The organism is Gibbsiella greigii, assembly GCF_039540155.1.
Classification (GTDB): Bacteria; Pseudomonadota; Gammaproteobacteria; order Enterobacterales; family Enterobacteriaceae; genus Gibbsiella; species Gibbsiella quercinecans.
In genome coordinates this window covers 1-57,671 of the sequence record NZ_BAABEM010000022.1, presented here as the reverse complement: position 1 = coordinate 57,671, position 57,671 = coordinate 1, and the positions used below count along the sequence as shown (strand labels likewise).

The window sequence follows — 57,671 nt, the reverse complement described above, 5'->3', positions numbered from 1 at the left end:
ACACCCGTTCGCAGTATTGCGCCACCTGTTGCAAATCGTGGCTGATGAGGATCAGCCCCATATTGCGCTGTTCCACCAGTTTCTCTATCAGTTGCAGCACCTGTTCGCGCATTTGGTGATCCAGCGCGGAAGTCGGCTCATCCGCAATCAACAACTGCGGATCGTTTATCAACGCGATCGCCAACATCACCCGCTGCCCCATACCGCCGGAAAGCTGATGGGGGTAGCGCTGGCTCAGGCCACGCGGATCCGGCAGCCCGACCGCCGCCAGCATATCCAGCACTTTTTCGCGGCGCGCGGCGCGCCCCAGCCGGCTATGTAAACGCAGCGGCTCTTCCACCTGCCAGCCAATCGGCCGCGCCGGGTTCAATGCGTATTTCGGATCCTGCAGCACCATCGCCACCTGCTGGCCGCGCAGCCGGTTCCACTGGCGCTCACCGAGCCTGATAAGATCGTTGCCGGCCAGCGCCAGCCGCTGCGCCTGCAGCGACAACGACGGCGGCAACAGCCCCATCAGCGCGCGCGCCGTCAGCGACTTGCCGGAACCGGATTCCCCCACCAGCGCCAGGCGCTCCTGGCCCATGCTGAACGAAATCCCCTTTACCAGTTCAACCGGTTGGGCGGCGCGCAGCCGCACCGAAAGGCGCTCAACGGCTAATAATGTGTTATCAGTTTCAGTTTGCATGGCGTGGATCCATTTTGTCGCGCAGGCCGTCGCCCAGCAGGTTAAACGCCAGGCTGGCGAACAGTATTGCGCCGCCGGGGGCGGCAGCCACCCACCATTGGTCAAAAATCACTTTGCTGCCTTCCGCCACCATTGAACCCCACTCGGCGGTAGGCGGTTGCACGCCCATGCCAAGAAAGCCCAACCCGGCGGCGGAAAGAATGATGCCCCCCAGGCTCAGTGCCGCGCGCACCACGGCGCTGGGCAAACAGAGCGGCAGAATATGCCCGGCCATCAGCCGCAGGCCGTTGATCCCCTGCATGCGCGCCGCCGCCAGATAGTCGCTGCGGCGCAGTGCCAGCGTTTCCGCCCGCGCCTGGCGCGCAAAGGAAGGCCAACTGGTCAGCGCCAGCGCCAGGGCGCCGTTCATCAGGCCCGGCCCCAGCACGGCGACGAACGCCAGCGCGATCACCAAACTCGGCAGCGACAGGAAAATATCGGTAATACGCATCAGCACGCGCTCAACCCAACCGCCGAGATAACCGGCGCAAATCCCCACCACCAGCCCGATAGGGATCGTCAGCAGCAGGATCAGCGCCACCAGAATCAGCGTGGGTCGCGCGCCGTAGATCACGCGCGAAAGCAAATCACGGCCAAAGCCATCGGTGCCCAGCCAGTGCTGCGCCGAGGGCGCCAGCAGGCGCAGCTCAATGTGTTGAATGTTCGGATCGAACGGCGCCAGCCAGGGCGCCAACAGCGCCGTCAGCAGTAGAACGGCCACCAGCGCGCCGCCCACCGCCAGCGTAGTGATACGCCGCCGTGCGAAGGCGCCCGGCGCGGGTTCGTTCTGCGGTTCATGTTCAGATAAATATTGGCTCATCGGGTTCTGGGATCCACGGCATAAGTTAAAGCATCCGCCAGCGCGTTCAGCAACACGAAACAGGTGCCGATCAGCAACGTTGCCCCAAGAATCGCCGGCGTATCGGCGGCGAACAGCGCATTGGTCAAATAGCGCCCTACGCCCGGCCAGGCGAACACGGTTTCTGTCAGCACCGCCCCTTCCAGCAGGCTGGCATAAGACAGCGTGAGTACGGTGATCAGCGTGCCGAGCACGTTGGGGAATACGTGGCGCAACAGGATCCGCACCCGGCCGGCTCCTTTGGCGCGCGCCAGCGTCACGTACTCCTTATTGCACTCTTCCAACATCGCGGCGCGCAGCAGCCGGGTAATGCCGGCCATCGACAGCAACGCCAGCGCCACCACCGGCAGCCACAGGTGCATCAGCGCGTTGTAAAAGATCTCACGGTCGCCGGAAAGCCAGGCATCAATCAGGATAAACCCCGTGCGCGATTCCATGGTGTAAAGGTAGATATCGTCCAACCGCCCCGGCCCCGCCGACCAATGCAGCGTGGCGTAGAACAGCAGCATGCCAAGCAGGCTCAGCCAGAAAATCGGCACCGAATAGCCCAGCAGCGAAACCAGGCGGGCGGCGTTGTCCAGCAAACTCCCCGGTTTGTACACCGCCAGCAGCGCCAGCGTGATGCCGCACAGCGCCCCCAGGATAATGGCGCAGGTGGCCAACTCCACCGTCGCCGGGAAGGTACGCAACAAATCGCTTAGCACCGGCTGGCCGGTGGTGCGCGAAATGCCCATGTCGCCGTGCGCCAAATGCACCAGGTAGCGCCAGAACTGCACCGGCAGCGGTTGGTCCAGCCCCAGATCGTGGCGCACCTGCGCATAGGTGGCTTCACTGGCGTGATCGCCAGCAATCTGCAACGCCGGATCGATCGGCGCCAAGTGCGAAAGTATAAAGGTGAACAGCAGCAGGCCCAGCAGCGTCAATACCAGGGAAGCTGCGCCCTCCAGCAGCCGCTGCGCCCAGCGCCAGCGTTGCCGGGCGCGGGCGGTCAAACCCAGCGCCATTATTTGCTGACCTGGCTGTAGAACACCATGTCAGGATTAATGCCCTGCACATAGCCTTTCAGGTTATCGCGCACGGCAATCAGGCTGCGCGCCTGCAGGCCAATCACGAACGGCGAGCTTTGCTGTACCGATTTTTGCAGCGCCTGATAATCCGCCGTGCGTTTGGCGCCGTCGCTTTCTGCAATCGCCGCCAGCGTCAGCTTATTGAGTTCTGGGATCTGCCAGTTCGCGCGCCAGGCCAGAGTCTTACTGCCATCTTCCGGGTTATAGGCAAAGGCGGCGGCATTGGTATTCGGATCAAAGTAATCCGGGCCCCACGAGGTCAGGGTGGCTTCATATTGATGCGATCTGACCCTGGTCGATACCTGCGAGCTGATGCCTGGCACCAGTTCCACCTTCACGCCGGCCTGCGCGAAGCTGGCCTGCAGCGCTTGGGCGATATCCAGGTACGGCGGTTGGTTAGTGACATCCAGCCGGAAGCTGACATTGTTCAAACCGGCCTTCGCCAGGATCTGTTTGGCTTTTTGCGGGTTATAACTGTAGGGCTGGTCTGTCAGCGCGCCTGGATAACCATTAGGCAGGAATGCCTGATGGCTTTGGAACTGGCCTTTCAACAGATCGTTGGCGATGCCGTTATAGTCAAACAGCCAGCGCGCCGCTTCCCAAAACGCCGGGTTGCCCAACGCCGGCGAAGCCTTGGCATTGAACTGCAGGAAATACAGCGAAGCGTATGGAATCGCCAGCGGCTTAACGCCCGGCTTGTTGGCCAGCGCCGCCATCTGATCGGCGCCCAGGTTGCGCGCCATATCGGCATCCCCCTGCTCCAGCAACAGGCGGCGCGCCGCCGGATCCGGCACGTTTTTGATCAGCACGGTTTTCAGCTTGGGCGCGCCTTCCGGTGAGCTGGGGTTGGCCGCCAACACCACCACTTCATGTGGCACATAGTTCTGGATTTTATACGGGCCGCTACCGGCGGAATGGGCGCTCAGCCATTGATTGCCCAGATCACTCCCTTTCTGGTGCGCCAACGCCTCTTTGGCGTCGACGATGGAAGACACCGGCGCCGACAGCAGGCTTAGCACAAACAGCGGGCTAACGTTCGCGGTCCAGCTCACTTTCACCGTGTGATCGTCGACTTTGGCGATCAGGCCATCGATATTCTGCGCATTCCAGCCCAGTTGGGTGAGGATGAACGCAGGCTCCAGGTTGAGTTTCACCACCCGTGAGAGTGAGAAAATCACGTCTTCCGGGCGCAGCGGGTTGCCGCTGGCGAAGGTGGCGCCTGGGCGCAGGGTAAAGGTCAGGCTGCGGTTGTCACTGCCCGTTTGCCAGTGGCTGGCCAGCGTGGGCTTGAGATCGACCGGGTTATGCGGATCCGATTGCACCAGGCGCTGATACAGATTATTGATGGCCTGGATGGTGGTCAGTTCAGAACCCTGCGCCGGATCAAAGCTGATGGCGTCATCAATCGACTGCGCCACCACCAGCGCATTGGCCGGCGTTGCCGCCTGTAGCGAAAAACTGGATGCCATTGCCAAAAACACCAGGGATGGGATAAAAACTTTCATCAAAAACGCTCCAACCAAATGGAATATATTATAATTTCGCGAGTCTAGGCGAGCACTATAGGTATGCGAAAGTCTATTAACAACTAAATATATTCCCAGAAAGAATATGAAAATGATTTTGATTATATTCTGGATTATTTATGGCGAAAAAGCCGCCATAGTGGGTTTTTCCCGGGCCTTATGGCCCGGAAATATGCCAGTATTGACGCCCGGCATCACCACCGCAGAGGGGTTAGATTTGGTAGTCGATCGCCGACTCAATCGAAGAGGAAAAGACCTGATCCTTGATCTCGGTGAGCGTCAGGGTCGGGTTGCACAGCTGGATAAAACGCCAGGCGAAGTTACGCTGTAACTGGCCGCGTTTTACCCCGAGCCAAACAGTGTTCGGCTCAAACAGGTGCTCCGCATTGATGCAGACCAGGCCGGTATCGCGCTCTTTCTCATACGACATGTCCGCTAGCACGCCCACGCCCAGCCCCAGCTCCACATAAGTTTTAATCACGTCGGAATCCTGGGCGCTGAGCGCGATGTCCGGCGTCAGGCCCGCCGCCTTGAATGCGGCATCCAGGCGCGAACGGCCGGTGATGCCCTGGCGGTAGGTGATCAGCGGCAGCGTGCTGAGCATTTCCAGCGTCACCTGCGGCTGTTTGGTCAACTCATGCCCTTCCGGCACCAGGATGGCATGGTGCCAGCGGTAGTAAGGGAACGCGGCCAACGCTTCGGCATTCATTAGCCGCTCGCTGGCGATGCCGATGTCGGCTTCCCCGGCGGCCAGCATGGAAACAATCTCTTCCGGGCTACCCTGGTTTAACACCACGCGCACACGTGGGTACAGCGCGCGGAATTCCTTAATCACCCCTGGCAGGCTGTAGCGCGCCTGGGTGTGGGTGGTGGCGATATGCAGTTGGCCGCCGTCCTCGCTGCTGAACACGTTAGCCAGACGGCGGATGTTATTGGCATCGTTGAGGATACGCTCCGCCACCACCAGTAACTCTTTCCCCGGCTCGGTCATGCCTAATAACCGTTTGCCGCGCCGGATAAATATTTCAATACCCAGTTCTTCTTCCAGTTCGCGAATATGGCGGCTGACGCCGGATTGCGAAGTAAATAAAGTATTGGCCACTTCCGTCAGGTTGTAGTTGCAGCGTGCCGATTCGCGGATAATTTTTAATTGTTGAAAGTTCATACTCCCCCCTTGCCTTACAAAACCGTTAGCAATATTGATACGTAGTCATTACCGTGCTAACAAATAAGAAATACTATTTACTTATGCTTTTTTATGCTAAGTGGGGATTTCCCGCACGCTGCCTGAATACGTGCCGCGCAGAAAAGAATGAATCGTGTTAAGAATTAATGGGATAAATAACACTAAAAAAAGGAGGGATAAAAATCTGCTGGCCAGAAAAGTTATTATTTATAGGGATCGGATATAACCGACCGTTGGCTTACAGGGGGCAATACGCCCCCTGCTGCTTATGCCGTTGCCTCGCCGCCTAACTGACCAGCGGTATTCTCCTGCAGCCACTGGCGAACATAGTTAACCAGCTCGCCGATGCAATCGTCCTTCATCCCCTGGTTTTGCAATTCGTTTTCCAGGGCAAAAAGATACTGCGCATTGGTGCCGAGTGGGCCGCTGGCGCGCGCGATCAGCGGGGCGATAACCTGGTGGCGCACATCTTCTTCAAACAACGGGTGCTGCGGGTTCATCACAAACACCAACGCCGTCACCACCTGCCCGTCTTCCAGCGACAAATCGCACCAGGTGGGCAGGTAACAACCGGTGAGCATTTCACGCTTCCACAACAGCTCTAGCTCTTCGCGCAGCGTAGCTTCCGGCAGACGGAACGCCAGGCCGGTGGTGCAGCCCCCTTCCTTAAGCGCCAGCATACGGCCCGGCCGGTGCAGCGTGCCGCGCCCGGCCGTCAACCGCAAACAGAAAGCGCGGTGCCAGCCTTGCAAGGTGGCGCGCCGCACCTCTTCGGCTTCAAACAACGGGTTCCACATCAGCGAACCATAGCCAAAAATCCAGACCGGGCTGTTATCAGGACGACGTGACAATGTACAATCTAACGAGGCCAAACGCTGTTCTGTTGTCAGCAACAGCGCGTCATCAATGGTACCGAACGCCGTTTTACAATCTGCTTTTTTCAGAAAATCTCGCGTTAACACCTGTTTACCACCTCCTGAGAAACCAGTTTGCCCAATTTCTCTTAAACCCCCTTCATGCATCACGTTGCCCGTGTGTTGGGCCAGCGTAAGCACGATTCAAAACGCGTTACCCTGCGGCTTGAATTATTTGGGGTATACAACTCAAATCATTAACCCTTCGATAATTTGGTGCGCGTATATTTATTTATATCGCGGCGCCACAATGTAAATGACATTATTCTTTTCCGGCGTGGCGATCAAGTTTCGCGGCAGGTTTCGCTTAAAAAAGCAGGAACCCAATGATAATAATATTAATTCCGCACCACCGGCGGGCTACGCCCTCACTTTTTATGCCAGCGTTCATCGTTGCCTTTGCGATAAACCTGTTTTACCGCCGCCCAGGCAACCTTATGCGCTGTGGTTTCACGCGAATCATCACCGCGCCGGTCTTCTGCATCTTTATACTCATCCCAGGCGCTGTTAAATGCTTCCTTATAGATTTCCTGTGCATGTTCAGGCAAAACGTTTTTTACACTTTCCGGCAATGCGCTTTTATTTTTATACGGCATGATATTCTCCTTTTCTGGACATCTTCTGATTCTAGATGCCACATTGCCCACTCTCAACTTGCAAATAATTCTCATTTTTAATAACAATGATATCGCCAACAAACCGAAGTATCATGGAGAGCAGTTCCCGGTCCGCGCTGTTGAAGCGCCGTGCCGTTGGTTCCACTCCTCACGGGTGATTTCCCACAATTCCGTGTCCAGAACCCCTGCCACATCCTCCCCTTTGAAGAAATCAAGCCGATTCAATACTCAAAGTGCAACCGTAATCAGCAGTATGCGATTCCCTACTGACGAGAACCGCTAAATAAAGAGAATTATCATCAAAAACGGCACCAAGTCGGGGGGAATATCGATAGTTGACAGGCCAATACCGCGTTAGCCAGCCGGCTAATTATCGCCATTAGTCACTTTTTTATGCCACTGATGTTGGAAAAGTGTTTATGTTCGTAAAAGTAAGTAAATAAAACCGCATCAGTTGCGTTTTTTTTGTTAACCTAGTCACATAAAGCAAGTGATTGCTTTTTCAAGTTAAAACAACATCACATCTTTAACCCGGCACGGCACTCAGGGTGTATCCTATTATCAATCACTTTCTGAACGCGCAGAGCCGCCTGTTAACCGGCATTCTGCGATGACGGAGCCACGCGGTTTGAGAAGGAGAAAAACAACAATGCAGTCACAACACGATACCGAGCGCTCAAAATCCCGCCACAGTGAAATTTCACTGATATTCCCGGTTGTGGCGCTGGCGGTTCTGAGCATTTGGGGCACCACCGCGAATATGCCATTGATTGTCGGCATCAATGTGCTGGCCCTGATCGGTATCCTCAGCAGCGCCTTCAGCGTGGTTCGCCATGCCGACGTGCTCGCCCATCGCCTGGGCGAGCCCTATGGTTCACTGATTCTCAGCCTATCCGTAGTCATTTTGGAAGTCAGCCTGATTTCCGCCCTGATGGCCACCGGCGATGCCGCGCCAGCACTGATGCGCGATACGCTCTACTCCATCATTATGATTGTGACCGGCGGCCTGGTGGGCTTTGCCCTGCTGCTTGGCGGGCGCAAGTTCGCCACCCAGCACGTTAACCTGAGCGGCATCAAACAGTACCTGATGGCAATTTTTCCACTGGCAGTGATTGTGCTGGTGCTGCCGAGCGCCCTGCCCGGCGGCAATTTCAACACGGCCCAGGCGCTGTTGGTGGCGGCAATTTCCGCCGCCATGTACGGCGTGTTCTTAATCATTCAGACCAAAACGCACCAAAGCCTGTTCGTTTATGAACACGAAGACGACGATGGCGATCCGCATCACGGCAAGCCTTCGTCCCACAGCAACACCTGGCACGCCGCCTGGCTGATTGTGCACCTGGTTGCGGTTATCGCGGTAACCAAGTTCAACGCCGGCCCTCTGGAAGGGCTGCTGACCAAATTGAATGCGCCGGCACAGTTCACCGGCTTCCTGGTGGCGTTGCTGATCCTATCGCCTGAAGGCCTGGGCGCATTGCGCGCCGTGCTGAACAACCAGGTGCAACGCGCCATGAACCTGTTCTTCGGCTCGGTGCTGGCGACCATCTCGCTGACCGTACCGGCGGTGACCATCATCGCCACGCTGACCGGCCAGACGCTGATTTTCGGCATGCAGGCGCCGCATATGGTGGTGATGCTGGCCGTGCTGATGCTGTGCCACATTTCATTCTCCACCGGCCGCACCAACGTGCTGAACGGCACCGCGCACCTGGCGCTGTTCGCCGCCTATATGATGACGATTTTCGCCTGATCGAAAACGCCCAGGGGGCCAACGGACGTATGCCAGCCGGCAAAGAACCGGCTGGCATTTTTTATGCCTGAATAACGGCCAGGAAAAAGGCCGCCGCGGCGGCCTTAGTTCGACAGGAAAAGCAGTGAGGGTTAGCTGTAGGCATGGAGCGTGCGCTGGCACAGGGCCGAGCGCACACAGTCTTGTTTTTCAAAGCGGATAATACCGACCATCTCGTCCTCTTCGAAGCGTTCAAGCGCATCGCTGAGGCCGGATTTTACCCCGCGCGGCAGGTCGCACTGGGTGATATCCCCGTTGACGATCACCGTCACGTTCTCGCCCAGACGGGTCAGGAACATTTTCATCTGGCTGGCGGTCACGTTCTGGGCTTCATCCAGGATCACCACCGCATTTTCAAACGTACGGCCGCGCATATAAGCAAACGGCGCGATCTCCACCTTGCCGATTTCCGGGCGCAGGCAGTATTGCATAAAAGACGATCCTAAGCGGCGCAGCAAAATATCGTACACCGGGCGGAAATAAGGGGCGAATTTCTCAGAAATATCCCCGGGCAAAAAGCCAAGGTCTTCATCCGCCTGCAGAACCGGACGGGTAACAATTATCCGATCCACCTCTTTATGGATAAGGGCTTCAGCCGCTTTGGCGGCGCTGATGAATGTTTTGCCGCAGCCGGCTTCGCCGGTGGCAAATATCAACTGTTTATTTTCTATGGCTAATAAGTAATGACCTTGAGCTTCGGTTCTCGCCTCAATAGGGGATGTATCGCGCTTATCCCGCGCCATGCCGATAGACTCGACGCCCCCCATTTGTACCAGCGAAGTAACGCTTTCTTCTTCAAGCTGGCGATGACTACGAGCGTCACGACGAATGACGCGTTTCGCTTCACGACGTGCTTTGATCACTGCTTTCTGTCTTCCCATAGTGGCACCTTACAGTTTGGTTCACCTACCGCAACGGCATTGCCGTGCGATCATGTTTACAAGCAGACTGTCGCCTCCTTCACAACCAATATAAGCCAACGGAAATGGTGAATGCGCGGCAATTGCGTTGTGCCGTGGTTCACCGGACATGGGTATATAAAGAGGGGTGTTATAAGCTGAATGATGATGCGCGAAAAGCTGAAAACTGACGGAAAAAAGAGAGTCGGGGATAAGCCCCGTGTTACAACAGGAAATCGGGAAAGGTATATCGTTTTTTCTTGCCAGCCCAAACATGGACTTTACCATTAGCGATCCCCGCAGTGATATTTGCAGCTCCAGGCTGCGCACCGTGTGAAAACTACCGCCAGATGATTACAGTATAATGACAATTCAAACCTGTGCGTTATCGAAAAGTAAAAAAATTAATTGCTGCCGTTTTCAACTAACGCAAAATTACTATATCACGCCGTTCAGCTTTCGCCACAAAAACTTCACCCTCCTTATAAAACAGTCTATTACGATTAAAATCAGCAGATGACATTTCCGTTTCCTGATTAAAAAAAACGCAAACAAAAAAAACGCCCTGCGCGTATCTCAAACGGCAAGTGTAAGCTGGCGTACATTTTTCACCCAACCCAATAATGAAAAAGGCGGGAAAGCTCCCGCCCTGAAACTTGTTTGCCGCTAGCGCCGGTTTGTATCAGCCAAACCGGCGATGCGATTTATTTACTGTCCGGCAATGCATAGGCAATCACATAATCACCACGCTGCGGCGATTGGCGCGCGCCGCCTGCGCTGATAATAATGTATTGCTTGCCATTTTTCGGCGAGACGTAGGTCATTGGCCCCGACTGGCTACCGACAGGCAGACGTTCTTTCCAGATTTCTTTACCGGTTGCGGTATCAAACGCACGCAGATAGAAATCCTGGGTACCGGCAAAGAACAGCAAACCGGCTTGGGTAGAAAGGCTGGCGCCCAGCGTCGGCATACCGACTTCCATCGGCATACGCATCTTGATACCCAGCGGCCCGGTATCCTGCACCGTACCCACCGGTACCTGCCACACCAGCTTGCCGGATTTCAAATCAACCGCAGACATGGTGCCGAACGGCGGCTTCTGGCAAGGGATGCCAAGCGGCGACAGGAAGCGCTCACGCACGGCGCCATAAGGGGTGCCCTCCATCGGCACCAGGCCCATTTCAATGCCGCTGGCGCCGGTCGGTACTTTGCTGCGCGGCACCATATAGTTGGCCAGCCCCAGACGCATATCGTTGACGAACATAATCGCATTGTTCGGATCAACCGAAACGCTGCCCCAGTTCATTCCACCCAGGGAACCAGGGTATTGCAGCGAGCGATCCAGCCCTGGCGGCGTATAAACCCCCTGGTGGCGCATGCCTTTAAACTCAATGCGGCACAGCAGTTGATCGAGCGGCGTTGCCCCCCACATGTCGGATTCCGACAGCGTTTCATTGCCGATATTCGGCATACCCACGGAGTAAGGCTGGGTTTTCGAATAGCGTTCGCCTGGGACGCTGCCTTGCGGCACCTCGCGGTCTTCAACCTTGGCCACTGGCTGGCCGGTTTCCCGGTTCAGCATGAAGATCATGCCCTGCTTGCTGGTCTGCACCAGTACCGGCGTTACGCCGCCGTTACCGTCGGGCAGATCGTAAAGCAATGGCTGCGACGGCAGGTCAAAGTCCCACAGATCGTGGTGCGTGGTTTGGTAATGCCACCGCACCTGGCCGGTTGCCGCATCTACCGCCACCACGGAAGAGTTGTATTTATCATCCAGCGCGGTACGCTCGCCGCCGAAGAAATCCGGCGTTGCATTGCCGGTTGGCAGGTAAATCAGGTTCAGCTTGGCATCATACGCCATGGCAGACCAAACGTTCGGTGTGCCGCGGGTATAGGTTTGCCCTTCCGGCGGCAAGCGCGTGATGGCCGGGTTACCCGGATCCCATGCCCAAGCCAGTTCACCGGTATGCACATCATAGGCGCGCACCACACCAGGGGGTTCGCCCGTGGAGTAGTTATCCGCTACGCGCCCGCCGACCACCACCACGTTGCCGGCAACCAGCGGCGTTGAGGTTTGCTGGTAATAGCCCGGTTTCACTTCGCCCATACCGACTTTCAGATCGACAATGCCGTTGGCGCCGAAATCTGCACAAGGCTGTCCGTTATCGGCATTGATCGCAATCAGACGAGCATCGGTAGTCGGCAGGAACAAGCGGCGCGGGCAAACGGCGGCGACATGATTCGCCACCGCATCGCTTTGGCTCGGTGCCGGGTGTTCAGCATCCGCGTAATATCCCAGGCCACGGCAACGCTGCCAGTTCGGCGCCTGGGCTTTCGGATCGTACACCCATTGCTGTTTGCCGGTATCGGCCTCCAGCGACAACACTTTGCCATAGGCGGTGCAAACATACAGCGAGTTGCCGATTTGCAGTGGCGTGTTTTGATCTTCCGCGCCCGAGCCGTTGCTCTGTGGGATATCGCCGGTGTGGGCAACCCAGGCAACCTTCAACTGGTTAATGTTGGTTTTATTGATTTGGTCCAGCGCCGCAAAACGGTCGCCGTGGGTAGTGTTACCCCAGTGCTCCCAGTTTTTCTGCTCGCTACCCGGCGCAACCGGCTTCACCGGCACGTCTTCGCTGGCGGCCACGATCGGCGCCGGCACAAAGGTATAGCCAAAACCGGCCACCAGCGCGATCGCCAGCAGGGCCGCCAACACGTAGCTCGGTGCACCGCGCCCGGTGCCGCCTACCTGTTTTTTCAGCCACGGATAGGCCAACGCCACCAAAAACGCCAGCACGCCGAACATGAACAGGCGCGAGAAAAGCGGCCAGAAGGTCAGGCCTACATCCCACAGCGCCCAGGCGATGGTCAATACAAAGGCCAGCGCATACAGCCAGGCGCCGGCCGGTTTACGTTTAATGATAAGCACTGCGGCGATCAGCATCGCCAGCCCCATCAACAGAAAATACAGACTACCGCCCAGCGTCGCCAGGTAACCGCCGCCGATCGCCAGCGCCAGGCCGATAACCCCCATCAGGCCGCCCAGCAGCCAGATGAGGTATATCCCTATACTTCGTTTTCCACTTGAATTTGCCATATCTTCTCTCCCACCCACAGGTAGTGACGCCATTGTGGGTGCAATAGTTTTGATCCTATCCGCCATACTTCAAGTTGCAGCCGCGTTGCTTTTGCCCCTCGAATGTCTTTGGATATCTATCTACAGTTGCCATAGGTTGTTCAATTTCATTTCACCGCTGCTACGGCGTTAGTTTTATATGCCACATATCTAATTCCCTTTATTCAAAAGAATAGGCAACGCTCATACCGCCGCCCCAATTTCTGCCGGGCGCCGGTTCGAAATAGCGCCCATTGCTTTCATTTACAATCACAGAACCGACGTATTGCCGATCAAATACGTTGTCCACGCGGCCAAAGACGGTAAACAGCCAGTTGCCCATCGGATAGCGATAACCGGTATTCAACGATACGGTGGTATAAGACGGCGCCTGCGCCGTATTTTCGTCGTTGGCCTGGATATTGCTCATATAGCGAACCTCGGCGCCGGCGAACCAGCCGGCCGGCGGTGACCAGGCCAGTGAAGCGTAGCCCATATTGCGCGCGATGCCCGGCATCCGGTAGCCGCGCAGCACGCTGCTGTCGGCGCTGCATTCGCTGTCGCCGCAGACGTTGTCGCGGTAGCGGGCGTCCAGCAACGTCCAGGCCAACTGCAGGTGCCAGTCATAGGCGAACTGCTGGTCCAGCGCCAGCTCAAGGCCACGCCGCCGCGTCTGGCCGGCGTTCTTATAGCTGCTGCGGCCGTTGCTGCTTTCATCCACCACGATTTCATTTTTGGTGTTGGTCTGGAACATCGCGGCAGTGAACAAGCCATTGCCGATGCGGGTTTTGCTGCCCAGTTCCACCGTTTCGCTGGTTGACGGCTTCAGATCGAAGTTCAGCCCGGACAGGCCGCCGGAACGGTAAGAGAGCTCGTTGATGGTCGCCGTTTCAAAACCACGGCCGGCGGATACATACACATTCCACCCCGGCGTGACGGCATAGTTGAGCGAGGCGGCCGGTAACCAGCGGTGATAGCGGGCGCTGCCGCTGTCGTCGCCGTTGCTGCCGGTGACATAAAAATCGTTGGAATCGAAATTGACGGTGCTAAAGCGCACGCCGGCATCCAGCGTCAAGCGTGGCGTTAACTGCCAGGAGGTCTGCAGATAAGGATCCAGGCTCCACATCAGGTTGCGCTCGTTGCGGCGCAAATCACCCAAGGTGCCTAACTCCGTCACGCCATTGTTTACGGTAAAGTTTTCATAGCCCTTGCGGCGTTCCGTCATGGTTTCATAATCCAACCCGCCGGTCAGGGTGACGGGCACCGCGCCCAATTCGCCACGGTGCGTCCAGCGGGTATCAATCCCCTGATAACGGCGGGTGAGATCGATCACCCCGCCTGGGTGCTGATCGCTGCTTTGCTGCACCGAAGCCGGAATTGTCTGGTATTGCGTGGTTTCGCGTATCCCGGCGTACATCATCACGCTCAGATCGTCATTGGCGCTCATCTGGCGTTCATAATGCAGCCCGGCCTGGGTTTGCTTGGTGCTCTTGCGCGAATTGTACTGATCGGCCCGTGGCGCCTGGCGTGGGTTAGCGCGCCATTCGGCTTCGGTCAGGCCGCCGGGATCGTTGGCGTTGATATCCACACTGTTGAACAACAATGTCAGGGTGCTGACGTCATCAATCCGCACCCCCAGCTTGGCATTACCAAGGTTCTTTTGCGCACCGCTGTGATCGCGGTAGCCCTGGGTGGTAAAGCGCGTCGCAGAAACGGCGTAGTTCACATCGCCGGCGTGGGTCCCGTCGCCGGTGGCGCCGGTCGCTTTAAGCCCGTAGCGCCAGGTGCCGTCGCTGCCGACATACATCCCGGATTCAATGCGCGGCGGCTGCTGGCCCGTTTCTGTGACCACATTCACCATCCCGCCGGAAGCATTGCCGTACAGCGCTGAAAACGGCCCGCGCAGCACTTCCACCCGTTCGGCCGAGTTTAAATCAATATTCGACGTTTGCCCCTGCCCATCCGGCATCGTGGCCGGGATGCCATCGACATAGATCCGCACGCCGCGCACGCCGTACATCGAACGGGCGCCGAAGCCACGCACGGAAAGCTGCAGATCCTGGGCATAGTTTTGGCGGTTCTGGATCTGCACGCCAGGCACGCTGCCCAGGCTTTCAGAGAGGTTAATCTGCGGTTTGGCATCACGCAGCTGTTCGCCGTTGACCACGCCGACCGCCGCCGGCGTCGACAGTTCAGAAAGGCCTTCACGCTTTGCCGACACCACCATCGCCGAGGTGTCATCACTGTCCTGTGCAAAACAGACGGAAGCGGGCAACAATACAGGAATAAGGACGGCAGAAAACGCCGCCGTCTTTTTATGGGAGATATTTTTCATGAGGAAGGTGCCGTTAATGAACCCAGGTAAAATGAACCATTTGGAACACGAGTGGCGACATGTTAATACTTATAACATCCCATTGAAAAGAGTTAGCAACAATTTAAAACGCCAGCAACAAATCCCTCTGGGAAATTATTAATACAAATTAACGTATGTGCAACAGCAGCCCCGCACGATACGCCTAACAGCCATAACAGTCGCCATAATTAACAACAGGTTAAAGCGAATCCTTTTTTTAACCTTACTGTTTATTATCAGCACACGGAATGGATAAATCCAGTATATAAACCAGGCAATGATGGCAACCGGGTTGCCAATCCTTTACACACCACGGTGATTCCCCCCTGAGGGGGAACCCAAATACCGTTATACCGTTTTAAACTCCGCCTCGGCCTTGGCAAACCGTTCGGTCATCGCCGCAGAAGGCGCACGGCCCAGCAGGCTGACCGCCACGATAGCAATACAACCAAACAGGAAGCCGGGAATAATTTCATACAGATCCAGCCAGCCGTACTGTTTCCAGACCAACACCGTGATAGCGCCCACCAGCATCCCCGCCAGCGCCCCGTTGCGGGTCATGCGCGGCCACAGCACCGAAATCAGCACCACCGGCCCAAAGGCGGCGCCAAAACCGGCCCAGGCGTAACTCACCAGCCCCAGCACACGGTTTTCCGGATTAGCGGCCAACGCGATGGCAACCAGCGCCACCACCAACACCATCGCACGGCCAACCCATACCAGCTCACGCTGGCCGGCTCTTTTACGCAGGAAAGCCTTGTATAAATCTTCGGTAATGGCGCTGGAGCAGACCAGCAGTTGGCAACTGAGGGTGCTCATGACCGCCGCCAAAATCGCCGACAGCAGCACACCGGCCACCCACGGGTTGAACAGCAACATCGCCAGCTCGATGAACACCTGTTCGCCGTTTTGCGTTACGTTGGCGGCCTGGTGCGGGTTATTCGAGAAGTAAGCGATACCGAAGAAGCCGACGGCGATGGCTCCCACCAGACACAGGATCATCCACACCATGCTGATGCGGCGGGCGCTGCGGATCGTGTGGTGGGAATCTGCCGCCATAAAGCGCGCGAGGATATGCGGCTGGCCGAAGTAACCCAGCCCCCAGCCCAGCAGCGAAGCGATCGCCACCACGTTCAACCCTTTCAACATATCCGTATTGGCCGGGTTCTTGGCTTCAATTACCAGCATTGAGCTGTCGATCCCACCGACGGCGAAAATCACCATCAGCGGCGTCAGGATTAAGGCGAAAATCATCAGGCTAGCCTGCACGGTGTCGGTCCAACTTACCGCCAGGAAACCGCCCACGAAGGTGTAGGCGATAGTGGCGGCCGCACCGGCCCACAGCGCCGTGCTGTAACTCATGCCAAAGGTACTTTCGAACAGCCGGGCGCCGGCTACCACGCCGGAGGCACAGTAGATGGTAAAAAAGACCAGAATGACAATGGCAGAAATCACCCGCAGCAGCTTGCTGTTGTCCTCAAAGCGGCTGGTGAAATAATCCGGCAGCGTCAGGGCATTGTTGTTGGCCTCGGTATGCACCCGCAGCCTGCCCGCCACCAGTTTCCAGTTCAGATAGGCGCCAATGATCAGGCCGATGGCGATCCAGCTTTCGGAAATGCCGCTCAGGAAAATGGCGCCCGGCAGGCCCATCAGCAGCCAGCCACTCATATCCGATGCACCGGCGGAAAGCGCCGTCACCACGCTGCCCAGGCTGCGCCCGCCTAAAATATAATCATCGAAGTTATTGGTCGCCCGGTAGGCAAAGAAGCCGATCAATACCATCCCAAAGATATACACCAGGAAGGTCACCAGCATTGGTGTGCTCATTGTCATTTAATTCTCCAATTTCATTATTATTTGATCGCGATGTTTTCCACTGCTCACTGCACGCGCCGGAACGGGGCGAATTAAAGCAGCAGCGCGGGGGTCCTCTCCTCACGCCGGTTATCCTAGATGACACCCTTGTGAACCAACAAGAAATTTAACCCTGGGGTTACACAAAGTTTACCCTGCATCACATTCTCCCGGCGAAGGTTGCACCCGACAATCAACCTTAAATCAACTTAAACAAACGATAATTCACGCCATATAACGGTGATGACAGGGAATAAAACATCGTTCCCCCGCGTTAACAATTTAAAATGCCTCACACTTTGAAAAACGCATTGTTTTAACAGGGTTGCACAAAGTTGCAACATGCCCGATATTATCCCCATTCGACAGACACACAACCTATTCCCGCCGGCCGATAACAGCAGGCACATTGGCTCCCTGGAGCCCCTGCCTGAAGCGGGTAACCACAAATACAGGAGTTGGCGAAGTATGGGTACAACCACCATGGGCGTGAAACTTGATGAAGCCACACGCGAACGGATTAAGAGCGCGGCGCAACGTATCGATCGCACGCCACACTGGTTAATCAAGCAGGCCATTTTTAACTACCTGGAACGCCTGGAAAGCGGGGCCGATCTCCCTGAACTGCCGATATCAGCCAACAGCGCCCCGCAACAAGCGGACGATATTATGCAGCAAGAAACGGAGGAGGCACACCTGCCTTTTCTGGAATTTGCTGAACAGATTTTGCCGCAGTCAGTCACCCGCGCGGCCATTACCGCCGCCTACCGCCGCCCGGAAACAGAAACGGTGGCCATGCTGCTTGAACAGGCGCGTTTGCCAGCCGATCAAGCCGAAGCAACCCACCGCATGGCCTACCGCATCGCAGAGAAACTGCGCAACCAGAAAAACGCCAATGGGCGCGCGGGCATGGTGCAGGGGCTGCTGCAGGAGTTTTCCCTTTCATCGCAGGAAGGGGTAGCGCTTATGTGCCTGGCGGAAGCGCTGCTGCGCATCCCCGACAAGCCGACGCGTGACGCGTTGATCCGCGACAAAATCAGCACCGGCAACTGGCACTCCCACCTGGGCCACAGCCCTTCCCTGTTTGTCAATGCCGCCACCTGGGGCCTGCTGTTCACCGGCAAGCTGGTTGCCACCCATAACGAGGCCAACCTTTCCCGTTCGCTGAACCGTATCATCAGCAAAAGCGGCGAGCCGTTGATCCGTAAAGGGGTGGATATGGCGATGCGCCTGATGGGCGAACAGTTCGTCACCGGGGAAACCATCGCCGAAGCGCTGGCCAACGCCCGCCGGCTAGAGGACAAAGGCTTCCGTTATTCCTACGATATGCTGGGGGAAGCGGCGCTGACCGAAGCCGACGCACAGGCCTACCTGGTTTCTTACCAACAGGCGATCAATGCCATCGGCAAGGCCTCTAACGGCCGTGGCATTTATGAAGGGCCGGGGATCTCGATCAAGCTTTCAGCCCTGCATCCGCGCTATAGCCGCGCGCAGTATGAACGCGTGATGGGAGAACTCTATCCGCGCCTGCTGGCGCTCACCCTTATGGCGCGCCAGTATGATATCGGCATCAACATTGACGCCGAAGAGGCCGATCGCCTGGAGCTCTCGCTTGATCTGCTGGAAAAACTCTGTTTTGAGCCACAGTTGGCCGGCTGGAACGGCATCGGCTTTGTTATCCAGGCCTACCAGAAACGCTGCCCGCTGGTAATTGATGCGCTGATCGATATGGCCGCCCGCAGCCGCCGGCGCCTGATGATCCGACTGGTCAAGGGCGCCTACTGGGATAGCGAAATCAAGCGTGCTCAGATTGATGGCCTGGAAGGCTACCCAGTGTATACCCGCAAGGTGTATACCGACGTTTCCTACCTGGCCTGCGCACGCAAACTGCTGGCGGTGCCGAACCTGATCTACCCGCAGTTTGCCACCCACAACGCCCATACCCTCAGCGCCATCTACCATCTGGCCGGCAATAATTACTACCCGGGCCAGTATGAGTTCCAATGCCTGCACGGCATGGGCGAACCACTGTACGAACAGGTGGTGGGTAAAGTAGCCGACGGCAAGCTCAACCGGCCGTGCCGCATTTACGCCCCCGTCGGCACCCACGAAACCCTGCTGGCCTATCTGGTGCGCCGCCTGTTGGAAAACGGCGCCAACACGTCGTTCGTTAACCGCATCGCCGACAGCAGCCTGCCGCTTGATGAACTGGTGGCCGATCCGGTGCAGGCGGTTGAAGCCCTGGCGGCCAGCGAAGGCCAGGTCGGCCTGCCGCACCCGAAAATCCCCTTGCCGCGCGCGCTGTATGGTAAACAGCGCATCAATTCCAGCGGGCTGGATTTATCGAATGAACACCGGCTGGCATCGCTTTCCAGCGCCCTGCTCACCAGCGCCGCCCAGCAATGGCACGCCGCCCCCATCATCCATGCAGAGTTGGATCACGGCGTTGAACAACCGGTGATTAACCCGGCGGAGCCTGGCGATATCGTCGGCTATGTGCGTGAAGCCAGCCGTGAGGAAGTCAACCGTGCGCTGGATGCCGCCAACGCCGCCGGCCCGATTTGGTTCGCCACCCCGCCGGACGAACGCGCCGCGGTGTTGGAACGTGCGGCTGAATTGATGGAAGCACAGTTGCAAAACCTGCTCGGCATCCTGGTGCGCGAAGCCGGCAAAACCTTTGCCAATGCGATTGCCGAAGTGCGCGAGGCCGTCGATTTCCTGCGTTATTACGCCGCCCAGGTACGCCACGATTTTGCCAATGACAGCCACCGCCCATTGGGGCCGGTGATCTGCATCAGCCCGTGGAATTTCCCGCTGGCAATTTTCACCGGCCAGGTGGCCGCGGCGTTGGCGGCGGGCAACAGCGTGCTGGCTAAACCGGCGGAACAAACGCCGCTGGTGGCCGCACAGGCCGTGGAGATCCTGCTGGCCGCCGGTATTCCGCCGGGCGTTTTGCAACTGTTGCCCGGCCAGGGCGACAGCGTGGGCGCGGCTCTGGTTAGCGATCCGCGCACCCGCGGTGTCATGTTCACCGGCTCCACCGAGGTGGCCGGTATTCTGCAACGCGGCATCGCCGCCAACCTGGATCCGCAAGGCCGGCCGACGCCGCTGATTGCTGAAACCGGCGGCCTGAATGCAATGATCGTCGACTCTTCGGCGCTTACCGAACAGGTGGTGACGGATGTCGTCGCTTCCGCCTTCGATAGCGCCGGCCAGCGCTGTTCTGCGCTGCGGGTGCTGTGCATCCAAGAAGACGTGGCGGAGCACACCCTGCAAATGCTGCGCGGCGCCATGGCAGAGTGCCGCATGGGCAACCCGGAGCGCTTATCGACCGATATCGGCCCGGTGATCGACGCCGAAGCCAAGGCCAACATCGAAAACCATATCCGCGCCATGCGTGCCAAAGGGCGCAGCGTATACCAGGCGGCACGCGGCAATGCGCAGGAGGAAAACGAATGGGCGCGCGGCACCTTTGTGAAACCAACGCTGATTGAATTGGAAAGCTTCGGCGAATTGCAAAAAGAAATCTTCGGCCCGGTGCTGCACGTGGTGCGCTTCCAACGAGAAAATCTGGCTACGCTGATCGACGAGATCAATGCGGCCGGCTATGGCCTGACGCTGGGCATCCATACCCGCATTGATGAAACCATCGCCCGCGTTACGGAACGCGCCAAGGTCGGCAACCAGTACGTTAACCGCAATATGGTCGGCGCCGTGGTCGGCGTGCAGCCCTTTGGCGGCGAAGGGCTGTCCGGCACCGGGCCAAAAGCCGGCGGGCCACTGTACCTGTACCGTCTGTTGGCCAACCGCCCGGACGACGCCGTGCAGCGCACCCTGAATCGCCAGGATGGGGAGCAACCGGTGACAACCCCGGCGCAGGCCCCATGGCTGGCGGCGCACCAGGCGTTGGTTCAGTGGGCCAAAACCGCGAAGTTAGCCACGCTGGTTCCCCTGGCGCAGCGTTACGCCGAACTGAGCCAGAGCGGCACCGTGCGCCCGCTGCCCGGCCCCACCGGCGAACGTAACACCTATGCCCTGCAACCGCGCGAACGCGTGCTGTGCCTGGCGGACGAAGAAGGCGATGCCCTGGCCCAGTTGGCCGCCGTACTGGCCGCCGGCAACCGGGCGCTGTGGCCGGAAGCTGAGCTGCAACGCACGCTATACCACCGCCTGCCGGCCGAGGTGCAAGCGCGTATTGATTTCAGCAAGGAATGGCAAAGTGATGAACAGTGGGCATTTGATGCCGTCATCCACCATGGGGATGCCGATCAGCTTCGTACTCTGTGCGAACAGATCGCCGAACGCCGCGGCGCTATCGTTACCGTGCAGGGGTTTGCCCGCGGCGAAACCAACATCCAACTGGAACGCCTGTGGCTCGAGCGCTCGCTCAGCGTCAACACCGCCGCCGCCGGCGGCAATGCCAGCCTGATGACCATCGGCTAACCCTAAACGGCCACACCAAACAGTCCCCTCTCCCCTTGGGAGAGGGCCGTCTCAACCTCACACCCTCGCACCGGCCAGTCCCCTCTCCCCTTGGGAGAAAGTTAGGGTGAGAGCCATCTCAAGCTAACACTTTCGCACCGACCAGTCCCCTATCCCCTTGGGAGAGGGTTAGGGTGAGGGCCGTCTCAAACTCACACCCTCGCACCGGCCAGTCCCCTCTCCCCCTGGGAGAGGGTTAGGGGGAGGGCCGTCTCAAACTCACACTCTCGCACCGACCAGTCCCCTCTTCCTCTGGGAGAGGGTTAGGGTGAGGGCTGCTCAACGATTCAGAAACTTATCAAGAAACTGCCGTGTCCGCGGGTGCTGCGGATGACTAAACAGCTCCCTGGCCGGCCCCTGCTCCACAATCTGCCCCTGATCCATAAAAATCGCGCGGTCGGCAACGTCACGGGCAAAGCTCATTTCATGGGTCACGATCGCCATAGTGCGTTTTTCCTGCGCCAACGCACGGATAGTGCTCAGCACTTCCCCCACCAGCTCCGGATCAAGCGCCGAGGTCGGCTCATCAAACAAGATCGCTTCTGGCTGCATCGCCAACGCGCGGGCGATCGCCACCCGCTGCTGTTGCCCGCCGGAAAGGCGTTTCGGGTAGGCGTGCTCTTTGCCGCTCAGCCCCACTTTGGCCAACAGCAGCCGCGCACGTTGTTCAGCGCTGGCTTTGGCTTCGCCTTTTACGATCACTGGCCCTTCGATAATATTTTCCAGTACCGTGCGATGCGGGAACAAATTGAAGTTCTGGAACACAAACCCCACTTCCTGGCGCAGCGCACGCACCTGCGCCTTTTGCCGGCTGAGCGGCCTGGCGCTGTCAATACTGATATCACCCACTGTGATGGTGCCGGAATCAGGCACCTCCAACAGGTTGATGCAACGCAGCAGCGTGGTTTTGCCGGAGCCGCTGGGGCCGATAATCGCCACCACTTCGCCCGCATTAATCGCCAGATCGATACCGTGCAGCACCGGCTGACCATTAAAGTGCTTAACCAGTTTCTTAACCTCAATGGCGCTCATCGTTACGCGTTCTCCTGGCGGTTAACCTGCGCTTCCAGGCGGTTTTGCAGGGCGGAAAGCAGTGTCGCCATCACCCAATAAATCAACGAGGCGGCCAGATACATCGTAAACACCTCGAGCGTGCGCGACGTGATCAACTGCGCCTGACGGAACAGCTCCGGCACCTGAATGGTCGCTGCCAGCGAGGTATCCTTCACCAGGCCGATAAAACTGTTGCCGAGCGGCGGCAATGCCGTACGCGCCGCCTGCGGCAAGATCACCCGCCGCAGGGTCTGCCAGCCGCTCATGCCGATACTGGCGGCCGCTTCCCATTGCCCTTTATCAATAGAAGATATCGCCGCACGCAGGGTTTCCGAGGTATAGGCCGCGGTATTCAGCGAAAGCCCAATTAGCGCCGCCGGGAAAGGATCCAGCTCGATCCCGAACTGTGGCAAGCCATAGTAGATCATGAACAGTTGGGCGATCAGCGGCGTGCCGCGAAACAAGGAGACATAAAACCGCGCCAACCAGGCCAGCGGCCAGAAACGTGAAAGGCGCATCAGCGCCAGCAGAAAGCCGAGCACCAGGCCCAATGCCATGCCCCCCAGGCTGAGCTGGAGGGTCAGCAGCGCCCCTTTCAATAAAAACGGCGCTGAATCCAGCGCCAGTTGGATACTCTCGTGCATTATTGTGTTACGTCCGTGCCAAACCATTTCTCGGAGATTTTCGCCAGGCTGCCGTCGGCCCGCATTGCGGCAATCGCCTGGTTAATGGCATTCAGCAGTTCCGGGTTATTTTTGCGCACCGCCACGCCCGCTTCCTGGCGCGAGAACGCCGGGCCGGCTACCGCCAGTGTATCGCCGGTTTTCTTCACCAGATCCAACGCCGCCAGGCGGTCAACCAAAATCGCGTCGATGCGGCCCACGCGCAGATCCTGATATTTGGTAGGATCATCATCATAGGTGCGCACATCCACGCCCTGCACATTTTCACGCAGCCACTGCTCGTAGTTGGTGCCCAGGCCCACGCCCACCTTTTTGCCTTTCAGATCGTCCGGCTTGGCGATCTCGCTCGCATTGCCTTTTTTCACCAGCGCCTGAATACCGGAAACGGTATACGGGGTGGAGAAATCGTATTTCTTTTTGCGCTCATCCGAGATCGTCACTTGGTTTATCACCACGTCAATGCGTTTGGATTCCAGCGAGGCCAGCATGCCGTCCCACTTGGTGGGCGTCAGCTTGGCTTTAACCCCCAGATGCTGGGCTAATGCATCGGCAAAGTCCACTTCGAAGCCGGTGAGTTTGCCATCTTCACCCTGAAAGCTGAACGGCGGGTAAGTGCCCTCCAGGCCGACAATCAGCGTGCCGCGTTGTTTAATCTTGTCGAGTAAATTCTCTGCGGCATGGGTTTTCAGCGGCAGGCCGGCGACCAGAGCCACCGCCATCACCCCCATCAGCAGTTGACGACGAACATTTGAAAAAACCATAAATACCCCGTATGCAGTTTTTTTGATTTGCGATCGGTAGATTACCCACATTGCCGCATGCTTGATGGAATATAAACTCATAAATGCGCGGCTAAATGGAATATATCCAAGGTAATGGTTGGCAAGACAAAACGCCCCGCCAACCTGAAGTATAACGGGGATAGCCGCTATACCGCGGGATGATAGGCAAACAGGGCCGGCGCCCCGCCGGTATGCACGAACAGAATCGGGCCATCATCGCGAAAACGTTGCTGGGCGATACCGTCAATTAACCCGGCCATCGCTTTACCGGTGTAAACCGGATCCAGCAAGACGCCTTCCAGTTGGGCCAGCAAACGCACCGCCGCCATCCCTTCTTCATTGGGCATACCGTATTGCGGCGCGAAATAATCGTCCCAGAGCGTTATCGGGGCTAAGGCATCGCTCGCCAGCGAGCAGGCCAGCGCTTTCTGCAATTGTTCAACCTTCGGCAACTGATCGATCACCTTGCGGGAAACAGTCACGCCGACCAATTCCGTGCCGGGCAAGAGCTGTTGCAGGCCGACGGCCAGCCCGGCATGGGTGCCGGCACTGCCAGAAGCCACCACGACGGCGGCAAAAGGCATATCCCGCGCCTGCTCGGCGATTTCCAGCGCACACTGCACGTAACCCAGCGCTCCCAGCGCGTTTGAGCCCCCCACCGGCACAATATAGGGGCGGAACCCTTGCGCTTCCAGGCGCGTGCCCAGATCGGCCAGCTGCGCCTGCGGATCATGCAGCGCATCGCACATCACGACTTCGGTATTGAACAGCTCCAGTAGCAGCCGGTTGCCGTTAGTGAGGTAATTTTCCGCCGTGGTATCAATCGGGTTTTCCAGCAGCGCAACACAGTGCAGGCCGAGCCTGGCGGCCACGGCCGCGGTTTGGCGCACGTGGTTGGATTGAATGGCGCCAGCGGTGACCAAGGTATCAGCCCCTTGCCTCAGTGCGTCAGCGGCAAGATATTCCAGCTTTCTCAGCTTGTTGCCGCCCATAGCGATGGGCGTGACGTCGTCACGTTTAATGTAAATTTCGCGGCCGAGATAGTCAGAAAGGCGAGGCAGTTTTTCGAGCGGCGTCGCGGAACCAACAAGGTCCAGGCGCGGAAACTGCGCCAGTTGCTGTTGCAGATTCACAACTTCCCCCAAGGGTTAAGGCATCAAGATCGAAAGGTTATATACTCGTCATACTTCAAGTTGCAGGTGCGTTGGCTTGGTTACTCGGCCCATCCCTGGGCCTCGCCCCTTCGGGGCAGCTGCCAACAGCGTTCAAACCTGCTCCCGGCAGATTTGTCGCTCACCCCAGTCAATTGACTTCGGTAAGCTCCTGGGGACTCACTGTGTCGCCGCCTTCCTGCAACTCGAATTATTTAGAGTATATTTAGCAGATGTAGGCTCAATAATCACTGTTTATTCCAGGCGGCGTGGGCCACGTTTATCCCCATGCTCTGCATAACGCTATAAGCATGAAGCGCAGCAGCGCCGGCACAAAACGCGCCAACCGCCAGTGGTAGTGCCATTCGCGGCGTGCGCCGCTGCCCCACCTTCACATATTGCAACAATTACAACGCATTGCCGTAGAACAATCACCTTTTAAGCCATCGCGCAATTCGTTATTTTACCCAGGGCAGAATGTTGCCGATAATGTTTTTGCAGATTATCATTTACCAGAACCGTGATGTTTAACGGTCCATTTTGCCCAATTACGTTTATACCCGTCATACTTCAAGCTCACGCTGTGGTGGCTGTGTTTTATGCAGTTCATTCCAGCGCCTGGCCTTTATGGAGCCAACGCGAACGCCGTTGGTTTTTTTGCCCGGCAAGACGAATTATTTCGGGTATTTTTATTCATCGTGTTTTTTTAATTTCTACCCTATCGTGCGTCTGTCGCCCGGCCAGTGGCCGTGAGCAACGGATGTTTTCCATGCGGTAACTACTAGCAGGTTTTATTACGACCATGACAAGTACCTTAGATTACCTGATGACCTTCCGTAAATGCACCAGCCTGGACAGCCTGGAAAAGGTCTATGACAAGTTGAACTATTCTATTGATAACGATGGGGAAATGAGCAACATGTACCGAGCAGCCGATCATCGGCGCGCCGAGCTGGTGGCCGGTAAACTGTTCGATTTAGGGAAAGTACCTAAAACGCTGTGGGCGCAGGTGCTTTAATTCTTTTTATACTCAGATACGCCAGGTTGCCTGTGTTTCATGGCCCCGTCGTGGGCCATTACGGTCGATTCATTCCTGGCGAGTTTTCCTGGGTTTGCCGCTTTGTGCGCTTGATAAAAAGCGTTGGCATTGGCGAAAACAACCCCCTTTTGGCCCACACTCGCATTATTTATTAAACGGCGTTTTCTATTTTTAATTACAAAGATGATGAATACGTGCAATACCATCGCGTATGGTTTTCATTATGTTTTCAGTCAGAATAGCCCTCATCAGATAACCCCGGCAGCACCGTGACTCCCCTCTAGTTAATCATGCTATTTCCGCGCAAATCCAGCCGCCCGGCCACGCCCTCACTTGTTCGCGCCAGTAACGCACAGCATTAGGCCAAGCTTACCCGGCAGCTCTACCACAATGCCGTTTTGCCGCACATTTTTGCCACAGATAATTCTTCAGGCAGTAAAAAAACTGGCCGCATGGCGGGGCAGCCAGCGCCCCGCCGCAAAAACATAAAAAATTTTTAGCTATGAAAAAAATCATTAGGTGGATTAGTTAACCCTGGCTTGATTATTTTTTAATCAAACCACTGTTTGATTACTCACCATTGGCGATGAGAATCATCCGATTTTATATTTATTGATTGAATATATTAACACTTACTTACCTTTCACTCTGTATGTGTAAAGAATCGCCAACTACTTATTTCAAGTTGAAAAATAGCATTTATTTAAGCAACTTACCTTTCTTTACATACCCATAAAAATTGGTAATACCAATTTACCAATTGTTTTTATCGTTTTTACGAGAACAGCTATTTACATGTTTTATAAATAAAAAATAGAATACCATCGTCAAAAATCAGAGTTATACGTTGATCTGTTTGCCTATTTTGCAAATGCAAAGGGCTGGAGTAGACTTTTGCCAACCTTACAGCGTGTAAGTTTTGTTAAAGGAAACGTAAGGCTAATTCTCATTTTGTGACATTAGCGCCCTCGGGATCGTGCGTAAATCTCGTGCGGTAGCCATGCCTAAGCCGGAAAAAACTACGATATGGCTAATGATTAAATCAGCCCGTACAGCAATAAAACTGCACGGTATAAACAGGGACGAGTAAACCGGTATCGCACGCAACCGCCTCTGGAAGTAATGATTCATTGTTAAGTTATTCATGCTTATTCAGGCCGTGCGCCCGTTGCTGGGGTTAGCCCCGCAACCAGCGCCCCGCGCCTTTTAATGGCCACTGGCCATTTTTATCTGTAGTGACAGGAATGATATCCAAACCGAAAACGGGATTGTTTTGAGCAAAGCGCCACTCTGGCTTGCAGATATCTACAGGAATCCTTATTCGAATGAAAACCAATAAAACACAGCACATTAGCTTATGCACTCGCCTTCTCTTCTGCAGGCCGGTGTCCCCACATATGAGCGCGCCCCAGTTGGCCACGGCCGGCAAGGAGGTGACGCTACGCTCACGCCATCCGTCGGTGCGGCAAGTGATTGCCGCACCCACCCCATGTATTCAGCGCATACGCACGGGCGCCTCTGCGCCCGGTGTTCTATTCCCCCGGCCAGCGCTTTTGCCATGCCCTTCTCTCTTTATACTTTCGGCACAAAAATGTGCCTGGAACCCCACGGCTGCGCTGGCCGCTCTTCCCTCGCCATGCCATAAACCTTGCCCTGCCGCTGGGACATACCCGCCCAGTACTTTACCCGCCGGTGCCGCCGGCCCCTGAACGCCCTTCCCCAACGGAGTGGGAATCTCACAGCAATGGCTTCAGCCGAAAACAAAAGATAAAAGAGGATATTGTGAAAACACGGATTACGATGACACTGTTTGTCTCTTTACTGCTCGCCGGATGTTCATCACCGCCGCCGCCACCTCCAGTGGTGATTAACAACGACGCGTTGGTCACCAGCGAGGTTAATGGCGTCACGCTGCAACACCGCGCCGCCGTCAGCGCACCGACGCAGTTCAAACCGATCAACGAACAATACCGCAGCCTGTACGCCGCCAGCGTGATGAGCCAGCCTGATTACCACGGCGACCCCATCAGCCAGCTCGGCAGCGCCGCGCCGTTTTTTGTGCTGGGTGAAGTGCAAAACCACTGGCTGGCGATAGCCAACGCCCGCGGCGGCGAACTGCAAGGCTATGTGCAGGGCAACGCCGGCGTGCCGGAAAAGCAATACAAGGCGACGCTTCGTAAAGACTTGCCGCGCCGCGCCGCTAGCCGTAAGCCGGACTGCGTCAAAATCGGCGGCGACAGCCAGGCGTGTAAAGACGCCGCTTCCGCCACCTGGATCATGCAGTAATACTCTTCCGAAGGTGCGAGAACATCATGAATAAATCCCGAATCGCCGCCGGGTGTTGGGGCCTGTTTTTGCTGTTGGGCGCGCTGGCATTGAGCGGTTGTATGTCTTCCGCCAAGAGCGTGCCCGCCCGCTATAACCTGGTGTTCGATGCCGATCGTCTGGTGAATACTGCCGCAGACCGGCGCCCAGCGCCGGTCAAGGTGCGCGTTCTGTTGCTGCGCTCCGACGCAGAGTTTATGGATGCCGATTTCTTCAGTCTGCAGAGCAACGCCAAAGGCGTTCTTGGCAACAGCCTGCTTGATAGCGACCAGTTCTTCCTTTCGCCGGGCCAGGTGGGCAAAACCCTTAACGGCCAGGGCACGCTGGAAACTCGCTATATCGGCATCATCGCCGAATACCAGAATCTGGATGGCAAGGCCTGGCGCCTTTCACTGCCGCTGCCGGAGCCCACGCAAACCAATTTCTATAAATTTTGGCAATTTTCGCCGGACAAACTGGAAGCGCACATCATTGCCGGCAACAACGGCCTGCGCAGCGTCAATGACGGAGAATGACAATCCGCCGTTGCCAACATAGACAAGAATAATCAGGTGTGATGATGAAAGATGCTCATAAAGTTGTCTGGACCGAGGGAATGTTCTTGCGCCCTCACCATTTCCAGCAGGCAGAAAACTATCTTGAAGACTACACGCGCAACTGGGGACAAGCGTTGCATGGCTGCTTCTGGGGATTCCTGACTCTGGAATTCGACACCACCCTGCTGCTCCAGGGCAAAATCGCACTGACCGAAGCCAGCGGCATCATGCCGGACGGCACCCCATTCCACTTGCGCGGCGCACAGCAGGCGCCGGCGCCGCTAGCCATTGCCGATACGCAAACCGGCGAGAATATCGTGCTGGCGCTGCCCACCTACCGCGCCGGGCGCGAAGATGTGGTCTTCCAGGAATCCACGGATGCCCTGGCGCGCTACCTGGCCTATGAAACCGAAGTGGACGATCTGAACGCGGTGTCGGTCGGTAGCGCGGCGCTGCAGTTTGGCCGCCTGCGGCTACGGCTGATGCCGGAAAGCGAACTTAACGCAGAATGGACCGCGCTGGTGGTGGCGCGGGTGCTGGAAAAACGCGCAGACAACAGTTTGCGCCTTGAACCGGCCCTGATCCCACCGATGCTCAACTGCCAGGCCCACCCACAGCTGAAAAATTTCATCAGCGATGTGCAGGGCCTGCTGCAACATCGCAGCCAGCAGATGAGCCAGCGCCTGGTGCAACCGGGGCGCGGCGGCAGTTCCGAAATTCTGGACTTTATGTTGCTGCAACTGATTAACCGCTATTTGGGCCAGGTTAGCCATGCCAGCCACCTTGACCACCTGCACCCGGAACGGCTGTTTGCCGAATGGCTGCAGTTCGCCACCGAGCTGGCCAGCTTCTCGGCGCAGCGCACCCCGGACGCGCGGCTGCCGGTCTATAACCATGACAACCTGGCGCAGTGCTTCGGCAAGCTGATGCTGCTGCTGCGCCAGGGGCTGTCAGTGGTGCTGGAAGATAACGCGATTCAACTGACGCTGGTCGAGCGTTCTCACGGGCTAAACATCGCCACGGTGCACGATGCCAACATGACGCGCGATTTTGGTTTCGTGTTGGCGGTGCGCGCAGACGTTGCGCCAGAGATGCTGCTGACCCATTTCCCTGCGCAGATGAAAATCGCCCCGGTCACCCGCATTCGCGATCTGGTTCAGCTCCAGTTGCCAGGCATCGGCCTGCGCACCATGCCTTCTGCGCCGCGGCAAATCCCGTATCACGCGGGATATACCTACTTCGAACTGGAAAAAAACGGCGATCTGTGGAAACAGATGGAAAAATCCAGCGCGTTTGCCCTGCACCTTTCCGGTGATTTTCCCGGGCTGGATATGGCGTTCTGGGCAATTCGCAGCCATACGGATCGGTAATCTATGACTCAGGAAAACAGCCAGGGCAATTCGTTAAGCAACCCACTGGTGGCGGCGGCCAATCCACTGCTGAATGCCATTTCTCAGATTCGCCAGTCGGCCACCCATGCCAAACCGGCGCAGTTGCGTCAGCAGCTTATCGACGAAGTTCGCCGGTTTGAGATCCGTTGCCAGCGCGCCACGCTGCCGTATGAAGTGATCATCGGCGCCCGTTATTGCCTGTGCACCGCACTGGACGAGGCCGCCGCGCTCACGCCCTGGGGCAGCAACAGCGTGTGGTCCGGTAATGGCCTGCTGGTGACGTTCCACAACGAAACCTGGGGCGGCGAAAAATTCTTCCAACTGTTGGCCAAGCTTTCGCAAACCCCGCGTGAACATATTCAACTGCTGGAATTGATCAATTTCTGCCTGCTGCTCGGTTTTGAAGGGCGCTACCGGGTGATTGAAAACGGACGTTCACAGTTGGAAACCATGAAGCAGCGGCTGCTGCAACTGATTCGCTCAGTGCGCGGCGGCTACGCCCCGCCGCTGTCCCCCAACGTGCACGATCGCCCGGTGCAACAAAAACGCTGGCGCCCGCTGGTGCCGCTGTGGGCCTGCGCTGCGTTGACCGGCTTTGTGGCTTCGCTGCTGTTCATCATCCTTAACTGGCGGCTGGGGGATGCCACCAGCCCGGTGTTGGCATCCATTTATCAGACCAACCTGCCGCAGGTGAGCATCGCCAACCCGGCTCCGGCCGCCCCGCCGGTGCTGAGCCTGAAGAGTTTCCTGAGCAAAGAGATCGCCGAAGGGCTGGTGGCGGTGCGCGATGAGGCCCAGCAAAGCGTGGTGATCCTCAAAGGCGACGGCCTGTTTGATTCCGGCGCCACCACGGTGCGCCCGGTGTATCTGCCGGTGCTTGATCGTATCGCCAAGGCGATGAACGGCGTCAGCGGCCGCATCCTGGTGACCGGCTACAGCGATAACGTGCCGATCCGCAGCGCGCGTTTCGCCTCTAACTGGGAGCTTTCCCTGGCGCGTGCCGAAGCCGTCAGCGCGCAGTTGCAAAAACACATCGATGACCCGCAGCGGGTGAAAGCGGAAGGCCGGGGCGAAAGCAACCCTGTGGCGCCGAACGATAGCAAAGAATACCGTGCGAAAAACCGCCGGGTTGAAATTACGCTGTTGGTTGCGCCGGGGAACACCCGCGCGCAGCTCAATGGATTGCAGCAAGGAAACGGAAAATAATGCTGAACACGTTATTTGCCATTATCACCAGCCGCCTGCTCTGGGGGTTCGCCGGCATCACCGCCTTGTCGTTCATCATCTGGACGATTGGCCCGCTGGTGGCGGTTGGCGACTACCGGCCGTTTGAGCCGGAACTGAACCGCATTATCACCATTGCCGCGATCGCCGTGATCTGGGTGCTGTGCCGCATTGTGCCGCGCCTGTACAGCGCCTGGCTCAACAAGAAAATGTTGAACAACCTGAACAAGGTGGAAGAAAGCCAGGAGAAGCCGGCCGCGGGTAAAGTACAACAGGATCAGGCGCTGGCGCAGCGCTTTGACGAAGCCACCCAGTTGCTCAAACAGGCCCGTTTCGCCCCTGGCCAGGGTGGCAAACCGCATTGGGCGGCGCGTTTTAGCCGCCAGTATCTTTACCAACTGCCTTGGTATGTGATTATCGGCGCCCCCGGCGCCGGCAAAACCACCGCGCTGGCCAACTCCGGGCTGCATTTCCCGTTGGCCGAGCGCTTCGGCAAAACGGCGCTGCGCGGCGTCGGCGGCACCCGCAACTGCGACTGGTGGTTCACTAACGAGGCGGTCATGCTGGACACCGCCGGCCGTTACACCACCCAGGAAAGCCAAAGTGAGAGCGACGCCGATGAATGGCAAAGCTTTGTCGGCCTGCTCAAGAAATACCGCGCACGCCAGCCGATCAACGGCGTGATCGTCACCGTCAGCGCCGCCGATCTGTTGGGTGAAAGCGCGGAAACCCGCACCGCGCAGGCCGTGGCCTTACGTAAACGGCTGGTGGAGTTGCACAACCAGTTGGGCATCCACTTCCCAGTGTATGTCATGGTCACCAAGACCGACCTGCTGAACGGCTTTATGGCCTATTTCAACAGCTTCGACAAGGCCCAACGCGACCAGATTTGGGGCATGACCTTCCCCTATGCGCAAACGCGCCAGGCGGATTTCAATCTGAGCAGCGCATTTGAGCAACAGTATGCGCTGCTGCAACAGCGCCTGGACGCCGGCTTGCCGGATACGCTGTTGATGGAAAGCGATGCGCGTCAACGTGCCGAAAGCTACCTGTTCCCGCAAGAATTTGCGGCGCTGCGGCCACTGCTGGCCCAGTATCTGGACACGGTGTTCAGCACATCAAACTTTGAAACCCGTTTCACCCCGCGAGGGATCTACTTTACCAGCGGGACGCAGGAAGGCCTGCCGTTCGACCGGGTGATGGGCGAGCTGAACCGCTACCTGCAACTGCCCACCACCGCCGGCAACAACGCGCAGCCGGCCTGGAATGCCGTCAGCCATGAAGCGCCGATCCCGGCGCCGAAAGGCCAAAGCTTTTTCCTGAAAGAGATGCTGGAAAACGTCATCTTCCAGGAGGCCGGGCTGGCCGGCAGCAACCGCTGGTGGGTATATCGCAACCGGCTGCTGCACTGGGCGGGCTATATCGCCTTGGGGCTGGTGCTGTTGGTTCTGGGCGTGCTTTGGTTCACCAGCTACGGCAACAACAAGGCCTATCTGGCCGAAGTGGGCGCCAAAGTACCGGCGGTGGAACGCCAGGGCCAGGGGCTGACGCAGTTGGGCGCCAGCGATATGTTTGCCCTGTTGCCGTTCCTCAACAGCGTGTTGCACCTGCCGGAAAGCCAGAACTTCTCGCTGCAGGAACCGCCGTTGACCTACCGTATGGGGCTGTATCGCGGCGATCAGATCAGCGCCGCCAGCAACGCGCTCTATCAGAAAACCTTGCAGGAATTGCTGTTGCCGCAGGTCGCACAGCAAATTGCCGCCACGCTGCGTAACGATAGCCATAGCGATGCCGACTTCAGCTATGAAGCGCTGAAAGCCTACCAGATGCTCTACCTGCCCAAGCAATACGACGGCCAATTCCTGCGCGCCTGGGTGATGCTCAACCTGCAGCGCACCCTGCCCCAAGGCAGCACGCAGAAGCAGTTGCAGCAGCTTGAATGGCACCTGAGCCAACTGCTGGACAACCAAATCCAGTCATCGCCTTATGCCAAAGATGAAGCGCTGGTCGCGCAGGCTCAAGCGGCGATTAACCGCGCGCCGCTGTCGCAACGGGTGTACGGCCGGCTCAAGCGTCTGCTGCTGAAGCAGACCGAGATCAAACCGGTCAGCGTGGTGGATCTGGCCGGGCCACAGGCCGAACTGGCGTTCAGCCGCAAGAGCGGCCAACCGCTGACCGACGGCGTGCCGGGGCTATTTACCCCACAGGGGTACTGGAAGGCCTTCGACAGCAATATCGACCAGGTTACCGATACCCTGCGCCAGGAAGACGTGTGGGTGCTCAACACCCAAGCGCCGGAGCAGAAAAGCGCCGATCTGACCAAAACCGTGCGCCAGCTCTACATGCAAGACTTTACCAACAGCTGGGACGCATTATTGGAAGATTTGCAGCTGGCTAACATCAGCAGCCTGGAGCAACGTATCAGCAGCGCGCGCCTGCTTTCCGGCACCCCTTCCCCACTGCGCAACCTGCTGGTCAACATCGCCAAAAACGTGACGCTGCGCGATGAAAGCAGCAATAACGCCGCGCAAGCCACTGCCAAAGCGGGCCAGCAGTTAAACCAGAACGCCAACCACACGTTGGAAACGCTGTTCTCCAACCGCCCGGCCAACGCCGACGGCGATGTTTCCGCCCAGCCGGAACAGGTGGTGATGGCCCACTTTGCCCCGCTGCTGGCATTGGCACAGGGCCAGGGCGATAGCAGCAAGGCGATCCCCTTCGACAGCGTGCTCAAGCAGGTGGACGAACTCTACAGCTACCTGACCGCGGTACAGGGCGCCGCTAACAGCGGCATGTCCGCGCCGCCGGGGGATGTGATCCCGCGGCTGCAGGCGGAATCCGGCCGCTTGCCGGTGCCGTTCAAACAAATGCTGTTGCAGTTGGCGATCGGCGCCAGCAGCGACACCCAGCGCAAAGAAATGGAAAACGTTAAAAAGCGCATCAGCTTTGAAGTGGGCAGCTTTTGCCAGCAGGCCATTGCCGGCCGTTACCCGCTCACCGCTCGGGCGCGGCAAGAAGTCACGCCTGACGATCTGGCGCGTATGTTCGCGCCCAATAGCGGGCTGATGGACAGCTTCTTCCGGGAAAACCTGCAGGGCAAAGTGGATACTACCCGCGCCAACTGGCGCTTTACCCCAGGCGTGGACGGCAAAACCCTGCCGGGCGGCGAAGGTATTTTACGCTCATTCCAGCAGGCGCAGCGCATCCGCGATGCGTTCTTCGCCAACGGCACCGCCACGCCATCATTCCGCGTGACGGTGCGCCCGGTGCGGATGGATAACGATATCCTCAATATGACGCTGGACGTTGACGGGCAACTGTTCAAATACAGCCACGGCCCGCAGGTGCCATTAGTGGTGAGTTGGCCGGGAACCAACAACACCAACCAGGTGCACCTGCAGTTGGCGCTGGCGAACGGCACCAGTGCCAGCCTGGTGACCAGTGGCCCATGGGCGCTGAACCGCATGGTGGATATGGCCCAACTTTCCGCCGGCGCCGGCGGCTTAAGCCGCCAGGCGGCGTTTAACCTTGATGGCCACCATGTCACGCTGGAGTTTACCGCCAACAGCATTCGTAATCCGTTCCAACTGCCGGCATTTTCTTGCCCTTAGGCAGTGTCCCAGAAAGGACCTGATGATGAGTAACGAACATCCCCTGAGCGCACATATCGGCTGGTACGGCAAAATCCCGGCCGCCGGCGATTTTTTACAGCGCCGCCTGCCCGATGCGGTGATCAACCACTGGGCGCACTGGTTTCATAATGGCCTGGCAAACCTGCAACGCAGCCTGCCGGATAGCGCCAACCAGGTGTTCAGCAGCGCCCCGGTATGGAATTTCGCCGTCCCGGCGACGCTGGGCGTCCCCTATGTGCAACTGGGCTGCCTGCTGCCGGCGCGTGACCGCGTTGGCCGCCATTATCCGATCTGCGCGCTGCGCCTGTTCACCCCGGAACAGTGGCGTAATCCGCAGTTGAATCACGCGGCGCAGTGGTACCAGCAACTGGGCTATACCTTGCTCAACGGCGTGCGCAACGGCTACTCCGCGGAACAAATTGATCGGGCGCTGCTGGCGATCCCGGCATTGCCGGCCCCGCCGCCGGAAAGCGAATCCGATATTTTGGCGATCATCGGCGATCCTTCATCAGAAAGACCGAGCTTGGGCTGGCAACAGGCCGCCGATTGTTTTGACCCTGCGCAGTACACCAGCTTCTGGTGGACCAACCAGGCGGACGGCCACCCGCTTTATACCCACGTGCACAGCGGTAACCTGACGGTGCAACTGTTTGCGCTCCTGTTTGAACTCAACGGTTGGGCGCGCGCCGGCCGCCGCGGACAATACCCGCAAATGTTTGATTAACTGCAGCTTAATTAAGAGACACCCTATGGCTATCGATACCCTGCTGGCACCGGTTGAAACAGACAACCCCTGTGGCGACAACCTGGAATATGACGCTGATTTTCTGGCGATGGAGCAGGCTTCGGCGGGCAAGGCTGAACAGCAGTTCGGCAGCACCATCATCCCGGCCGAAGCGCCGGACTGGATGCTGGTTGAACGGCTGGCCACCGGCCTGCTGGCGCGCACCAAAGATCTGCGCGTGATGCTGTACCTGACCCGCGCCTGGGCGCAGTTGCGCGGCCTGCAAGGCTATGCCGACGGCCTGACGTTGATTCATCAGGCGCTGGAACGCTATTGGGACAGCCTGCTGCCGCTGTTGGAATTCGACGGTGAAGCCGACCCACTGTTTCGCATTAACGTGCTGGCCGACTTAAGCGATAAAGCCGCGCTGGCCAGCTGTGTGCGCTATGCACCATTGCTAAAAAGCGCCGCCGGTGAGATTTCACTGCGTGATGCCTGCGCGCTGCTTGATGGCAGCAAACAGGAGTGCCCCGGCTTCCCCGGCGGCCGGGCACGCCTGCAGGATGAGCTGGCGCAGGCGGATCAACCCGCCGGCCAGGTGGTGCACACCATCGCCCAACGCCTTAGCGCTATCCGCGAAGTGGTCACGCGCCATCTTGGCGAAAGCGCGCTGCCGGAAATGGACGGCCTGCTGCGCATGTTTGGCCTGGTTGCCCAATCTTGCCAGGCCCCCGCCGCGCCGCAGGCCGAGCAAGAAACGCCACCGGCTGCCACGGCCAGCGAAGCACAGTCCGCCGCGCCTGCCGCCGCAGTGTTCAATTGGCGCAGTGCGCAGATCCAGTCGCGCGATGATGCCCTGCTGATGCTGGACAAGGTGAAAAACTACTTCAGCCTGCATGAACCCAGCCACCCGGCGCCGTTGATGATCAACCGGGTACAGCGGCTGATTGCCATGGACTTTATGCAAATTGTCCGCGATCTGGCCCCGGACGGCCTGAACCAACTGGAGACCATTCTTGGTCGCCCCGACAATGAGGAGAACCGTTGACCAGCCAAAACAAGCGTTCTTCCCAACCCACGATATCCCCCAATTTGAACCGCACCATCCACGGATGGAAGGTTCCTAATCATCATTAGATGGAGTAACTCATGGCAAACGCAAAATCCCGCAGCGGGCAGAAGTTCATTGCCCGCAACCGTGCACCGCGCGTGCAGATTGAATACGATGTGGAAATCTACGGTGCCGAGCGCAAGATCCAACTGCCGTTCGTCATGGGCGTGATGGCAGACCTGGTGGGCAAGCCGGTTGAAGCGCTGCCAAGCGTTGACGAGCGCAAATTCCTGGATATCGACGTCGACAACTTCGATGAGCGCATGAAATCCCTCAAGCCGCGCGTCGCCTATCAGGTGGACAATACGCTGACCGGCGAAGGCAAGCTGAATATCGATCTGACCTTTGAAAGCATGGAAGATTTCTCCCCTGCCGCCATTGCGCGCAAGGTCGATTCCCTCAACGGCCTGCTGGAAGCCCGTACCCAGCTTTCCAACCTGCTTTCCTATATGGATGGCAAAAACGGCGCCGAAGAGCTGATTTCCCAGATCCTGCAGAACCCGGAACTGCTGAAATCCCTGACCAACGCCGCTAAACCGGCGGCTACCGACAACAACGAGCATGAGGAATAATCGATGAGCAACTCTCCTCAGCAGCAGCAACCCCTGCAAAGCGGCGAAACCTTCTCCAGCGACGAATTCAGCGCGCTGCTCAATAAAGAGTTTCGCCCCAAGACCGATCAGGCTAAAGAGGCGGTGGAAAACGCGGTGAAAACCCTGGCGCAACAGGCGCTGGAAAACACCGTAACCGTCTCTTCCGACGCTTACCGCACCATTCAGGCGCTGATCGCCGAGATCGACGAAAAGCTGTCGCAGCAGATTAACGGCATCATTCATCATGAAGAGTTCCAGAAGTTGGAAAGCGCCTGGCGCGGCCTGCACTACCTGGTCAGCAATACCGAAACCGACGAGATGCTGAAAATCCGCTTCATGAGCCTGTCCAAACAGGAGCTGGGGCGCACCCTGAAGCGCTATAAAGGCGTGGGCTGGGATCAAAGCCCGATTTTCAAAAAGGTTTACGAACAGGAATACGGCCAGTTCGGCGGCGAACCGTTCGGCTGCCTGATGGGCGATTACTATTTCGATCACAGCCCGCAGGACGTGGAGCTGTTAGGCGAGATGGCGAAGATCGGTGCGGCTTCGCACTGCCCGTTTATCGCCGGCACCGCGCCGAGCGTGATGCAGATGGAATCCTGGCAGGAACTTTCCAACCCGCGCGATCTGACCAAAATCTTCCAGAACACCGAATACGCCGCCTGGCGCAGCCTGCGCGAATCGGAAGATGCGCGCTATCTGGGCCTGGTGATGCCGCGCTTTTTGGCGCGCCTGCCGTACGGCGTGCGCACCAATCCGGTGGACGAGTTCGATTTTGAAGAAGATACCGCCGGCGCCACCCACAGCAACTACACCTGGAGCAACGCAGCCTACGCCATGGCGGCCAACATCAACCGCTCGTTCAAAGACTTTGGCTGGTGCACCGCCATCCGTGGGGTGGAATCCGGCGGCGCGGTTGAAAACCTGCCGTGCCATACCTTCCCGAGCGATGACGGCGGCGTGGATATGAAGTGCCCAACCGAAATCGCCATCAGCGACCGCCGCGAGGCTGAGCTGGCGAAAAACGGTTTCATGCCGTTGGTTCACCGCAAAAACTCTGACTTTGCCGCCTTCATCGGCGCCCAATCGCTGCAGAAACCGGCCGAATACTACGATGCCGACGCCACCGCCAATGCCCAATTGGCCGCGCGCCTGCCCTACCTGTTCGCCTGCTGCCGCTTTGCCCACTACCTTAAGTGCATTGTGCGCGACAAAATCGGCTCGTTCCGCGAGCGCGACGATATGGAACGTTGGCTGAACGACTGGATCATGAACTATGTGGACGGCGATCCGGCCAACTCTTCACAAGAAACCAAATCCCGCAAACCGCTGGCCGCAGCCGAAGTGCAGGTGGAAGAAATTGAAGATTCGCCAGGTTACTACAGTGCCAAATTCTTCCTGCGCCCGCACTATCAGTTGGAAGGCTTGACCGTTTCACTGCGGCTGGTTTCCAAACTGCCGTCGCTGAAGGCAAAAGAGGCGTGATGGCAATGCCGGGCATTGACTAGATAGAACAGGCCCGGCATTTAATGCCATATTGAAAAAGCGTAATACCAAGCCCCAGCTTCAACCTGTAGAAATGGGGTTTTTTGTAGGGATTCTTAAAATGCATATTCTCCGCAAGGGCGATCATGGTCCAGACGTTAAAATGCTACAAAAGTTGCTAAACGATCATGGTTCAAAGATTAGTGAGGATGGATACTTTGGTTATAAAACTGAAGTTGCTGTAAAGAAATTTCAGTTACAGAAACATTTGCATTCTGATGGCATTGTCGGGCGAAAAACATTTGCAAGTTTAGGTAAACCTTTACCCACTAGGCCGCCGCAACCACCTATTGGCGGTAGCGCAGGAAGACAAGGCGTTGGAGCATTTACTATTTCTGATAGTGGTATGTCATTCTTGTACCACCGCGAAGCATGGCTAGGAAAAAGCTGTTATCTTCACTGGCCGGGAGGTGCGAGCGGCGTAACCCTTGGGCCAGGGTACGATATGAAGAACCGCAGTTCCGAATCGATAAAAAATACGATGATAAGTATTGGTTTGAATGTGGAAACAGCGGAAAACATCAGTAAAGCATCTGGGCTGCAAAATAGTCAAGCAAGTGAGTTTGCGAAAAATAATCACAATCTTGTCAGGCTCACAGAAGCACAAGAAACTCAACTACTGCGAGTAACTGTCCCACATTATGTCACAATGGTTAAAAATGGTATTTTCGTTCCGTTGCGGCAATATGAATTCGATGCTCTTGTATCATTTGCTTATAATCCAGGCGGACGTTTTTCAAACGTCTGTGATTTTATTAATCGCGGACAAGTCTCAGATGCAATGACAGAAATAAAACGAGCAATTACCAGCCGAGGAACCGTTATGTCAGGTTTAGTTAATCGTAGAAATTACGAAGTTAACCTTTACCTAAATGGAATTTATGAAGGATAATAAAAAATGCATTTAAGCACATTAAAAAACATAGGGATATTTATTCCCGCTATATTTTTATCTACTACTGTATTGGCAAATACACAAAATGAAATTTTTGGCGCATGGCAAGTCACACAAGCGTCAGTAAATACAGAAAGCCAACGTACGTTAAATTATCAATATAATGATGATCGCTTGGTTGGGCGTGAAATAAATATTGCACCAACATTAATTACAGCGAACTTCCCTGGAGGAGTGCACTGTCAAACTCCAGAGTTTAAGAACGAGTCCATGACATTAGATGCATGGATAACTAAAACTGAAGGAACCGCAGATAGTGCAAGCGCTAAAAGTTATAATTTGAAAGCACCTGGCAATGAAATGGTGAAGGTCTTCGCTACTCGCTGCGAATCCGGTAATTTTTCTGGTGGCGATAGTGCTAGCAATGCGTTAATCGCACTTTCACAGAAAAAAATGCGGATTAACTGGAGTGATGGCGTTATCTTAACACTGATACCTGTGAATACTAATTCTGCAGCAGTTCCATCCTTTTCCTGTGCCAAGGCCAGTAATGTTACTGAAAAAGAAATTTGCAGCGATCGTGAACTGGCATCCTATGATGTTAGTGTGAACCGTTCTTTTAATTTCTTCCGGCAACAAGCCGTTGAAGTGGCGAATAAAAATTTACAAAAACAAATAATCCAAGGACAAAAAAGCTGGATACAAGAGCGCAACACGTGCGGCAAAGATAAAACATGCTTGAAAAAAGCTATGGAAAATCGTCTTGAAACACTGGCTCATATTATGGACGAGCAATAAAACATAGCTCAACCTAAGCGTAGCAATCAGTACATCCGCTTAATTATATTTCTTGTCATCTGCTTAATGCAGATATTAAGAAAACAGAGCAGATATTCCATCTGTTCCGTTAAAGAGGCAGAGGTAAAATATGGACTGTTTTATTCAGCCCCATGCTTTCCTGTTTGCCATCATAGACGCTTTTTCGAAAGCAATAATTGTCACTAACGAAGAGTAAATATTATGGCTATTGATATGTTCCTGAAGATCGACAGCGTGACCGGTGAATCGAAAGATTCTAACCACACGGGCTGGACCGACATTACTTCTTTCTCCTGGGGCGCATCCCAACCGGGCAATATGAGCGTTGGCGGCGGCGGCGGTGCCGGTAAAGTCAATTTTAACGATCTGCATATCAACGCACTGATCGATAAATCCACTACCGCAATCCTGAAACACTGCTCAAGCGGTAAACACCTGACTAAAGTTGAAGTGTCTATCTGCAAAGCCGGTGGTCAACAAGTGGAATACGCTCGCATCACGCTGGAAGACGTGCTGGTAACTTCCGTGCAGTTCACCGGCGCGGATAACGGCGACACCGTTGGCGTTACCTATGCCTTCCAGGCTGCGAAAGTGAAACAACAGTACTGGGAACAAACCTCTTCAGGCGGCAAAGGTGCAGAAAGCAGCACCGGTTGGAACATCAAAGAAAACCGCGAAGCCTGATTGCGTGCCCCCCGGTTACGGCCGGGGGATGCCAAAAGACCGACAGACCCACGAGAATTTACCTCCCCTACAAACGATTAGAGATCCCTATGAAGAAACATTCGTTTTTTTTCGCGGCGGCAATAAGTTCTCTACTGATGTTAACGCCAGTAGTATTCGCATCTTCTCCAAGCCTTCCGAAGGATGACACGGCAAACCTACTACGCGATCCACAATTACTTTCCCGTGATGACATTAACTTGAGTGGTGGCAAATTTCTTCAAGCATGGCTTTCAACAACAGATGAACGTGAGCGGATGAAAGCTAACATGTATATGCTGGGTGTTTTTGATGCAACAGAAGGCCAAGCCTGGTGTAGTTATAAGAAGTCGTTACCGGGATCATTAAGAGAAAGTATCTACGATTTTTTCAAAGCATTACCCTCAGAGCGGTTGAAAGAAAGAGCGTCTGGATTAATTACAGAAGCATTATCTAAAGAGCTACCATGCAAAAATGGGGGTGAATAATGAGACCTTTATATGAACAATTAAAAAGAAATCATTACTCATCTAATGAAGCTCATCCTGATTTTGTCTCTCGTGGTAGTCTATTTTTAGAAATAGGTTATAATGCCGATGAGTTAATAAAGTCCAATCCTGGGTACCAAAATACCTGTGCAGTTAGGTTAAGCCTAGCACTGCTAAAATGCAACATTGCTTTTAGTGGAAGACTTCCTATAAAAGCAGGCCCCTATAAGGGAAAGAAAATAGAACCCGGTGCGAAATTATTAGCAGACCAGCTTTATAAAGGCCATGTATTTGGTAAAGCAGAGATCTACACTGATATCCGCAAAGCTGGCCTCTCGTTAAGAAACAGAAAGGGTGTTGTTTTTTTTAACATTATTTCAGGCTATGGTGGTGGTCATATAGATCTATTGGAACCACTTAGTGACAATGTTTTTCAGTGCCACTCTAATTGCTATGTAGACTGCAAGGAACTCTGGTTCTGGGAACTGAGATAAGCTGTTAAACAGCATCGGCAAAAGGCACCATTTTATTTTGTTGTAATAATAGAATTCTAATCCTGATAAAAATTTATCGGTGTAACTTCATTTTACATCTAATAAATTCTTATCAACTTAACAGTAAATTTTTAACGCAAAGGTAAAAGTGGAGATTTTTCCACATTTTCCTGTTTGCCATCATAAACGCTTTTTCTAAAGCAATACATTATCACTAACAAAGAGTAAATATTATGGCTATTGATATGTTCCTGAAAGTCGACGGTGTGACCGGTGAATCGAAAGATTCCAACCACACTGGCTGGACCGACATTACTTCTTTCTCCTGGGGCGCATCCCAACCGGGCAACATGAGCGTTGGCGGCGGCGGCGGTGCCGGTAAAGTTAATTTCAATGACTTAAACGTGACCGCTCTGATCGATAAATCTACTACGGCAATTCTGAAACACAACGCCAGTGGTAAACACCTGACCAAAGTTGAATTATCAATCTGTAAAGCTGGCGGTCAACAGGTAGAGTATGTACGAATTACGTTAGAAGATGTTCTCGTAACTTCTGTCGAATATACAGGTACAGATAACGGTGAATTAGTCGGTATCTCCTATGCTTTCCAAGCGGCGAAAATTAAACAGCAATACTGGGAGCAAAGCTCTTCTGGTGGGAAAGGTGCTGAAAGCAGCACTGGGTGGAATATTAAAGAAAATAAAGAAGCATAACAGTCTTAGCGTTCTCGGTAGAGAACGCTTCAAATAATAGGGAAATAGTTATGGCCAACAATTTAATTTCTATTAAACGTCTCTGGCAAACAGATAATTCCACTATTAGCACTTACGATATTTCAGGAAGTAAAATTAGTGGTTATATTCTCGAGCGTCCAGGGCCTGATACTACCATTTCTGGTTTAAGAAAGCGGATCCCTGAAGGTTCTTACAAAATAAAGTGGCACAATAGTAATATACCTTCAGTAAAACCTTACAACCCAGTTCCATTGCTTTACAATGCCAATGTACCACAATCACGCTATATCCTAATACATAATGGTAATTACCCCCGAAATACAGATGGATGTTTACTTATTGGTAGTACAAAGGGCAATGATTTTGTTAGCGGGAGTGTCGCGAAGTTGAAAGAATTAAAGGGATATATAACACAGGAAGGTATTGAGAGTTTTACAATTTCCATTACATCTTGCTATGTAAATTGCAAAAAATAATAAAACAGGAGTTTTTATGCCTATTAAATCACTGTGCCTATTATTATTTACCATTAGTACTTATCCTGTGTTCGCACAACAAACGTTTGAACACGGTGTGCTCCAGGCTTACTGGCTACCAGTATGGAACGATAATGGTACGAAAAATACACCGCAATTAAAGTATCGCTATTTTGTATTAAATCATAAAAACGATGTTGAAAAAGTCATCAATATTGATTCAAACAATGAAAAAAGTTTTATTTCTCGCCTGGAAAAACATTTCCATAATGTACCCAAAAGTTTCACTGATTTTAAAGAGGGTCACCTGGAACAAGCAGGCAGTTTAGCAGTAGACCACTTGAAGTCGGTTAAAGAATGCGATCATAACTACAGCGGAGCAACACTAATCAATTTCCTTCCCACACCTCAACTCCATTTCGATATTGATAAAATGGAAAAAAATGCAGGTTGTGAATCATACCCATATATAATAAGTTATTCCGTTAGCCCTGAAATTAACGAACTCTATTTTAAAGAATCACCGAACCCTACGGCAAAAGACACGGCCGCCATTCCTAATGGTGTGTCATTGGTTAAAATAAAAACCATTAATAAAGACTGGATACAGGCTGCTGTCTATGATGAAAGCAAACCAGGGTTAACTGGTGTACCTGAGGGTTATGTTGAATTAAAAAAACTGAAACCAGTGAACTAGTTTCATTAGGATAATAGGGTGAAGCTTGACAATAACAAAGATCTTATAGTCTCCCCTAAGAGCCTGCGTTGACAGTATTAAAAAACGCCTTGCCGATTTTTTTCTGCAACGCAAGCTATTTGGAATGTTGTTTTTCAGGCGGTGGAAGAGAAAATAAAATCGCATATGAAAAACACTTGTAACAGGTGAATTCCCAAATGAAAACACCTCATCTGTTTTTATTTTTAATGATTATACCAGCAATCACATTAGGCAATAATTTTAAAACCGAGCATTTATCTCAAAAACTACTCTACAAAAACTGGCTAATTAGTCGCTGCTTCGGTAAGGCAACGGATTCTATTAATAGCCGCCAAGATGCTTTCCGTTCAGCAAGCGCTTATCTAGAATATAGCGAATTACCTGCCGATGCTTTTGATGAAAGCGAAAAACTAATCAACACGTATTTACAAAAACATATACAGGGCTCCATGAAAGGCAGCTATCACACGATGGAATGCCTGTCCCTTGCTGAATCACAAGCAGCAGATCAGATTTATAAAAAATACACCGACACTTATAAAAATCCATAAACCACGACAATAAATTTAAACAGAACGCAGCCTTACCTCTTTATCTTGCCCGCGCGATGGGCGAACAAAACAGTTTGCATCACACCTAATCAGCAGGAATGTCTTATGCGATTTACCATTGTACAAAATAAAAATGGCCATACACCGCCGCAAAGCAGCTGCGATTTTTTGCCGCCGGGCGGCACCATTGGCCGCAGCGTCGATAATAACCTGGTGCTGCCGGATGAAGAGCGCGCTATTTCACGCCTGCAGGCCATTGTGCACATTTCTGCTGACGGGGAATGCCGCATCACCAACCGCGGCAATGTGACCCGTGTGGTGCTAAACGATATTCCGCTGGAACGCGGCCGCCAGGTGGAACTGCAAAACGGCGATGTGCTTGGCATCGATGATTACCGCATTCAGGTGAGCGCGCCGCACCAGCAGGCCGCGCCGGTGCAACAGCAGCCAGCGGTTGATGATACTCCGCCGCCCGTTGCCGCAGCCGCCACACCGGTGCCAAACGAAATCTGGGATAGCCTGGTGGAAGAGTTCACCCCGGCGGCGGCGCAGCCTGAACCGGTGCCGCAGGCGCCTTTGCGTAATGATAACCCCCTGCTGGCGCAGCCGCGCCCAGAGCTGAACCCGGCGGATCCACTGGCACAACTGGCCGGCGATGTCGACCTGCACCATTTGCAGCATAAGCAGACCGATCCCAACGATCTGTTTAACGGCAATGCCCCTTTTGAGCGGGAGAATATCCTCAACGACACCACGCCAAGCACACTGTTGGCGGGGAAAAAACCGGCAAGCGCGCCGCTGCAACCCGCCCCCGGCGCGGTGAAAAAAACACCGCAACAAGAGCTGGATCCGCTGGCGCTGTTTGGCGGCAGCTCATCCTCATCCCCTGCGGCGCCGGAAACGTTAACGACGGACGATCCGCTCGGCCTGTTGATGGGCGGTGCGGCACCGCTGGCCCAGGCCGATGTGCCACCGGCGCGCCCACAGCCACAACCCCAGCCACAGCCGGAACCCGCCCCGGCGCCGGAACCGCAGCCACCCACGCCGCCAGCGGCTGAAGCCGCACCGGTTGCGCCCGAGCCCACCCCAACGCCGGCACCGGCGCCGCAACAGCCGCGCCCGCGCCCAGGCAACCGCCTGGGGATCGATCCGGTCGCCTACCAGGCGCCGCAGCCACAACCGGCCGGCGCCCACCCCGGCGATGCACTGCACGGCCCAATGCTCGAAGCCCTGCTGCAAGGCATCGGCCTGAACGATTTGCAGCCACAGCCACAGATTGATGAACAACAAATGCAGTTGGTGGGCCGGCTGCTGAGCTTGTTCTCCCAGGGCACGGTGGCGCTGCTCTCTTCACGTTCCATTCTCAAGCGCGGCGTGAAGGCGGAAATGACCATGATCCTGGATGAGGCCAACAACCCGTTCAAACTGTTACCTTCCGGCAAAACCGTGCTGATGCAGATGTTCGGCAGCCGGATGCCGGGCTTTATGCCACCAGAGCAGGCCGTGCGCGATGCGTTGATCGATCTGCAGGCGCACCAACTCGGGATGATCGCCGGCATCCGCGCCATCATCGCGGCTATGCTGCAATCCTTTAACCCAGAGCGGCTGGAGGAAGAGGCGCGCAAAGAAGGCGCCGCACCACGCCTGTCGCTGCCTTCCAACCGCAAGGCGGCGCTGTGGGATTACTTCGTTAAAAACTACCAGCAAACCGCCGGCGAAATCGAAGACGACTTCCACACCCTGTTTGGCGAAGCCTTCCTGCACGCCTACGACGTTGAAGTGAATCAGTACAAAGACTCACAGACCAAACCGGATGCGCAATGAAGATCACTTTAGCCTCTACAACAAACCAGGGCAGCCGCGCCACCAATCAGGACCAGACCGGCGAAGTGCTGGGCGAACGTTCCGCCTGCTTTGTGGTGTGCGACGGTATCGCCGGTTTTCCCGGCGGTGACGTGGCCGCCAGGCTGGCGCGCGATACCATCCTGCACAATTTCGATGGCGAAAAACACCTGAACGCGCAGAGCATTCGCGCGCACATTGCCCGCGCCAACGCGGTTATCCACCAGCAGCAGCGCCAGGTGGCCGAACATAGCAAGATGGGCACCACGCTAGTGAGCCTGTTTATCGATCGTGACTATCAACTGGCCTACTGGGCGCATGCCGGCGACAGCCGCCTGTACCTGTTTCGGCGCGGTTACCTGCATACCGTAACCACCGATCACAGCCTGGTGCAACAGATGCAGGATGCGGGCTATCAAACCAACGGCATCAACAGCAACCTGCTGTACTTCGCCCTCGGGCTGAGCGAAAAGCGCGATGCCACCTACAGCGATGTGCTGCAGTTGGAGGATGGCGACGTCTTCCTGCTGTGCACCGACGGCTTTTGGCACAACTTTACCCCGGCCGAGCTGGAACAGTCGCTGCATATGGTCAACTCCCCCAGCGAGTGGCTGGCCCTGATGCAGCAGGCATGGAAGCAAAATAATAACAGCGATAACTACAGCGCTATCGCCGTATGGATTGGTTCACCGCAGGAAACCACGCTGCTGCACTCGTTGGCGGACGCCGAGCGTTTCCTTCCCCGCGACTGAGCCGTTATGACACAGCCAAGGTTAACTATGAAATATTGGATGCCAGGTGCCATCGCCCTGCTGGCGATGCCCGCCGTACATGCGGCAAATTACCGGCTGGTATATTCCCCCAGCCAAAAGCTCGAAGTGTTCATCGACGACGTAAAAAACAATAAACCGGAAAGCTGGTGCGCCAAGAGCATCCCATTGCGCATCGTCTCCGGCCAAAGCAAAGATGCCGCCGTATTGGACGATTTTCTGCCGCGCGTCGGCAACCTGCTGGAAAAACAGTGCCCCAGCGTTACGCAGTTGCCGTGGCAGCTCACGGATAAAAGCGGACAGACGCTGGCCGAAGGCTCCGCGGCAAAAAATCAACGCTGGAAGCCGCTGCTCAAACAGCCGCCGGCAATGCCACCGGCCCAGCCCAGCGCGCCGCCCGCCGTTGCCGTCACCTCACCGCTGGCGGATGCCGAGCCGGTGCAAACGTTCGATTTGCCCCAGGGTTGCCGCTTCCGCACCTACTGGAGCAGTGCCGGCAACGGCAGCGCGCTGTTTATTCCCGGCGGCGACAACTTGCGTTGCGCCGATGGCTGGCTGAACGGCAGCAGTACCGTCTTGCTGCAACAAAGCAGGCAGGCGCAGCCGGTGGCCGTAACCTTCCTGCAGGGCTACCCGCTGATCAACCTGAACCTGAATCAACAAACCCTGCGCGTGGTGAGCGCCAACCGCCAGCGCCTGGTGCTCGGCGGCACAGCGGCCGGCAGTTACCTGCTGCTGCCGTTTGATGCGCAGCGCCATACCTGGGCCTATGGCGGCACCATTATCGTTGAGCTACCGCGCCTGGAGGCCGCCGACGCGGCCAAGGTTAAACAGCGCATCGGCCGCGCGCACGAAGCCTGGCAACCGCTGCTGGCCGGCCAGCCGCAGCCAACGTTTAAGCTGGTGGAAAGCCTGGCCGCCGATCGTGAAGATCCGGCCAGCGGCAGCTACCAGACCGTAACCGCCACCGCCCATTGATGACGAGGAACTCACCGTGAACTCATTAACCCAACTCTTAGCCGGGGGCTCCGTCAGTGCGGCCATTACCACCGTGGAAGACGCGATCCGTCAGCGCCCGGCAGATGCCGATCTGCGCGCCGCCCTGGCGCAACTGCTGTGCCTGAGCGCCAACTGGCCACGTGCCAAAGCGCAGTTGAAATCCTGGCTGGCGCTCAAACCGATCGCGCAACCCACCACCTTGCTGCTGACGCAGGCCGTAGACGCGGAACTGCAGCGCCAGGCGGTATTTGCCGGTGAGGCGGCGCCGGCGCTGCTGCAATCGGGCGAAGCCTGGCTCTCTTCACTGGTGGAAGCTCTGCGCCACGATGCGCACGGCGATGCCGGCACCGCCCAGGCATTGCGCGATGAAGCGCTGGCCGCCGCGCCGGCCAGCGCCGGGGAGCTTACGGTAGCGGAAGGCGACGCACCGCACAGTGTGCCCTTCGACTGGCTGATGGACGGCGATGGCCGCCTGGGCCCGGTATGCGAGCTGGCGCTGAACGGCGTGTACTATTGGCTGCCGTTCTCCGCCATCGCAGAAATCCAGTTCCAGGCGCCTCAAAGCGTTATCGATCTGGTCTGGAGCCATGCGCTGGTACGCCTGAACGACGGGCGTGAACAGGTATGCCAACTGCCGGCGCGCTATCCGCTGCCGGAAAACCCCAGCGATGCCCTGCTGCTCGGCAAACTGACCGAATGGCAGCCGCTGGGCGACGGTCCGCATTACGCCGGGCTGGGGCAAAAATCCTGGCTGAGCGCCGAACGTGAATTCCCGCTGCACACCCTGCGCCAACTGCGCTTCGAACAAGGTGCCTGAAAATGACCGGCAAACGCCCAACGGCAATGCTTAGCGGCAGCGATCTTCAGCGCCAGGGCTACCGTTTTCGCGACAACAGCGAACAGCTTACTTCACGCGACAAAATGCAGCCGGTGCTGCTGGATCTGCTTACCGACGACGAGCCGCAGAAAAAACAGGAAGCGCAGGTGCGCAACCTGGTGTCGCACAGCGAACTGCGCCGCCGGGTGCTGCGCGATCTGCAGTGGCTGTTCAACTGCGTCAACCACGAATCGGGCGCCGATCTGGCGGACTACCCCCATGTGCGCCGCTCCACCCTCAACTATGGCATCGCCTCGTTGGCGGGCAAGCGCATGTCGGACATTGAATGGCTGGATATTCAGCGGGCGCTGACCGAAGCCATCCTCAACTTTGAGCCTCGTATCCTGCCCGATGGGCTACAGGTGCGCTGTATCTCCGATACCGGCTCGCTGGAACTGCATAACGTACTGTCAATCGAGATTAAGGGGCGCCTGTGGTGCATCCCCTACCCCCTGGAGTTTTTGTTCCGCACCGATGTGGATCTGGAAAACGGCCATTTCGATCTGAAAGACATAGGATAAGGCGATGGACAGTAAGCTTTTAGAGTATTACAACCGCGAGCTGGCATACCTGCGTGAAATGGGCGCCGAATTCGCCGAGCAATACCCGAAGGTCGCCGGCCGGCTCGGCATGCGCGGCATCGACGTGGCCGATCCTTACATTGAACGCCTGATGGAAGGCTTTGCCTTCCTCACCTCGCGCGTGCAGTTGAAAATGGATGCGGAGTTTCCGCGTTTTTCGCAGCGTCTGCTGGAGATCATCTACCCCAACTACCTGGCGCCCACGCCGTCAATGGCGATCGCCGAACTGACGCCGGACAGCAGCAAAGGGGATATCAGCGGCGGCTTCCGCGTGCCGCGCGGCACCATGATGGATAGCCAAACGCTGAAAAAGACCGGCATCACCTGCAGCTACACCACCGCGCACGATGTGACATTGCAGCCGGTGCGCATCAAGCAGGTTGAGCTGGGCGGCATTCCGGCGGATATTCCGCTGGCCGCCCTCGGGTTGCAAAACCGCGGCAGCGTCAGCGCCTTGCGCATCCGCATGGAATGCTTTGAATCGGTCACGCTGAAAAACCTCAACCTCGATCAACTGATGTTTTATCTTGCCGGCCCCGATCTGCAGGCACAGCAACTGCTGGAGCTGGTGATGCAGCATAGCGTCGGGCTGCTGTGCCAAACGGTTGAAGCCACGCCGCAGCGCTGCGTGCTGGCCGACGATGCCCTGCGCCAGGAAGGCTTCGAGCCCGATCAGGCGCTACTGCCGAACGATCTGCGCAACTTTGAAGGCTACCGCCTGCTGCAGGAATACTTCGCCTTCCCGGCGCGCTTCCAGTTCGTCAGCGTCAGCGGCCTGCGCCCGCTGTTGCAGAACGCGCACGAGAGCCAAAAAACGCTGCGCCAGTTCGATATCATCGTGTTGTTGGATAAACAAGATCTGGCGCTGGAGCGCGTGATCGACGCCAGCCATCTGGCGCTGCACTGCACGCCGGTGATCAACCTGTTCCCGAAGGTGGCCGAACGCATCACGCTGAATGAAAACCACCATGAATATCACCTGGTGGTGGATAACATTCGCCCGCTGGATTACGAAGTGTTCTCCGTGCAACGCCTGGGCAGCAGCGCCAGCGAAAAGCGTTACGAGCAGGAATTTCGCCCGTTTTACAGCACGCTGAGCGAAGACGACGGTAACTATGGCGCCTATTTTTCGCTGCGCCGCGAACAGCGTTCGCTGTCGGAACATGCCCGTCGCTATGGCACCCGCACCGGCTACATCGGCTCCGAGGTGTTTGTCTCGCTGGTGGACGAGCGCCAGTCGCCATGGCACAGCGATCTGAAATACCTCACCGCCGACGTGCTGTGCACCAGCCGCGATTTGCCGCTGATGCTGCTGCAGGATCAAGGCAATTTTGTGATGCCGGATTCCATTCCAATCCAGCAGGTCACGCTGAAGAAAGGCCCGACCCCGCCGCGGCCGGCGTTGGCCGACGGCATGATAGCCTGGCGGCTGATCAGCCAACTGCAGCTTAATTACCTGAGCCTGATGGATGGCGATCCACAACAGGGCGCGGCCAGCCTGCGCCAATTGCTGGGGCTGTATGGCAACCTGAGTGAACCGGCGACCGCCAAGCAGATCCAGGGCGTGCGCCACTGCCAGCTGTGCCCGGTGTATCGCCGGGTGCCGGAACCCGGCCCGATCGTCTTCGCCCGCGGTATCGCTATCGATCTTACGGTGGATGAACGGGCCTTTTCCGGCAGCAGCCCCTATCTGCTGGGCAGCGTATTGGAACGCCTGTTTTCCCGCCTGGTGGCAATCAACACCTTTACGGAAATGACGCTGTCCAGCCAGCAGCGCGGTGAAATCGCCCACTGGCAGGCGCGGGTGGGCAAAAGGACGCTGATATGAGCGAACGCGCAACCGAAGCGGCCGCCGCGCCACAGCAAACCGGCGCGCCGAAAATTCACGCGCTGCAGCGCCTGCCGGGCGATTTCTGGCCGCGCCTGATGGCCGCGCCCTACCGCTACGATCTGTTCCAACTGCTGCGGCGCATCGATGCTCAGGGCGGCCAGCCTTACCCGTTGGGCCGGGCGCCGCAGCCGCGTTATGAAATGCTGCGTATCGGCCAGGAGCCTTCGCTGTCGTTCGCGCCGTCGACCCTGGCCAACGTTAATCCGCGCCCCGGCAGCGATCTGCATGACGTAGCGATTTACAGCTTCGGCCTGTTCGGCCCCAACGGGCCGCTGCCGCTGCATCTTACGGAATACGTGCGCGAGCGGGTGTATCACCATCAGGATCATACGCTGATGGCATTCGCCAACCTGTTCCACCACCGGCTGGCCCTGCTGTTTTATCGCGCCTGGGCCGATGCCCAACCGACGGTATCGCTGGATCGCCCGGACAACCGCCGCTTTGATAATTATCTGGCGAGCCTGATCGGTAACGGCCAGCCGGCACAGCGCAACCGCGACAGCATCAGCGGCCACGCCAAGCATTACGTGGCCGGGCACCTGATCCGCCATAGCCGCGATGCGGAAGGGCTAAGCAAAATACTGCGCCACTACTTTAAAGTGCCGGTCAACATTGTTGAGAACGTGCCGCACTGGCTGCCCGTAGACAAACGCGAACAGGCGCGCCTGCAGGCCGGGCGCGGTGTGCCGCGGCTGGGCGAATCGGCTTTTCTCGGCATCGCGGTGCGCGATATGCAGCACAAGTTCCGTATCGAACTGGGGCCGATGGCGCAACAGGATTATGAACGCTTTCTGCCCGGCGCCCCGCAGTGCCAACAGTTGCGCGACTGGGTGCGCCAGTATCTGGGCATCGAGTTTGCCTGGGACGTGCGGTTGATCCTGGCCAAAGATGCCTTCACCGGCACCCAACTGGGTGGCCGCCAGCGTCTGGGCCTGAGCAGTTGGCTTGCCGCGCCGGGCTATCACCGGGATGCCGATGATTTGATTTTTAGCCCTGAGCCGCTGGAAAAGCAGGCCGTATACCCGTAGTCACCCCTTTTTATTATCCGGCCGGCGGCGCACAGCGCCGGCCCTGTATGCCCTGAGGAAAACCATGTCTGAAATCAGCCGTTCGGTATTATTTGGCAAACTGGATAGCCTGTTATTTACCTCGCTGGAAAGCGCCACGGCGTTTTGCAAACTGCGCGGCAACCCCTACGTTGAAGTGGCGCACTGGCTGCACCAGCTGATGCAAGCGCCGGAGGGCGATCTGCAACAGGTTATTCGCCATTTCGGCCTGGACGAGGCACGGCTTGCTAACGACATCGTCGCCGCGCTGGATCGCCTGCCGCGCGGCGCCAGCGCCATTTCCGATCTGGCCGAACACATTGACAGCGCCGTTGAACGCGCCTGGGTTTACGGCTCGCTGAAGTTTGGCACCAACAACATCCGCGGCGGCCACCTGCTGCTCGGGATGCTGAAAACCTATAGCCTGCGCCACCTGTTGAAAGGCATCTCGGCGCAGTTCGATCGCATCAACGCCGATCTGCTGATGGAACAGTTCGCCACGGTAACCGCCCACTCGAGCGAAAATGCCCAGGCACAGGCGGCGGCCAATGCCACTGGCGAAACGCCTGCCGCCGTTGGCGGCAACCTGCTGGCGCAATATGCCCAGGATCTAACGGCGCGGGCGCGCAATGGTGAAATCGATCCGATCGCCGGCCGTGACGAAGAAATCCGCCAGATTATCGATATCCTGATGCGCCGCCGGCAAAACAACCCGCTGCTAACCGGTGAAGCCGGCGTCGGCAAAACCGCCGTGGTGGAAGGGCTGGCGCTGCGCATCGTTGCCGGCGACGTGCCGCCCCAGCTGCGCGACGTGCAGCTTTACCTGCTGGACATCGGTATGCTGCAGGCCGGCGCCGGCATGAAGGGTGAGTTTGAAAAACGCCTGCAAACGGTGATTGATGAAGTGCAGTCCAGCCCAACGCCAATCATCCTGTTTATTGATGAGATCCACACCCTGATCGGCGCCGGCGGCGCGCAGGGCACCGGCGACGCCGCCAACCTGCTGAAACCGGCGCTGGCGCGCGGCCAGTTACGCACCATCGGCGCCACCACCTGGGCGGAGTACAAAAAGTACATTGAGAAAGATCCGGCGCTGACCCGCCGCTTCCAGGTCGTTCAGGTGCAGGAACCGGATGAAGGCAAAGCGCTGCTGATGCTGCGCAGCACCGTCAGCCCGCTGGAACAGCACCACCGCGTTCTGCTGCTGGATGAAGCCGTCGAGGCGGCGGTGCGCCTTTCCCACCGCTACATTCCGGCGCGCCAACTGCCGGATAAAGCCGTCGCCCTGCTGGACACCGCCTGCGCGCGCGTGGCCGTTAGCCAGCACGCCGAACCGGCTCAGGTGGAAGACTGCCGCCAGCGCATCAACGCGCTGGATATCGAGCTGGCGATTGCCCACCGCGAAGCCAAAGTCGGCATTGGCGATCCGCAACGCCCCGCGGCTATCGAAGCACATCTAACCACGCTGCGGGAAGAACTGGCGCAGTTGAACACGCGCTGGCAACAGGAACTGGCGCTGATTCAGCAGATCATCGATCTGCGCGCCCAATTGCACCGCCAACAAGAACAGGACGCGACGCAAGCCGATGCCGATGCGCTGCGCGCCCAACTGACCGAACTGCAGCCACAACTGCAGGCGTTGCAGGGTGAAACGCCGCTGATCTTCGCCGCCGTTGATGCCAATATCGTGGCCGCCGTAGTCTCTGACTGGACCGGCATCCCGCTGGGCCGCATGGTAAAAAATGAAATCGACGCCGTGTTGAACCTGGCTGATACCCTCAACCAACGGGTGATTGGTCAGCGCCACGCGCTGGATCTGATTGCCCGCCGCGTGCGCACTTCCCGCGCCCGCCTGGACGATCCGAACAAACCGGTGGGGGTGTTCCTGCTGGCCGGCCCTTCCGGCGTGGGGAAAACCGAAACCGCCTTGACGCTGGCGGAAACCCTCTACGGCGGGGAACAGAACGTCATCACCATTAACATGAGCGAATTCCAGGAAGCACACACCGTCTCCACGTTGAAAGGGGCGCCTCCCGGCTATGTCGGCTACGGCGAAGGCGGCGTGCTGACCGAAGCGGTGCGCCGGCGCCCTTACAGCGTGGTGCTGCTGGATGAAATCGAAAAAGCACACCCGGACGTGCACGAGATCTTTTTCCAGGTGTTCGACAAGGGCTGGATGGAGGACGGCGAAGGCCGGCATATCGATTTCCGCAACACTATTATTATTCTGACCTCCAACGTCGGCAGCGATCTGATCGCCGGCCTGTGCAGCGATCCTGACCTGCAGCCAGACCCCGAAGCGTTGAGCGGCGCCCTGCGCCAACCGCTGCTTTCGGTGTTCCCGGCCGCCCTGCTGGGCCGCCTGCTGGTGGTGCCTTACTACCCGCTGAACGACGATACGCTCGGCAACATCGTGCGCCTGCAGCTTGGCCGCATCCAGCGGCGGCTGGAGGAGAACCACGATATCGCCACCACCTTTGACGATGCAGTAGTGCAACAAATCGTCAGCCGCTGCACTGAGGTGGAATCCGGCGGGCGCATGATCGACGCCATCCTGACCAACACCCTGTTGCCGCAGATCAGCCATACCCTGCTAGCCGCCAGCGCCAACGACCAACGGTACCGCACGCTGCACATTACTATGCAAGGCAATGAATTCGCTTATCAATTTCAGGCGTAATGCCGGGGCCGCTACGGCGGCGGCGCTTATTTACAGAGAGTAAATTATCATGTCGGAAACCGGGATAAAAAAACCGAACTCAAACAGCCTGCCGATTGGCCATCGCTTCAACGAGTTTGAGATTAAGGAAGTGATTGGCGAAGGCGGTTTTGGCATCGTGTACCGCGCTTACGATCACCAGTTGGAGCGCGCCATCGCCATCAAGGAATACATGCCAACGCAGTTGGCGATGCGCAATGACGATCTGACGCTGAGCCTGCGCGGCGAGCGGTTCAGCAAAACCTTCCAGGCCGGGCTTAACAGCTTTATCCAGGAGGCGCGCCTGCTGGCGCGTTTCTCACACCCCGGCCTGCTGCATGTGCTGCGCTTTTGGGAAGAGAACGGCACCGCGTATATGGGCACCCAGTTTTACAGCGGCACCACGCTGAAAAACCTGAAGGCGCAGCACCCAGAGAAAATCGACGAAGCGTGGATCCGCCGGCTGCTGCCGCCGCTGTTCAGCGCCATCAGCACCATCCATCAGGAAGGCTATCTGCACCGCGACATCTCGCTGGACAATATTCAGATCCAGGAAAACCAGTTGCCGGTGCTGCTGGATTTCGGCTCCGCGCGCAAAGAGATCGGCAACCTGTCCGATTCTACGGAGATCATGCTGAAACCGGGCTTTGCGCCGATTGAGCAATACAGTGAAGACAGCGACGGCGAACAAGGGCCTTGGACCGATATCTATGCCCTGGGCGCCGTGCTGCATACGCTGATTGCCGGCGATCCGCCGCCGGTGAGCGTGGTGCGCAGCATTGAAGACAACTACCAGCCGCTGCTGGAACGCCGCCCGGCAGGCTATTCGGCGGAGCTGCTGCGAGTGGTTGACCATGCGCTGGCGCTGAAGCCGGAAGACCGGCCGCAGACCATCGATGAGATGGCCGAACTGCTGAACCTGCCGGTGGCCGATGAAGCCGACATCGTCAGCGCCCCTTCCACCACGCCGGAACCCGCGCCGGCAGCAGCCAAACCCGCCGCCAGCTCCCCGGCCGCCGTTGCCGAGACGGCGAACAGCACCTCGCGCGCCCGCCCAATGATCTATGGCGCAGGCGTGGCCGCCGTGGTGGTGATTGGCGCGCTGGCCTGGTTTATGCGCGGCGCCGGCACCGAGAACAACGCCGCCGACACGGTGAAACAGGACGCACAGCCTTCAGCGGTGGAAAAAACCCAGGAGCCGATGCAACACGCGCCGCAGCAAACCGCGGCCAATAATGCTCCGGCCCAGCAAGCCGAGCCAGAGCCTGCGCAGGTCGCCGCCGCACCGGTGGCGCTGGTGTATTTCCGGCTACAGCCCGGTGAGAACGTCAGCCTGAACGGCAAGCCCCAGCAGGTGCAGGCCGGCAGCAACGGCTTTGCCAGCCTGAACCTGGCGCCGGGCAAATATCAGGTTGAGATCCGCCACGATCGCAACCTGCGCCGCCAACAGATCACAATTGAGAATTCTGGCACCTGGTTGATTAATCCGGCCACCGCAGGCTAACGCTTTATCGGCAGCCGCCAACGCTGCTCTATCCCAATACGAACAAGTTCGGCGCGCCTTAGCGCGCCCCGTTACAGAGGATGTCCGCATGCTGGACCGTATTTCCGCCTATACCCCGCTGGGCACCGGGCAACTGCTGTTCCATTCCCTGGACGGCACCGAAGCCCTTTCCGAACCTTTTGATTTCAACGTGGCATTGTTGAGCACCAACCCACGCCTGGATCGCAAGGCCCTGCTCGGCCAACCGCTGACCCTGGTTATCCCTACCCAGGGTTTTATCGCCGAGCCGCGTTTCCTTAACGGCAAAATCACCGCCGTCGCCGTTTCCAGCGAAGAGATCGGCGGCACTCGCTATGCGGTCTATACCCTGCGCGTGCAGCCCGATCTGTGGCCGATGACCCAGGA

Annotated in this window: 46 protein-coding genes (1 of these 46 running past the window's edge); 31 read left to right on the top strand and 15 right to left on the bottom strand. The window is 56.8% G+C overall.

The features are described 5' to 3' along the window. The 7 genes from AC559G_RS16190 to chaB form a co-directional block, all read right to left on the bottom strand. Positions 1–685 carry the 5' portion of an ABC transporter ATP-binding protein gene (locus AC559G_RS16190; RefSeq protein WP_121554030.1) on the bottom strand. The gene continues 164 nt to the left of window position 1, outside the view, so only the first 685 of its 849 coding nucleotides appear in the window; the start codon lies at positions 683–685; its stop codon lies off the left edge, out of view. Then, positions 675–1,544, bottom strand: a complete 870-nt coding sequence (locus AC559G_RS16185; protein ID WP_095848401.1) for an ABC transporter permease — start codon at positions 1,542–1,544, stop codon at positions 675–677. The genes AC559G_RS16190 and AC559G_RS16185 overlap by 11 nt, the downstream gene beginning before the upstream one ends. Further along, positions 1,541–2,587 (bottom strand): ABC transporter permease, encoded by a 1,047-nt coding sequence (locus tag AC559G_RS16180; RefSeq protein WP_498913250.1) that lies wholly within the window; start codon positions 2,585–2,587, stop codon positions 1,541–1,543. The genes AC559G_RS16185 and AC559G_RS16180 overlap by 4 nt, the downstream gene beginning before the upstream one ends. Further along, entirely contained in the window at positions 2,587–4,155 is a 1,569-nt protein-coding gene (locus AC559G_RS16175; RefSeq protein ID WP_438597333.1) for an ABC transporter substrate-binding protein, read from the bottom strand. Before AC559G_RS16175 ends, AC559G_RS16180 begins: the two co-directional genes overlap by 1 nt. A gap of 232 nt (positions 4,156–4,387) precedes the next feature. Beyond that, entirely contained in the window at positions 4,388–5,341 is a 954-nt protein-coding gene (cbl, locus tag AC559G_RS16170; RefSeq protein ID WP_438597334.1) for an HTH-type transcriptional regulator Cbl, read from the bottom strand. Positions 5,342–5,628: 287 nt separating this feature from the next. After that, positions 5,629–6,324: a gamma-glutamylcyclotransferase gene (locus tag AC559G_RS16165; protein ID WP_498913249.1), complete on the bottom strand. Its 696-nt coding sequence runs from the start codon at positions 6,322–6,324 to the stop codon at positions 5,629–5,631. A gap of 320 nt (positions 6,325–6,644) precedes the next feature. Then, positions 6,645–6,872 carry a putative cation transport regulator ChaB gene (gene chaB / locus AC559G_RS16160; RefSeq protein ID WP_498913248.1) on the bottom strand — a complete coding sequence of 76 codons (228 nt, stop codon included), beginning with the start codon at positions 6,870–6,872 and terminating at the stop codon, positions 6,645–6,647. Positions 6,873–7,542: 670 nt separating this feature from the next. On the opposite strand from chaB, the gene chaA reads away from it, so the two are divergent. Further along, positions 7,543–8,643: a sodium-potassium/proton antiporter ChaA gene (gene chaA, locus AC559G_RS16155; RefSeq protein ID WP_462613717.1), complete on the top strand. Its 1,101-nt coding sequence runs from the start codon at positions 7,543–7,545 to the stop codon at positions 8,641–8,643. A gap of 131 nt (positions 8,644–8,774) precedes the next feature. Here chaA and phoH read toward each other — a convergent pair whose 3' ends face one another. The 4 genes from phoH to putP all read right to left on the bottom strand — a co-directional run bounded on the left by phoH (position 8,775) and on the right by putP (position 16,886). After that, positions 8,775–9,563 (bottom strand): phosphate starvation-inducible protein PhoH, encoded by a 789-nt coding sequence (gene phoH, locus AC559G_RS16150; protein WP_095848389.1) that lies wholly within the window; start codon positions 9,561–9,563, stop codon positions 8,775–8,777. A gap of 722 nt (positions 9,564–10,285) precedes the next feature. Continuing rightward, a complete protein-coding gene (locus tag AC559G_RS16145) occupies positions 10,286–12,679 on the bottom strand; it encodes a glucose/quinate/shikimate family membrane-bound PQQ-dependent dehydrogenase (protein WP_498913247.1) in 2,394 nt (797 codons plus the stop codon). Between the two features lie 199 nt (positions 12,680–12,878). Beyond that, positions 12,879–15,032: a TonB-dependent receptor gene (gene pqqU / locus AC559G_RS16140; protein ID WP_498913246.1), complete on the bottom strand. Its 2,154-nt coding sequence runs from the start codon at positions 15,030–15,032 to the stop codon at positions 12,879–12,881. A 369-nt stretch (positions 15,033–15,401) separates the two neighbouring features. Beyond that, positions 15,402–16,886, bottom strand: a complete 1,485-nt coding sequence (gene putP / locus AC559G_RS16135) for a sodium/proline symporter PutP (protein ID WP_498913245.1) — start codon at positions 16,884–16,886, stop codon at positions 15,402–15,404. Between the two features lie 489 nt (positions 16,887–17,375). On the opposite strand from putP, the gene putA reads away from it, so the two are divergent. After that, positions 17,376–21,350: a trifunctional transcriptional regulator/proline dehydrogenase/L-glutamate gamma-semialdehyde dehydrogenase gene (gene putA / locus AC559G_RS16130; protein ID WP_498913244.1), complete on the top strand. Its 3,975-nt coding sequence runs from the start codon at positions 17,376–17,378 to the stop codon at positions 21,348–21,350. 318 nt (positions 21,351–21,668) lie between these two features. Here putA and tcyN read toward each other — a convergent pair whose 3' ends face one another. From tcyN to AC559G_RS16110, 4 genes are all read right to left on the bottom strand, one after another. Then, positions 21,669–22,421: an L-cystine ABC transporter ATP-binding protein YecC gene (tcyN, locus tag AC559G_RS16125; protein WP_498913243.1), complete on the bottom strand. Its 753-nt coding sequence runs from the start codon at positions 22,419–22,421 to the stop codon at positions 21,669–21,671. 2 nt (positions 22,422–22,423) lie between these two features. After that, positions 22,424–23,086: a cystine ABC transporter permease gene (gene tcyL, locus AC559G_RS16120; protein ID WP_438598795.1), complete on the bottom strand. Its 663-nt coding sequence runs from the start codon at positions 23,084–23,086 to the stop codon at positions 22,424–22,426. Continuing rightward, the gene (gene tcyJ, locus AC559G_RS16115; protein WP_498913242.1) at positions 23,086–23,886 is read right to left on the bottom strand and encodes a cystine ABC transporter substrate-binding protein; all 801 of its coding nucleotides are present in this window, start codon (positions 23,884–23,886) and stop codon (positions 23,086–23,088) included. Before tcyJ ends, tcyL begins: the two co-directional genes overlap by 1 nt. A gap of 167 nt (positions 23,887–24,053) precedes the next feature. Beyond that, positions 24,054–25,040 carry a D-cysteine desulfhydrase family protein gene (locus tag AC559G_RS16110; protein ID WP_498913241.1) on the bottom strand — a complete coding sequence of 329 codons (987 nt, stop codon included), beginning with the start codon at positions 25,038–25,040 and terminating at the stop codon, positions 24,054–24,056. A gap of 820 nt (positions 25,041–25,860) precedes the next feature. Between AC559G_RS16110 and ydgT the strand changes: the two genes are divergently transcribed. From ydgT to AC559G_RS15965, 29 genes are all read left to right on the top strand, one after another. Beyond that, a complete protein-coding gene (gene ydgT / locus AC559G_RS16105; RefSeq protein ID WP_438598798.1) occupies positions 25,861–26,076 on the top strand; it encodes a transcription modulator YdgT in 216 nt (71 codons plus the stop codon). A 1,803-nt stretch (positions 26,077–27,879) separates the two neighbouring features. Next, positions 27,880–28,383: a type VI secretion system accessory protein TagV gene (tagV, locus tag AC559G_RS16100; RefSeq protein ID WP_498913240.1), complete on the top strand. Its 504-nt coding sequence runs from the start codon at positions 27,880–27,882 to the stop codon at positions 28,381–28,383. 26 nt (positions 28,384–28,409) lie between these two features. Beyond that, positions 28,410–28,937, top strand: a complete 528-nt coding sequence (gene tssJ / locus AC559G_RS16095; protein ID WP_438598800.1) for a type VI secretion system lipoprotein TssJ — start codon at positions 28,410–28,412, stop codon at positions 28,935–28,937. 44 nt (positions 28,938–28,981) lie between these two features. Next, positions 28,982–30,328, top strand: coding sequence for a type VI secretion system baseplate subunit TssK (gene tssK / locus AC559G_RS16090; protein WP_498913647.1), 1,347 nt, complete (start codon positions 28,982–28,984; stop codon positions 30,326–30,328). Between the two features lie 3 nt (positions 30,329–30,331). Beyond that, positions 30,332–31,555 (top strand): DotU family type VI secretion system protein, encoded by a 1,224-nt coding sequence (locus AC559G_RS16085; RefSeq protein WP_498913239.1) that lies wholly within the window; start codon positions 30,332–30,334, stop codon positions 31,553–31,555. Further along, a complete protein-coding gene (tssM, locus tag AC559G_RS16080) occupies positions 31,555–35,184 on the top strand; it encodes a type VI secretion system membrane subunit TssM (RefSeq protein ID WP_498913238.1) in 3,630 nt (1,209 codons plus the stop codon). The genes AC559G_RS16085 and tssM overlap by 1 nt, the downstream gene beginning before the upstream one ends. A 22-nt stretch (positions 35,185–35,206) precedes the next feature. Further along, positions 35,207–35,929, top strand: a complete 723-nt coding sequence (tagF, locus tag AC559G_RS16075; protein ID WP_498913237.1) for a type VI secretion system-associated protein TagF — start codon at positions 35,207–35,209, stop codon at positions 35,927–35,929. Between the two features lie 25 nt (positions 35,930–35,954). Then, complete coding sequence (gene tssA / locus AC559G_RS16070) at positions 35,955–36,977, top strand: type VI secretion system protein TssA (RefSeq protein WP_498913236.1); 1,023 nt, start codon at positions 35,955–35,957, stop codon at positions 36,975–36,977. A gap of 101 nt (positions 36,978–37,078) precedes the next feature. Next, positions 37,079–37,612, top strand: a complete 534-nt coding sequence (gene tssB, locus AC559G_RS16065; protein ID WP_095848370.1) for a type VI secretion system contractile sheath small subunit — start codon at positions 37,079–37,081, stop codon at positions 37,610–37,612. A 3-nt stretch (positions 37,613–37,615) separates the two neighbouring features. Then, entirely contained in the window at positions 37,616–39,118 is a 1,503-nt protein-coding gene (gene tssC, locus AC559G_RS16060; RefSeq protein ID WP_095848369.1) for a type VI secretion system contractile sheath large subunit, read from the top strand. A 52-nt stretch (positions 39,119–39,170) separates the two neighbouring features. Continuing rightward, positions 39,171–40,070, top strand: coding sequence for a DUF8812 domain-containing protein (locus AC559G_RS16055; protein WP_498913235.1), 900 nt, complete (start codon positions 39,171–39,173; stop codon positions 40,068–40,070). A gap of 6 nt (positions 40,071–40,076) precedes the next feature. Next, positions 40,077–40,871, top strand: coding sequence for a lysozyme inhibitor LprI family protein (locus tag AC559G_RS16050; protein ID WP_498913234.1), 795 nt, complete (start codon positions 40,077–40,079; stop codon positions 40,869–40,871). A 222-nt stretch (positions 40,872–41,093) separates the two neighbouring features. Next, positions 41,094–41,576: an Hcp family type VI secretion system effector gene (locus AC559G_RS16045; RefSeq protein ID WP_095848365.1), complete on the top strand. Its 483-nt coding sequence runs from the start codon at positions 41,094–41,096 to the stop codon at positions 41,574–41,576. 89 nt (positions 41,577–41,665) lie between these two features. Beyond that, positions 41,666–42,082 (top strand): Rap1a/Tai family immunity protein, encoded by a 417-nt coding sequence (locus AC559G_RS16040; protein ID WP_230469486.1) that lies wholly within the window; start codon positions 41,666–41,668, stop codon positions 42,080–42,082. Next, a complete protein-coding gene (locus tag AC559G_RS16035; protein ID WP_095848364.1) occupies positions 42,082–42,576 on the top strand; it encodes a T6SS effector amidase Tae4 family protein in 495 nt (164 codons plus the stop codon). Before AC559G_RS16040 ends, AC559G_RS16035 begins: the two co-directional genes overlap by 1 nt. A gap of 233 nt (positions 42,577–42,809) precedes the next feature. After that, on the top strand, positions 42,810–43,292 hold the full coding sequence (locus tag AC559G_RS16030; protein ID WP_498913233.1) for an Hcp family type VI secretion system effector: 483 nt from the start codon (positions 42,810–42,812) through the stop codon (positions 43,290–43,292). Positions 43,293–43,342: 50 nt separating this feature from the next. Beyond that, complete coding sequence (locus AC559G_RS16025; protein ID WP_498913232.1) at positions 43,343–43,789, top strand: DUF5675 family protein; 447 nt, start codon at positions 43,343–43,345, stop codon at positions 43,787–43,789. Between the two features lie 16 nt (positions 43,790–43,805). Then, entirely contained in the window at positions 43,806–44,486 is a 681-nt protein-coding gene (locus AC559G_RS16020) for a hypothetical protein (protein ID WP_498913231.1), read from the top strand. 197 nt (positions 44,487–44,683) lie between these two features. Then, positions 44,684–45,058, top strand: a complete 375-nt coding sequence (locus AC559G_RS16015; protein WP_498913230.1) for a T6SS amidase immunity protein Tai4 family protein — start codon at positions 44,684–44,686, stop codon at positions 45,056–45,058. Positions 45,059–45,163: 105 nt separating this feature from the next. Further along, complete coding sequence (tagH, locus tag AC559G_RS16010) at positions 45,164–46,882, top strand: type VI secretion system-associated FHA domain protein (RefSeq protein WP_498913229.1); 1,719 nt, start codon at positions 45,164–45,166, stop codon at positions 46,880–46,882. After that, on the top strand, positions 46,879–47,652 hold the full coding sequence (locus tag AC559G_RS16005; RefSeq protein WP_095848360.1) for a PP2C family protein-serine/threonine phosphatase: 774 nt from the start codon (positions 46,879–46,881) through the stop codon (positions 47,650–47,652). The genes tagH and AC559G_RS16005 overlap by 4 nt, the downstream gene beginning before the upstream one ends. A gap of 27 nt (positions 47,653–47,679) precedes the next feature. Beyond that, positions 47,680–48,648 carry a type VI secretion system-associated protein gene (locus AC559G_RS16000; protein ID WP_498913228.1) on the top strand — a complete coding sequence of 323 codons (969 nt, stop codon included), beginning with the start codon at positions 47,680–47,682 and terminating at the stop codon, positions 48,646–48,648. Positions 48,649–48,664: 16 nt separating this feature from the next. Further along, positions 48,665–49,486 (top strand): type VI secretion system accessory protein TagJ, encoded by an 822-nt coding sequence (locus AC559G_RS15995; protein ID WP_498913227.1) that lies wholly within the window; start codon positions 48,665–48,667, stop codon positions 49,484–49,486. A gap of 2 nt (positions 49,487–49,488) precedes the next feature. Continuing rightward, positions 49,489–50,067, top strand: a complete 579-nt coding sequence (locus AC559G_RS15990; RefSeq protein WP_230472692.1) for a type VI secretion system baseplate subunit TssE — start codon at positions 49,489–49,491, stop codon at positions 50,065–50,067. A gap of 4 nt (positions 50,068–50,071) precedes the next feature. Next, positions 50,072–51,955, top strand: a complete 1,884-nt coding sequence (gene tssF / locus AC559G_RS15985) for a type VI secretion system baseplate subunit TssF (RefSeq protein WP_498913226.1) — start codon at positions 50,072–50,074, stop codon at positions 51,953–51,955. Continuing rightward, positions 51,952–53,046: a type VI secretion system baseplate subunit TssG gene (gene tssG / locus AC559G_RS15980; RefSeq protein ID WP_498913225.1), complete on the top strand. Its 1,095-nt coding sequence runs from the start codon at positions 51,952–51,954 to the stop codon at positions 53,044–53,046. Before tssF ends, tssG begins: the two co-directional genes overlap by 4 nt. A 64-nt stretch (positions 53,047–53,110) precedes the next feature. Further along, positions 53,111–55,744 carry a type VI secretion system ATPase TssH gene (tssH, locus tag AC559G_RS15975; RefSeq protein WP_498913224.1) on the top strand — a complete coding sequence of 878 codons (2,634 nt, stop codon included), beginning with the start codon at positions 53,111–53,113 and terminating at the stop codon, positions 55,742–55,744. A gap of 49 nt (positions 55,745–55,793) precedes the next feature. Further along, positions 55,794–57,266 carry a serine/threonine protein kinase gene (locus tag AC559G_RS15970; protein WP_498913223.1) on the top strand — a complete coding sequence of 491 codons (1,473 nt, stop codon included), beginning with the start codon at positions 55,794–55,796 and terminating at the stop codon, positions 57,264–57,266. An 88-nt stretch (positions 57,267–57,354) separates the two neighbouring features. Then, positions 57,355–57,671: contractile injection system protein, VgrG/Pvc8 family (locus AC559G_RS15965; protein ID WP_498913222.1), on the top strand; the 317-nt coding region annotated here is incomplete at its 3' end.

What these genes read in the sequence shown, in the direction of transcription:
- tcyN (WP_498913243.1), bottom strand. Translation starts at nt 22,421, where the DNA reads ATGAGCGCCATTGAGGTTAAGAAACTGGTTAAGCACTTTAATGGTCAG.
- AC559G_RS16035 (WP_095848364.1), top strand. Translation starts at nt 42,082, where the DNA reads ATGAGACCTTTATATGAACAATTAAAAAGAAATCATTACTCATCTAAT.
- AC559G_RS16045 (WP_095848365.1), top strand. Translation starts at nt 41,094, where the DNA reads ATGGCTATTGATATGTTCCTGAAGATCGACAGCGTGACCGGTGAATCG.
- tcyL (WP_438598795.1), bottom strand. Translation starts at nt 23,086, where the DNA reads ATGCACGAGAGTATCCAACTGGCGCTGGATTCAGCGCCGTTTTTATTG.
- AC559G_RS16025 (WP_498913232.1), top strand. Translation starts at nt 43,343, where the DNA reads ATGGCCAACAATTTAATTTCTATTAAACGTCTCTGGCAAACAGATAAT.
- tssM (WP_498913238.1), top strand. Translation starts at nt 31,555, where the DNA reads ATGCTGAACACGTTATTTGCCATTATCACCAGCCGCCTGCTCTGGGGG.
- putA (WP_498913244.1), top strand. Translation starts at nt 17,376, where the DNA reads ATGGGTACAACCACCATGGGCGTGAAACTTGATGAAGCCACACGCGAA.
- tssC (WP_095848369.1), top strand. Translation starts at nt 37,616, where the DNA reads ATGAGCAACTCTCCTCAGCAGCAGCAACCCCTGCAAAGCGGCGAAACC.
- cbl (WP_438597334.1), bottom strand. Translation starts at nt 5,341, where the DNA reads ATGAACTTTCAACAATTAAAAATTATCCGCGAATCGGCACGCTGCAAC.
- AC559G_RS16145 (WP_498913247.1), bottom strand. Translation starts at nt 12,679, where the DNA reads ATGGCAAATTCAAGTGGAAAACGAAGTATAGGGATATACCTCATCTGG.
- AC559G_RS16030 (WP_498913233.1), top strand. Translation starts at nt 42,810, where the DNA reads ATGGCTATTGATATGTTCCTGAAAGTCGACGGTGTGACCGGTGAATCG.
- ydgT (WP_438598798.1), top strand. Translation starts at nt 25,861, where the DNA reads ATGACAAGTACCTTAGATTACCTGATGACCTTCCGTAAATGCACCAGC.
- AC559G_RS16000 (WP_498913228.1), top strand. Translation starts at nt 47,680, where the DNA reads ATGAAATATTGGATGCCAGGTGCCATCGCCCTGCTGGCGATGCCCGCC.
- tssB (WP_095848370.1), top strand. Translation starts at nt 37,079, where the DNA reads ATGGCAAACGCAAAATCCCGCAGCGGGCAGAAGTTCATTGCCCGCAAC.
- tcyJ (WP_498913242.1), bottom strand. Translation starts at nt 23,886, where the DNA reads ATGGTTTTTTCAAATGTTCGTCGTCAACTGCTGATGGGGGTGATGGCG.
- chaA (WP_462613717.1), top strand. Translation starts at nt 7,543, where the DNA reads ATGCAGTCACAACACGATACCGAGCGCTCAAAATCCCGCCACAGTGAA.
- AC559G_RS16180 (WP_498913250.1), bottom strand. Translation starts at nt 2,587, where the DNA reads ATGGCGCTGGGTTTGACCGCCCGCGCCCGGCAACGCTGGCGCTGGGCG.
- AC559G_RS16040 (WP_230469486.1), top strand. Translation starts at nt 41,666, where the DNA reads ATGAAGAAACATTCGTTTTTTTTCGCGGCGGCAATAAGTTCTCTACTG.
- AC559G_RS16050 (WP_498913234.1), top strand. Translation starts at nt 40,077, where the DNA reads ATGCATTTAAGCACATTAAAAAACATAGGGATATTTATTCCCGCTATA.
- tssG (WP_498913225.1), top strand. Translation starts at nt 51,952, where the DNA reads ATGAGCGAACGCGCAACCGAAGCGGCCGCCGCGCCACAGCAAACCGGC.
- chaB (WP_498913248.1), bottom strand. Translation starts at nt 6,872, where the DNA reads ATGCCGTATAAAAATAAAAGCGCATTGCCGGAAAGTGTAAAAAACGTT.
- tssF (WP_498913226.1), top strand. Translation starts at nt 50,072, where the DNA reads ATGGACAGTAAGCTTTTAGAGTATTACAACCGCGAGCTGGCATACCTG.
- tssJ (WP_438598800.1), top strand. Translation starts at nt 28,410, where the DNA reads ATGAATAAATCCCGAATCGCCGCCGGGTGTTGGGGCCTGTTTTTGCTG.
- AC559G_RS16185 (WP_095848401.1), bottom strand. Translation starts at nt 1,544, where the DNA reads ATGAGCCAATATTTATCTGAACATGAACCGCAGAACGAACCCGCGCCG.
- tssH (WP_498913224.1), top strand. Translation starts at nt 53,111, where the DNA reads ATGTCTGAAATCAGCCGTTCGGTATTATTTGGCAAACTGGATAGCCTG.
- AC559G_RS16015 (WP_498913230.1), top strand. Translation starts at nt 44,684, where the DNA reads ATGAAAACACCTCATCTGTTTTTATTTTTAATGATTATACCAGCAATC.
- AC559G_RS16085 (WP_498913239.1), top strand. Translation starts at nt 30,332, where the DNA reads ATGACTCAGGAAAACAGCCAGGGCAATTCGTTAAGCAACCCACTGGTG.
- phoH (WP_095848389.1), bottom strand. Translation starts at nt 9,563, where the DNA reads ATGGGAAGACAGAAAGCAGTGATCAAAGCACGTCGTGAAGCGAAACGC.
- AC559G_RS15970 (WP_498913223.1), top strand. Translation starts at nt 55,794, where the DNA reads ATGTCGGAAACCGGGATAAAAAAACCGAACTCAAACAGCCTGCCGATT.
- AC559G_RS16005 (WP_095848360.1), top strand. Translation starts at nt 46,879, where the DNA reads ATGAAGATCACTTTAGCCTCTACAACAAACCAGGGCAGCCGCGCCACC.
- tagH (WP_498913229.1), top strand. Translation starts at nt 45,164, where the DNA reads ATGCGATTTACCATTGTACAAAATAAAAATGGCCATACACCGCCGCAA.
- pqqU (WP_498913246.1), bottom strand. Translation starts at nt 15,032, where the DNA reads ATGAAAAATATCTCCCATAAAAAGACGGCGGCGTTTTCTGCCGTCCTT.
- AC559G_RS16175 (WP_438597333.1), bottom strand. Translation starts at nt 4,155, where the DNA reads ATGAAAGTTTTTATCCCATCCCTGGTGTTTTTGGCAATGGCATCCAGT.
- tagF (WP_498913237.1), top strand. Translation starts at nt 35,207, where the DNA reads ATGATGAGTAACGAACATCCCCTGAGCGCACATATCGGCTGGTACGGC.
- tssK (WP_498913647.1), top strand. Translation starts at nt 28,982, where the DNA reads ATGAAAGATGCTCATAAAGTTGTCTGGACCGAGGGAATGTTCTTGCGC.
- putP (WP_498913245.1), bottom strand. Translation starts at nt 16,886, where the DNA reads ATGACAATGAGCACACCAATGCTGGTGACCTTCCTGGTGTATATCTTT.
- tssA (WP_498913236.1), top strand. Translation starts at nt 35,955, where the DNA reads ATGGCTATCGATACCCTGCTGGCACCGGTTGAAACAGACAACCCCTGT.
- AC559G_RS16020 (WP_498913231.1), top strand. Translation starts at nt 43,806, where the DNA reads ATGCCTATTAAATCACTGTGCCTATTATTATTTACCATTAGTACTTAT.
- AC559G_RS15990 (WP_230472692.1), top strand. Translation starts at nt 49,489, where the DNA reads ATGACCGGCAAACGCCCAACGGCAATGCTTAGCGGCAGCGATCTTCAG.